34 protein-coding genes and 1 pseudogene (1 of these 35 cut by a window edge) are annotated in these 43,912 nt (G+C 63.1%); 11 read left to right on the top strand and 24 right to left on the bottom strand.

Annotation, left to right across the window (positions count from 1 at the left end):
- From IYY11_RS08645 to IYY11_RS08635, 3 genes are all read right to left on the bottom strand, one after another.
- Window positions 1-1,133: hypothetical protein (locus tag IYY11_RS08645; RefSeq protein ID WP_196403491.1), on the bottom strand; the 1,133-nt coding region annotated here is incomplete at its 3' end.
- A 272-nt stretch (window positions 1,134-1,405) separates the two neighbouring features.
- On the bottom strand, window positions 1,406-3,226 hold the full coding sequence (locus IYY11_RS08640) for an ABC transporter ATP-binding protein/permease (protein WP_196403490.1): 1,821 nt from the start codon (window positions 3,224-3,226) through the stop codon (window positions 1,406-1,408).
- Between the two features lie 185 nt (window positions 3,227-3,411).
- On the bottom strand, window positions 3,412-4,200 hold the full coding sequence (locus IYY11_RS08635) for a response regulator (protein ID WP_196403489.1): 789 nt from the start codon (window positions 4,198-4,200) through the stop codon (window positions 3,412-3,414).
- 237 nt (window positions 4,201-4,437) lie between these two features.
- Here IYY11_RS08635 and IYY11_RS22970 point away from each other — a divergent pair, with 237 nt between their 5' ends.
- The 3 genes from IYY11_RS22970 to IYY11_RS08620 all read left to right on the top strand — a co-directional run bounded on the left by IYY11_RS22970 (window position 4,438) and on the right by IYY11_RS08620 (window position 6,734).
- Window positions 4,438-4,656 (top strand): NepR family anti-sigma factor, encoded by a 219-nt coding sequence (locus IYY11_RS22970; RefSeq protein WP_246719778.1) that lies wholly within the window; start codon window positions 4,438-4,440, stop codon window positions 4,654-4,656.
- Window positions 4,653-5,207 (top strand): sigma-70 family RNA polymerase sigma factor, encoded by a 555-nt coding sequence (locus tag IYY11_RS08625; protein WP_196403487.1) that lies wholly within the window; start codon window positions 4,653-4,655, stop codon window positions 5,205-5,207. Before IYY11_RS22970 ends, IYY11_RS08625 begins: the two co-directional genes overlap by 4 nt.
- A gap of 90 nt (window positions 5,208-5,297) precedes the next feature.
- Entirely contained in the window at window positions 5,298-6,734 is a 1,437-nt protein-coding gene (locus IYY11_RS08620; RefSeq protein ID WP_246719776.1) for an HWE histidine kinase domain-containing protein, read from the top strand.
- Window positions 6,735-6,756: 22 nt separating this feature from the next.
- Here IYY11_RS08620 and IYY11_RS08615 read toward each other — a convergent pair whose 3' ends face one another.
- The 12 genes from IYY11_RS08615 to IYY11_RS08560 all read right to left on the bottom strand — a co-directional run bounded on the left by IYY11_RS08615 (window position 6,757) and on the right by IYY11_RS08560 (window position 19,850).
- Window positions 6,757-8,052, bottom strand: coding sequence for an HlyC/CorC family transporter (locus IYY11_RS08615; RefSeq protein WP_196403485.1), 1,296 nt, complete (start codon window positions 8,050-8,052; stop codon window positions 6,757-6,759).
- A gap of 4 nt (window positions 8,053-8,056) precedes the next feature.
- On the bottom strand, window positions 8,057-9,865 hold the full coding sequence (gene aroB / locus IYY11_RS08610) for a 3-dehydroquinate synthase (protein ID WP_196403484.1): 1,809 nt from the start codon (window positions 9,863-9,865) through the stop codon (window positions 8,057-8,059).
- A gap of 10 nt (window positions 9,866-9,875) precedes the next feature.
- Entirely contained in the window at window positions 9,876-10,622 is a 747-nt protein-coding gene (locus IYY11_RS08605; protein WP_196403483.1) for an NUDIX hydrolase, read from the bottom strand.
- Between the two features lie 100 nt (window positions 10,623-10,722).
- On the bottom strand, window positions 10,723-11,520 hold the full coding sequence (locus IYY11_RS08600; RefSeq protein WP_196403482.1) for a nuclear transport factor 2 family protein: 798 nt from the start codon (window positions 11,518-11,520) through the stop codon (window positions 10,723-10,725).
- Window positions 11,521-11,707: 187 nt separating this feature from the next.
- The gene (gene ilvC / locus IYY11_RS08595; protein WP_196403481.1) at window positions 11,708-12,727 is read right to left on the bottom strand and encodes a ketol-acid reductoisomerase; all 1,020 of its coding nucleotides are present in this window, start codon (window positions 12,725-12,727) and stop codon (window positions 11,708-11,710) included.
- A 117-nt stretch (window positions 12,728-12,844) separates the two neighbouring features.
- Window positions 12,845-13,396 carry an acetolactate synthase small subunit gene (ilvN, locus tag IYY11_RS08590; RefSeq protein ID WP_196403480.1) on the bottom strand — a complete coding sequence of 184 codons (552 nt, stop codon included), beginning with the start codon at window positions 13,394-13,396 and terminating at the stop codon, window positions 12,845-12,847.
- An 81-nt stretch (window positions 13,397-13,477) separates the two neighbouring features.
- Complete coding sequence (locus IYY11_RS08585) at window positions 13,478-15,250, bottom strand: acetolactate synthase 3 large subunit (RefSeq protein ID WP_196403479.1); 1,773 nt, start codon at window positions 15,248-15,250, stop codon at window positions 13,478-13,480.
- Between the two features lie 236 nt (window positions 15,251-15,486).
- Window positions 15,487-16,251 carry an SDR family oxidoreductase gene (locus tag IYY11_RS08580; protein WP_196403478.1) on the bottom strand — a complete coding sequence of 255 codons (765 nt, stop codon included), beginning with the start codon at window positions 16,249-16,251 and terminating at the stop codon, window positions 15,487-15,489.
- An 80-nt stretch (window positions 16,252-16,331) separates the two neighbouring features.
- On the bottom strand, window positions 16,332-16,949 hold the full coding sequence (locus IYY11_RS08575; protein ID WP_196403477.1) for a glutathione S-transferase family protein: 618 nt from the start codon (window positions 16,947-16,949) through the stop codon (window positions 16,332-16,334).
- 62 nt (window positions 16,950-17,011) lie between these two features.
- Window positions 17,012-17,443, bottom strand: a complete 432-nt coding sequence (locus tag IYY11_RS08570; RefSeq protein WP_196403476.1) for a hypothetical protein — start codon at window positions 17,441-17,443, stop codon at window positions 17,012-17,014.
- 453 nt (window positions 17,444-17,896) lie between these two features.
- Complete coding sequence (locus IYY11_RS08565; RefSeq protein ID WP_109024415.1) at window positions 17,897-18,148, bottom strand: DUF2442 domain-containing protein; 252 nt, start codon at window positions 18,146-18,148, stop codon at window positions 17,897-17,899.
- A 28-nt stretch (window positions 18,149-18,176) separates the two neighbouring features.
- Window positions 18,177-19,850: an acyl-CoA dehydrogenase family protein gene (locus IYY11_RS08560; protein WP_196403475.1), complete on the bottom strand. Its 1,674-nt coding sequence runs from the start codon at window positions 19,848-19,850 to the stop codon at window positions 18,177-18,179.
- Between the two features lie 473 nt (window positions 19,851-20,323).
- On the opposite strand from IYY11_RS08560, the gene IYY11_RS08555 reads away from it, so the two are divergent.
- Window positions 20,324-22,531: a hypothetical protein gene (locus IYY11_RS08555; RefSeq protein ID WP_196403474.1), complete on the top strand. Its 2,208-nt coding sequence runs from the start codon at window positions 20,324-20,326 to the stop codon at window positions 22,529-22,531.
- 252 nt (window positions 22,532-22,783) lie between these two features.
- Here the strand turns inward: IYY11_RS08555 and IYY11_RS08550 are convergent, their stop codons facing one another.
- The 4 genes from IYY11_RS08550 to ccrA all read right to left on the bottom strand — a co-directional run bounded on the left by IYY11_RS08550 (window position 22,784) and on the right by ccrA (window position 27,779).
- Window positions 22,784-24,244 (bottom strand): DUF3526 domain-containing protein, encoded by a 1,461-nt coding sequence (locus IYY11_RS08550; RefSeq protein WP_196403473.1) that lies wholly within the window; start codon window positions 24,242-24,244, stop codon window positions 22,784-22,786.
- 8 nt (window positions 24,245-24,252) lie between these two features.
- Window positions 24,253-25,731 carry an ABC transporter permease subunit gene (locus IYY11_RS08545; protein ID WP_196403472.1) on the bottom strand — a complete coding sequence of 493 codons (1,479 nt, stop codon included), beginning with the start codon at window positions 25,729-25,731 and terminating at the stop codon, window positions 24,253-24,255.
- Window positions 25,728-26,444: an ABC transporter ATP-binding protein gene (locus IYY11_RS08540; RefSeq protein WP_196403471.1), complete on the bottom strand. Its 717-nt coding sequence runs from the start codon at window positions 26,442-26,444 to the stop codon at window positions 25,728-25,730. Before IYY11_RS08540 ends, IYY11_RS08545 begins: the two co-directional genes overlap by 4 nt.
- A gap of 108 nt (window positions 26,445-26,552) precedes the next feature.
- Window positions 26,553-27,779, bottom strand: a complete 1,227-nt coding sequence (gene ccrA, locus IYY11_RS08535; RefSeq protein ID WP_246719797.1) for a crotonyl-CoA carboxylase/reductase — start codon at window positions 27,777-27,779, stop codon at window positions 26,553-26,555.
- Between the two features lie 209 nt (window positions 27,780-27,988).
- Between ccrA and IYY11_RS23460 the strand changes: the two genes are divergently transcribed.
- From IYY11_RS23460 to uppP, 7 genes and pseudogenes are all read left to right on the top strand, one after another.
- Window positions 27,989-28,567: an HPF/RaiA family ribosome-associated protein gene (locus tag IYY11_RS23460; protein WP_196403469.1), complete on the top strand. Its 579-nt coding sequence runs from the start codon at window positions 27,989-27,991 to the stop codon at window positions 28,565-28,567.
- A 67-nt stretch (window positions 28,568-28,634) separates the two neighbouring features.
- Window positions 28,635-28,850 (top strand): DUF2945 domain-containing protein, encoded by a 216-nt coding sequence (locus IYY11_RS08525; RefSeq protein ID WP_196403468.1) that lies wholly within the window; start codon window positions 28,635-28,637, stop codon window positions 28,848-28,850.
- 160 nt (window positions 28,851-29,010) lie between these two features.
- Entirely contained in the window at window positions 29,011-30,984 is a 1,974-nt protein-coding gene (locus tag IYY11_RS08520; protein ID WP_196403467.1) for a protein meaA, read from the top strand.
- Between the two features lie 355 nt (window positions 30,985-31,339).
- Window positions 31,340-32,938, top strand: a complete 1,599-nt coding sequence (locus IYY11_RS08515; RefSeq protein WP_196403466.1) for a hypothetical protein — start codon at window positions 31,340-31,342, stop codon at window positions 32,936-32,938.
- Window positions 32,939-33,194: 256 nt separating this feature from the next.
- Window positions 33,195-33,554, top strand: a pseudogene (locus IYY11_RS08510) (cobalamin-dependent protein); the annotation flags it as partial.
- A gap of 410 nt (window positions 33,555-33,964) precedes the next feature.
- Entirely contained in the window at window positions 33,965-35,686 is a 1,722-nt protein-coding gene (locus tag IYY11_RS08505; RefSeq protein ID WP_196403465.1) for an OFA family MFS transporter, read from the top strand.
- 337 nt (window positions 35,687-36,023) lie between these two features.
- Window positions 36,024-36,896, top strand: coding sequence for an undecaprenyl-diphosphatase UppP (gene uppP / locus IYY11_RS08500; protein WP_196403464.1), 873 nt, complete (start codon window positions 36,024-36,026; stop codon window positions 36,894-36,896).
- Window positions 36,897-36,989: 93 nt separating this feature from the next.
- Here the strand turns inward: uppP and IYY11_RS08495 are convergent, their stop codons facing one another.
- From IYY11_RS08495 to IYY11_RS08475, 5 genes are all read right to left on the bottom strand, one after another.
- Complete coding sequence (locus IYY11_RS08495; protein ID WP_281431686.1) at window positions 36,990-38,162, bottom strand: site-specific DNA-methyltransferase; 1,173 nt, start codon at window positions 38,160-38,162, stop codon at window positions 36,990-36,992.
- A 146-nt stretch (window positions 38,163-38,308) separates the two neighbouring features.
- Window positions 38,309-38,920 carry a ribonuclease HII gene (locus IYY11_RS08490; RefSeq protein WP_193392179.1) on the bottom strand — a complete coding sequence of 204 codons (612 nt, stop codon included), beginning with the start codon at window positions 38,918-38,920 and terminating at the stop codon, window positions 38,309-38,311.
- A gap of 187 nt (window positions 38,921-39,107) precedes the next feature.
- Window positions 39,108-40,235: a PA0069 family radical SAM protein gene (locus tag IYY11_RS08485; protein ID WP_196403463.1), complete on the bottom strand. Its 1,128-nt coding sequence runs from the start codon at window positions 40,233-40,235 to the stop codon at window positions 39,108-39,110.
- A gap of 164 nt (window positions 40,236-40,399) precedes the next feature.
- On the bottom strand, window positions 40,400-41,833 hold the full coding sequence (locus tag IYY11_RS08480) for a homospermidine synthase (protein WP_196403462.1): 1,434 nt from the start codon (window positions 41,831-41,833) through the stop codon (window positions 40,400-40,402).
- Between the two features lie 457 nt (window positions 41,834-42,290).
- Window positions 42,291-43,912 carry the final stretch of an acyl-[ACP]--phospholipid O-acyltransferase gene (locus IYY11_RS08475; protein WP_196403461.1) on the bottom strand. The gene runs 1,837 nt beyond the window's last position, so the window shows 1,622 of its 3,459 coding nt (coding positions 1,838-3,459); its start codon lies beyond the right edge, outside the window; its stop codon occupies window positions 42,291-42,293.

The raw sequence follows: 43,912 nt of genomic DNA, 5'->3' as shown, positions 1-43,912 counted from the left end.
AAGCCCTGCGGCGCAAAGGACGGATCCGCCGACTGCGGCGCGTAATAATAGACAGGCTGCTGCTGCGGCTGCGGGCCGGCCTCGAAGGGCAGGAAGCGCTGGGCAAGGCCGCCCACCACATTGCCAACCGTCTGACCGGCGCCGGCGTTGCCGAAGCGTCCGCCGATCCAGTTGCCAACCCGGCCTCCGACCGCGCCGAGCGCATCGCCGATGAAGCCCTGCGGCGCAAAGGACGGATCCGCCGACTGCGGCGCGTAATAATAGACAGGCTGCTGCTGCGGGCCGGCGTCGAACGGCAGGAAGCGCTGGGCGAGACCGCCCACAGTGCCGCCGATCGTCTGACCGAGCCCGGCGTTGCCGAAGCGGCCGCCGATGAAGCCGCCGAGCGGCGCGCCGATGGCGCCGAGCGCGTCGCCGACAAAGCCCTGCGGCGCAAAGGACGGATCCGCCGACTGCGGCGCGTAATAATAGACAGGCTGCTGCTGCGGCTGCGGGCCGGCCTCGAAGGGCAGGAAGCGCTGGGCAAGGCCGCCCACCACATTGCCAACCGTCTGACCGGCGCCGGCGTTGCCGAAGCGTCCGCCGATCCAGTTGCCAACCCGGCCTCCGACCGCGCCGAGCGCATCGCCGATGAAGCCCTGCGGCGCAAAGGACGGATCCGCCGACTGCGGCGCGTAATAATAGACAGGCTGCTGCTGCGGGCCGGCGTCGAACGGCAGGAAGCGCTGGGCGAGACCGCCCACAGTGCCGCCGATCGTCTGACCGAGCCCGGCGTTGCCGAAGCGGCCGCCGATGAAGCCGCCGAGCGGCGCGCCGATGGCGCCGAGCGCGTCGCCGACAAAGCCCTGCGGCGCGAAACCAGGCGCTGCCGTTTGCGGGACATAATAAGTTCCAGCATAGGCCTGCGGGCCGGCGTCGAACGGCAGCAAGCCGCCGAGCACGCCGCCCGCGACGTTGCCGATCTGCCGACCGAGATTCTGGTTGCCGAAGGCGCGGCCAATCGCGCCGCCGCCAAGACCGCCGAGCGCGCTGCCCAGCGCGCCGCCTAAGAAGCCTTGCGGCGCAAACATCTGATCCATGGTCACGCCCATTGGCGCGACCGACGGCGTTGCTCCATTGTAAGCGACTTGCATATCTCAACCTCCCAAAGGGTCAAAGAAATCTGCGCCGCTCAAACGCATTCGCATTTGCTCATCGACGCAGAGCAAACGATAGGTCCTTTGGGAAACCCGATATATGGATCGTTGGGCACAGTTGAGGGTACATGCGCGGCAGACGCCTTGGCGCGCTTATCGATCACATCGAAACATGTGATCGATAGGGAATCGCTCAACATCAAAATATTGGAGCGGGTTTCATCGAAAAAGCCTTTCAACTTTTTCGGAGCTGCCCTAGCGCCAACAAATCAATGCAGCGCGGCGTCGTCGAACAAGTGCCACAGGGATTTTTGCAGCTTACGGCTCGTAATATGCGCGCCGGCGGGGCGACGCTCAAGAACGAGTTTCTTGTCGTGAAAATCTTCCATGCCAACGCGATGGCCGACGCTGATCACCGTCGCGCCGGCGAGATCTTCATTGAACAGGCGCAACATCGACACCTGACTCTCTTCGTCAAGCGCCGACGTCGCTTCATCCATGATGATAATCTGCGGCCTTTGCAGCAAGAGCCGAACAAAAGCCGTTCGCTGCCGCTCGCCGCCGGAAAGCGATTGGTCCCAGCGCTGCTCTTCGTCAAGATGTTTGACGAGATAACCCAGGCCGCATCGCCGCATCGCGCCTCCGATCATATCGTCGGTGATTTCCTTGTCGGAAATTGAATAGAGCATCGCCTGACGAAGCGTGCCCAACGGGATGTACGGCTTCTGCGGCACAAAGGCGATGTGAGCGTCTGTCGGCAAGAGGATGCGCCCCGAACCCCACGGCCACAATCCGGCGAGGGCGCGAATAAGCGTGCTCTTTCCCGTGCCGCTCGGCCCCGCCACGAGCAGCTTTTCGCCAGCGGGAATGACAACGTTCGCGCCAGCAATCACAATTCGACCGTTGCGATGCGCGACCGCGAGATCCTCTATGTGAATCGTGCCGTCGTCGCTAACGCCGAAATCGATAAACTCCTTCTCCTCCATGATGACGCCGATATCGAGACTCTCAAGCTCTTCGACAAGTTCGTCGACCCGGTTGGCTGAGGCCATCCACTCCGCGACGCGCACCGAATTGTCGATGAACCAATTGAAGGCGATCTGCACCGAGATGAAGGCGGCGGTCAGCTGCATGACCATTCCCAGCGTCAGAGCGCCCGAGAGATATTTGGGCGCGACGAGCACGAGCGGAATCAGCGGCACCAGCGCGCCATTGGCGCTCTGCACGGTGGCGATCACCCCGTTGCGATGGATCTGGCGTATCCAGGCGGCGACGACGCGTCGATAGTTCTGCAGAACAGAGCTCAATTCGTCGGCGTCGCCTCGTATGAGCGCAATGCTTTCCGCGTTCTCCTTCAGCCGTGTGAGTTCGGCGAGGAACCGCGCTTCAGCCTCGTTCTTCTGCGCAACGGCCGGAACGAGCGGACGTCCGGCGAAGTAGGCGAGGCCGCCGGCGATCGTCGCATAGATCACCGCGGCGAAGCCGAGATATCCCGGCAACACGAGGCGCGCGCCGAACAGATCAAGCTCCAGGGCGCCGCCAACGTTCCACAGAACTCCGACGAAGGCCAACGCCGTCGCCAGCGCGGTCAAAAAGCCGACGGCGAATTCGACCAGCGGATCGATGGCGAGTTGCACGTCCTTGGCGATTCGGTATTCCGGCGAGGTCTGCTCGGCTGCGGCGATCTCGAGACGGTAGTAGCGCTGGTCCTCGAGCCACCAGCCCGCGAGTCTTTCAGTGAGCCATTCTCGCCAGCGCATCTGCAACGTCATACGCGCGACAAGCGTTCCGCTAATGGCGAGGCCGCTGAATGCGACGAGGGCGGGCAACAGGATCGTCGCCCAACTCAGCGCTTCGACATGCTTGCTTTCGAGCGCGTCGAAAAACGTCCGGTTCCATTCGTTGATGCTGAGCTGCGCCCCAAGCTGCAGCGCGATGCACAGGGCGACCAGCCCCGTCAGAATCCAAGCCCGTCGGCTGGTCTCGCCGGCCCAGAATCCCAGGGCAAGCGCGCAGAATTCCCGCCAACGCGCTCGCGCATGCCGAGTCGCCTCTGCAGCGCCATTTGGCGCTATAACTTGACTATTCACGGTCGAAGCGCCCCCCGCTCGAGCGCCCCGAAATCGATGAAAGGCTCTTCTCGAGCGACTCAGCGGGACCTCGCCCTAATGCGAGGGTTTTATATGGCGCGCGGAAACAGCCAGACTACAGCTTTGAAGCGGCCTTTTCGTGGAATGAAACGCCGCTAAAGGGGATCGCCGCGGCTCGAGACGCGCTATGCCGCGCGGGACGCCTTGCGCTCGAAGAACAGCGCCTGGCTGATCGTCGCCTTGACCGTGTCGACCTTGTAGGGCTTGCTGATGAGAAACGCCGGCTCGGGCCGCTCGCCGGTCAGCAGGCGTTCGGGAAATGCCGTTATGAAAATCACTGGCGCGTCGAAACTTTCGAGCATTTCGTTGACGGCGTTCAGACCGGAGCTGCCGTCGGCAAGTTGAATGTCCGCGAGAATGAGCCCTGGCCGCTTGCGCGCCGCGAGCTCCAGGGCCTCCTGATGGGTGCGGGCGACGCCGATGATGCGATGGCCCAGATCGCGCGCGATGAACTCGATGTCCTGCGCAATGAGCGATTCATCCTCGATGATGAGCACGTCCGTCGCGACGCGTTCGGCGATTTCCCGGCCGGCCTCCGTTACGAGCGCTTCGACCTCTTCTTCGGTCGCGCCCAGGATGGCGGCGGCGTCAGCGACCGAAAACCCTTCGACCGTGCGCAGCAAAAAGGCCTGTCGCGAGCGCGGCGTCAGCAAGCTGATATTCCGCTGTGCTGCGGATATCTCGTCATCGGGCGCTGCTTCGGTGTTCAGCCGGATCGACGACCACGACGTCATGAAGAGGTGGTAAAGACCGACTTTGGGCGACATATTCGATGGAAACGCATCCGGATCCACCACCAGCGCCTCGAGCGTGGCGACAACGTAAGCGTCGCCGCTCTTTTGCGAGCCGCAAAGCGCCCTCGCAAACCGGCGGAGGTAAGGCAGGTGCACCGCAATTTCTCGGGAGAGATTCATAGTTTCATCCTATGCCGCCCAGCGCCCAAGTCAATTCAAGCGCCCGCTGATATGTCACAGTGTTCCTTGCTTGCAATGGCGGAACAATTAGTGTTCTTACGCGTTCCATCAAGGGAGGTCGTCGCTCGGCCGCCCCGGGTAGAGGCGGCCAGTCTCGGGGCGAACTCGGGGTCGAGAATGAGCCAACGCGAAAATCCTCACGACAACGATGGCCCCTCCCGCGACGCGGAACCGAACTTGAACAATAAGACTGGTGGTCGGGAGGAGGCTGATGCTGACGGCTTCCAGGATGCTGACGGGGCACAAGCGGATGGCGTTGCGCTGGACCCGAAGGTTCAAGCTCAGCTCGGGCGGGTATTTCGCGCCTATTGCGACGATCTGATCCACCAACCGATTCCAGACAAATTCACTGTGCTGCTGGCCAAGCTGGAAGCCAAACAGCGCGAAAAGAAATGAGCGACGAGGCTTTCGGAGATCAGATGGTGGCGCAGATGCCCTATCTGCGCGCCTTCGCCATTTCGCTTTGCGGATCGCATAGCCTCGCCGACGACCTGGTCCAGGACACGCTGGTCAAAGCCTGGTCGCACGCCGACTCCTTTCAGAGAAACACCAATCTGCGCGCCTGGCTCGTCACCATTCTGCGCAATACCTATTTTTCGAGCTACCGGAAACGCTCGCGCGAAGTGCAGGACAGCGATAATCTCCTGGCCCAGCAAATCCCCGTGAAAGGCGGACAGGAGTCGGCGCTCACCCTTACGGATGTTCAGGCGGCGCTGGATAAGCTTGCCCCCGAACACAAGGAAATTCTGCTGCTGATCGGGATCACCGAACTCTCCTACGACGAAGCGGCGGAGATCTGCGGCGTGGCCATTGGCACGGTCAAGAGCCGGTTGAATCGTGCGCGCGCGAAACTTGCGGAGCATCTGGGCCTGCTCAACACGAGCGACATCGACACCGATCCCACCGTATCGGACCTCGCCGCGCGCCGACCTTCCCGCGCGGTTTGACAGGCCAAGCCTTCACATGGGATGCGCGACCAAGATTCCGCGCTATCTGACGGTTACGCCCGGCAGGGTCCCGAAAATTTTGGCAGCGTAATGACGGAAGGCCATAACGGTCGATCAGCCCGGCGGTCGCCGCCCGTGTCGGCGACGGCCAAACCATACCCGCGGGCGCCGGGGGTCGCCGCGGCGCGGGCTGCGCTGGCGTTCCTGCTGGCGATGACGTCCGCCGCCCGCGCCGCGGAAGGCGCGGCCAACATGATCGAGGTCTGGCGCCTGATCGTTGGCGCGCTCACGCTCGCGCTGGTGACGACGATCTCCGTGATTTTTTTACTGGTGAGGCAGCGCCGGGAGACGCAAAGGGCGCAACATGAACTCGCCGAATTGAGCCTGGCCGTGGAGGCGCGCGGGACCGCGCATTGGAGCGACACCGGCGTTCCTGAGGTCGATGCGATCGCGCATAGCATTCAGGACATGGACGAGCGCCTGCGCGAAAAGCGCAAGAGGCTGTCCGAGCTAAACGATCTACTGATGAAAAGCTCGACGATCGTCAGTCGCGCCGGGGCGAATCTGCAACTGCGCGCGCTGCTTGACGCCGTGCCGGTCGGAATCATCATCGCCGAAGCCCCGAGCGGACGAATCGTCGAGGGCAATCACGTCATCGAAGCGATCCTGCGTCGCCCTGTTCGCTACTCGGAAAGCACCCAGGCCTATTCCAAATGGAACGCCATTCATCAGGACGGCCACCCGGTCGCGAATGAGGAATACCCGCTCGCGCGCGCCCTTGCTGGGGAGAACCATCCGCAGCTCGAGTGCAAGATCGAGCGCGGCGACGGCGCCTACATCTGGATCAACATCGTCGGCGCGCCGATCCGCGACGACAAGGGGGCGGTTATCGGCGCGATCGTCGCCATTACCGACGTCGACGAGATCAAAAACGCGGAGATGCACAATCAGATGATGAACCGCGAGCTGCATCACCGGGTGAATAATTCGCTCGCGATGATCCAGGGGATCGCCAATATTACCGCGCGCACGGCGCAGGACTTTTCAAGCTTTCAGCAAGGCTTCTCGCACCGCGTCCAGTGTCTGAGCCGCATCTCCACGCTGCTCGTGCAGACCTCTTGGGAACGAACGCCGCTCAGAGACCTGCTCATGATCGCGCTGTCTTGTGGCGGCCACGACTACGCCGAGCGCATCTCACTGTCGGGCGAAGACTTGGAATTGCGCTCCGCGGTCGCCTCCGCCTTGGGTCTGACCATCAACGAACTGCTTGCCAACGCCGAGCAGCACGGAGCGCTCTCCGACGACGACGGTCGGATCGCGATCAGCTGGCGCATCGATCGCGAAGAGGATCGTCCGCGTCTCATCTTGAATTGGACGGAGACGGGGGGCCCGAAGGTCGAACACCCGGAGCAAACCGGAGTCGGGCATTTCCTGATCACCAATGTGCTCGCGCGCCAGATGGGCGGAGACGTCAGGCTCTCGTATCGCGCCGAAGGCCTGCAAGCCGAATTATCCGCTGAAATTTAAAAAGCGATCTCCGCGCGGGTCGTCAAACGGCTTGCTGCGGCGTCACCCGCAAGGCGGTGACGCGATTCCTGATCTTGCGCATCACCTCGAAACGGAAACCGTGATAGGTGAAGACCTGCCCGGCTTCGGGAATCGCGCCCGCCTCGTGGATCACGAGTCCCGCGATCGTTGTCGCTTCCTCATCGGGCAGCTCCCACGCCATGACCCGATTGAGATCGCGCACCGGCACGGCGCCGTCGACCAGCACCGACCCGTCGGGCTGCGGACGCACGCCCTGCACCGCAAGATCATGTTCGTCACGAATGTCGCCGACGATTTCCTCGAGGATATCTTCGAGCGTGACGAGTCCCATCACCTCGCCATATTCATCGACGACCAAAGCGAAATGCGTCTTACGCTTCAGGAAGGCTTCGAGCTGATCCTCGAGCGTCGTCGCCTCAGGCACAAACCACGGGGCGAACATGACCTCGCCGACATCGAGCTTGGAGGCGTCGCCGCCTGCGGCGTTCAGCGCCCGCAGCATGTCCTTCGAATGCAGGACGCCGACGAAATTGTCCGGTCGCTCGCGCCAGAGCGGCATGCGGGTGAAGGGCGACGACAGCACCTCGCGCACGATCTGGTCCGGCGGCAGATCCGCGTCGATCGTGCGCATTTTGGTGCGGTGGATCATCACGTCCGACACATGCAGAACTTGCAAATCGAGGACGCCGCCGAACATGTCGCGCGCGGAGCGCTCGACATTGCCTTCGTCATGCAGAATATCGACGGCGCTCTTCAATTCGTCATAGGGCGAGCGAACCGTTCGTCCTTGGCCGACTTCGACGCCCGCCAACGCGAGCACCATGCGCACGATATATTCGACGCCCGCGAGGAGCGGCCCGACGACTCGCACGAAGGGCGCAATAAACTTCGCGACGCGCAGCGACGTTTCGTCGGGATGGTTGATCGCCAGGGTTTTCGGCAGAACTTCGGCGAAGACAAGCAGCAGCACGGTCATGATGACGGTCGCATATACCGCCCCATTGTCGCCCGCGACGACGACCAGCACGCTCGTGGTGAAAGCGGAGCCGCCGATATTGACCAGGGTGCCGCCAAGCAACAGCGCGGCGATCATGCGGTTGCGCTGGCGCAGCAGCCGATTGACGGCGGCGGCGCGCTTATCGCCCTCCTTTTCCAGCGAATGCATCCGGGCGTGCGACGCGGCGGTGAGCGCCGTCTCCGATCCCGCAAAGACCGCCGACAGGAACACGCAGACGATGACGATGCCAACCGCAGTCCATATGTCGACCTGCGGCGCGCTGGATTCGAGCCCATGCATGGCGCTATGTCCGCTTTAGCTCGTCTTTAAGAAAGCCAAGCACCTCATTGGCGTCGACCGATTTTGCAATGAACGCCTGGCCGATGCCGCGCAAGAGAATGAAGGTCAGCGCGCCGCGCTCGACCTTCTTGTCCTGATACATGGCGTCGAGGATGGCCTGGGCGTCGTGACGCCAATCCGGAATGTCGTGGATCTTCGTCGGCAGACCGACGCCCTTCAGATGGCGTTCGACGCGCTCCGCGGCGGCCGCGGCGCACAGGCCGCGGCGCACGGAGAAGCGCGCGGCGCACGCCATGCCGATTGCAACGCCCTCGCCGTGGACCAGGCGCGCGCTGTTGTAATCGGTCAGGCGCTCGAAGGCGTGGCCGAACGTGTGACCGAGGTTGAGCAACGCGCGTTCGCCCTGCTCCATTTCGTCCCGCGCGACGATCGTCGCCTTGGTCTCGCAGCTCACCGCGACGGCGCAAATCTGTTCCGCCTGACTATGGAACACCGCGTCCGAGTCGGCGTCGAGCCAATCGAAGAACCGGGCGTCGCCGATCAGGCCATATTTGACGACTTCGGCGTAGCCGGCGCGGAACTCGCGCAGCGGCAAGGTCCGCAGCGAGTCGACGTCGGCGAGAACCAGCGCAGGCTGGTGAAAGGCGCCGATCAAATTCTTGCCATGGCGCGAATTGATCCCGGTCTTGCCGCCGACTGAAGAATCGACTTGCGACAGCAACGTCGTCGGAATTTGCACGAAGCGCGAGCCGCGCCGCACGCTCGCCGCGACGAATCCGGCGAGGTCGCCGACGACGCCGCCGCCAAGAGCGACGATCAGATCGCGCCGTTCGATCCTCGCGGCCAGCACATCGTCGCAGACGCGGCCATATACCGAAAGCGATTTGGACGCCTCGCCAGGCGGAACGATGATGGTCGTCGCACGCAGGCCGGCGTCCTTCAGACTCTGCTCAACGGTCGGAAGATGCAGTCGGGCGACATTCTCGTCCGTGATGATGGCGCATGCGGCTCCGGGCGCGATTTCCGCAATATAATCGCCGGCGCGCTGCAACAGCCCGTCGCCGATGACAATGTCGTAGGAGCGTCGGCCCAGCGCGACCCGGACAATTTCCTGGCGGCGGGCGTCGCCTTCCGCGCGCGCGGGATACAAATGCGTCATGGCCTTGGCGAAACCTCTGCTTTGCGCCCGCTCTCGCAAGTCTTCCAACATCGGCAAGCCTGCGGCGAGAACGGCGAGCGTATCATCCACCATCGCATCCTGCGGAACTTCGCGCGACTCGACGCGTAGATCGGCGAGCTCGTACAGGGGGCGCCGCGCCTCCAGTAACTGGCGCAGCGTCTCCTCCGGATCCTCCGTTTGCAGCAGGGGACGATCGTTCTTGCGGCGCACGCGTTTCAGCAAGGTCTTCAGATCGGCGTCGAGCCACACCGATACGCCCCGTTCGTCGATGCGATCGCGCGTGCGCGGGTCGAGAAACGCGCCGCCGCCGGTCGCCAGCACGACCGGGCCGCCGTTCAGCAGGCGCATGATGACGCGCCTCTCGCCGTCGCGAAAATAGCGCTCGCCATATTTGGCGAAAATCTCGGGAATGGACATGCCGGCCGCCGCGGCGACGATCTCGGCGTCCGCGTCGACGAAGGGAAGGCCGAGTCGCACGGCCAGCCTCTGGCCGATGGCGCTCTTGCCGGAGCCCATCATGCCGACCAGCACGATAACCCTGCCATTCAGGGCGGCCCGCACGGCCAAAGCACGCTCATCATTCATCGCTTGCGGAGCTGGTAGGACGACGCCGGAGTGTTGCGGTCGAGTCATTGGCGCAAATCTAACCCGCGCGACGCGGAATTTCATCCGCGCCGGCGAGAGCGCGCGAAAGATACGCGACCATGAAAGCGGGCAGGCGCGGGTCGGAAAGCGCCGTCAAGCTCGAAACCATATGCGCGTCCGCGAGTTCGGGCGCGCTTTCGGTCGCGATAAAGTCCTTCACCCTGGCGAGGAGGGCGTGCGACGGCGCCTCGAAATCCAGTCTCTTGACGCAGGCGACATGCTGTCGATCGAATATCGCCGTCCAGACGGCCGACGCATGCGCCTCCGAAGCGGCGAGGCCCGTCTCTTCTGCGAGTTCGCGCACAAGACTGCCGGCAAGATCGACGCGACCGCCCGAGACGACGTCGGAAGGATCGGGGGTTCCGCAGGGAAAATAGAGCTGGCCCGCAAATGAATGGCTTGGCCCCATTTCGCCGAGAAGATAGGCGCCGTCGCGCGCGCGCGCCGCCGGCATCGAGAAGCAATTGTATACGGCGTCGTCCGGCCAGCCGAATTCTCGCCAGGCAAGAAAGCTTGAGAAAGGCGTCTTGAAGAACGCCATGCGCAAGACGCGCGCGCCATCTTCGCCCGTGGTCCGCTCGACGGGGCAGGCGAGCAGCACCGAGCCGTCATAGAGCGCCGGATTGGCGCGGCGACGCTCCTCCCAATGGCGCTCGATGTCGACGGCGCGCTCCTCAACGAAGCCCCACCGATGGTCGACAAAGCGACACTCGAGCCGATCGAAATCCACAATTTCGAGAGTCACGGGCGGACCGCTCCTTGGCCGCAACGGCGCACGAAGCCGTCAAATCTGGGCTGAGTTCGGCTGGACTGACTAAATCGCATCGCACATGTCACGCGCTTCGTTACGCCTGCATCTGCAAAAGCGCCGTGCTGTCGCGAAATTCGACGATCTCGACGATGCGGCCGTCCTCGAAGCGCACGAAGTCGGCAAGCTGAACTTGGCCGCAACGGCCTGTGCCGCGATGACGCCATTCGACGATCCGACGCGCAGCGGCGGCGCCGCCGTCGACGATCACCTCGGGCATCGCGATTCCGAGTTGCTCGAACTCGACCTCGATGGTGCGCACGATGTTGATCAGCGCGTCTATGCCGCGATGTCGCCCGGCGTGCGAAACCGCCGTGCGGTCGCCAACGAATTCGCACACGACGTCAGGCGAACACAGCTCGCGGAACAAGGCGATGTCGGGGCTGCGGGAGAAACTGCCCATGGCGATCAGCCGGCGCGCCATTTCATCGCGCGACAGTCCCGGGCTGCGGGGATGAAGAATGTCGTCGAGGCTTTGCGGCAAGAAGTCGGCGCCGCGCGCGACGCAACGGTGATCCCGGAACTCGTACATTTCCGAAACGAGTCCGTTCCGCCAACGCAGAAAATGCGCCATATCCATGCTGTGGACGTGGCCGGTGGCGCGGTGACGCCAACTGCTGATCCATCGCACCACGGTATTGTCGCCTTCGACAAGAACCGAGAGGATTTCCGCGTCGAGCGGTTCATAATCGATATCGACGCGGCGCAAATGGGCGCGCAGCGCATCTCGCCCGCGCCATTGTCCCGGAGGAAGCACGCCAAGTCGGGAGCAGCTGTAGTTCAACTCGACGTCTTCGACGAAATGTTCGACCAATGTCGAGACGTCGTACGTCATGCGGCTCCGTACAATCTCATGTACGCGCCGACGCGTTTCGCTCTCGATAACATGACTCGACCGCCCGCCCGGCCCGTGCATTCGTCCCCCGCTATGGCGATGCATTTGTCGATGCGTGATGCGCCGACTGCGCCTCGACGACGCCCCAAACCCGAGTGCGCGCTCGCCTTTTAGGGTTCATTATGCGCTAATTGCGGTCCTTGTCGACCAACTTATTCTTGCCAATCCAGGGCATCATGCCGCGCAAGCGAAGGCCGACCTCTTCGATTGGATGCGCGTTATTTCGCGCGCGCGTGGCCTTAAAGGACGTCTGGCCGACTTTGTTCTCCAGCATCCAATCGCGCGTGAATTTGCCCGATTGTATATCGTCAAGCACACGCTTCATCTCGGCCTTGGTGTCCTTGGTGATGATGCGCGGACCGGTGACGTATTCCCCATATTCGGCCGTGTTCGACACCGAATAGTTCATGTTGGCGATGCCGCCCTCATAGATGAGGTCGACAATCAGCTTCACTTCATGAAGACATTCAAAATACGCCATTTCCGGCGCATAGCCGGCTTCGACCAGCGTCTCGAATCCGGCGCGGATCAATTCCACGAGACCGCCGCAGAGCACGACCTGCTCGCCGAAAAGATCCGTTTCGCATTCTTCGCGAAAGGTCGTCTCGATGATGCCGGCGCGGCCGCCGCCGATCGCCGCCGCATAGGACAGCGCAATCTGCTTGGCGTTGCCGGAAGCGTCCTGATGCACCGCGATCAGGCAGGGCACGCCGCCGCCCTTGAGATATTCGCCGCGCACCGTATGGCCCGGGCCTTTCGGCGCGATCATGGCGACGTCGATATCCTTGCGCGGCTCAATCAGGTTGAAATGGATGTTGAGGCCGTGGGCGAAGAGCAGCAGCGCTCCCGGCTTCAGGTTCGGCGCCATCTCATTGGCGTAGATCTCGCCCTGCAGCTCGTCGGGCGTCAGCATCATGATGACGTCGGCCCATTTGGAGGCCTCCGTGACGGTCATGACCTTCAGGCCAGCGCCCTCCGCCTTGGCGGCCGAGGCGGAGCCGGGGCGCAGCGCGACCGCGACCTCCGCGACGCCGGACTCCTTGAGATTGAGCGCATGCGCGAAGCCCTGGCTGCCGTAGCCGACGATGGCGACCTTCTTGCCTTTGATCAAATTGATGTCGGCGTCCCGATCGTAATAAACGCGCATGTGCTCTGCTTCCTTGATGTGCGTGCGCTCTTGGGGGAACGGCGCGCCCCGCGCCGTCGAATTCGCTGGCGGGCTCCTTCTACGCGGGCCGCCCGGCAAGGTCAAAATTCTCGAGCCTTAGATCGGATCGGGCCCGCGCGAGATGGCGGCGACGCCTGTGCGGGAGACCTCGACGAGCCCGATCGGACGCATCAGGTCGATAAATTCATCAATCTTGTGCGGTTTGCCGGTCAATTCGAAAATGAAGCTTTCAGTGGTCGCATCGACGATGCGGGCGCGAAAGGCTTCGGCGAGCTGTAGCGCGAAGGTGCGGTGGTCGCCACGACCTTTGACTTTGACCATGGCGAGTTCGCGTTCGAGCGAGCGCATCGACATGGTGAGGTCGGTCACCTGATGCACGGGCACGAGTCGCTCGAGCTGATGATGGATCTGGTCGATCGTCTCCGGCGCGCCGGAGGTCAATATGGTGATGCGCGAGAGATGTTCGGCGTGGGCGACTTCGGCGACCGTGAGGCTCTCGATATTGTAGCCGCGGCCGGAAAACAGGCCGACGACGCGCGCTAAGACGCCCGGCTCATTGTCGACGAGCACGGAGAGCGTATGCGACTCGACCTTGGAGTTCGGCGCGGCCGCGGAATAGGGGGATGGCGGAGAAGCAGGAGCGTTCATCTTTTTTCCTGGACGGTCGGCAAATCGGCGGTCGGCGGTCGATAGCAGCGCTGCGACTGCCGGTTGCCGAAACCCGACCGCCTAAACAAGCATCTTGCCTTTTTCGTCGATGACCGCGCCGATCTCTATCCCAGCGTCATCGGAAAGATCGGCGAGCAGCATGTCGTTGTGCGCCTTGCCGGAGGGGATCATCGGGAAGCAATTCTCGACCTTGTCGACGAGGCAGTCGAAGATCACCGGTCCATCATAGTCGATCATCTCCTGGATCGCGGCGTCGAGCGAGGCGGGATCTGAGCAGCGGATGCCCTTGGCGCCGAAGGCTTCAGCGAGCTTGACGAAATCGGGCAGCGCCTCGGAGTAGCTATGGGAATAGCGCCCGCCGTGCAGCAACTCCTGCCACTGGCGCACCATGCCCATATATTCGTTGTTGAGGATGAAGATCTTCACCGGCAGGCGGTACTGGATCGCCGTCGACATTTCCTGAATGCACATCAGAATCGACGCTTCGCCGGCGATGTCGATCACCAGTGAACCGGGGTGCGCGAGCTGCGCGCCGATCGCCGCCGGCAGGCCGTAGCCCATGGTGCCGAGTCCGCCAGAGGTCATCCAGCGGTTCGGCTCTTCGAAATGATAATGCTGGGCGGCCCACATCTGATGCTGCCCAACTTCTGTCGTGACATAGACGTCGCGATCCTTGGTCAGCGCATAGAGCCGCTGCACCGCATGCTGCGGCTTGATCGTGGTTTCTGAATTGCGGAAGGCCAGCGATCTGCGCGCCCGCCACTCGTTGATCTTCGCCCACCAAGGATCGAGCGGCTGCTTGTCGGCGCTCATCGCCTCGGCGCGCCACAGGCGCACCATGGCTTCAAGCACATGGGCGCAATCGCCGACGATGGCGAGATCGACCTTGACGTTCTTGTTGATGGATGAACGATCGATGTCGATGTGGATCTTTTTCGAGCCCGGCGAAAAGGCGTCGAGACGTCCGGTGATGCGGTCGTCGAAGCGCGCGCCCACCGCGATCATCAAATCGCAGTCATGCATGGCGTGATTGGCTTCCCAGGTGCCGTGCATGCCGAGCATGCCAAGCCAGTTTTCGCCCGACCCCGGATAGGCGCCGAGTCCCATCAGCGTCGAGGTGATGGGAAAGCCCGTCAGGCCGACGAGTTCGCGCAACAGCGTCGACGCCGCGGGTCCGGAATTGATGACGCCGCCGCCGGTGTAAAAGATCGGACGCTTCGCCGCCGCCATCATGCGCACGGCCTGCTGCATCGCCTCCATGTCGGCGTCGAGCTTGGGATGATAGGTCTTGTGCGCGGCGCTGCGCGGCGGGGCGTAGACGCCGCGCGCAAACTGCACGTCCTTGGGGATGTCGATGACCACGGGTCCGGGCCGGCCGGACGAGGCCACATAGAAGGCTTCATGCAGCACGCGCGGCAGATCGGCGATGTTCTTGACCAGATAATTGTGCTTCGTGCAGTGGCGGGTGATGCCGACCGTGTCGCATTCCTGAAAGGCGTCGGAGCCGATGAGATGCGTCGGCACCTGCCCGGTGATGCAGACGAGCGGGATCGAATCCATCAGCGCGTCGGTGAGGCCCGTCACCGTATTGGTGGCGCCCGGTCCCGAGGTGACGAGCAACACGCCGACCTTGCCCGAGGAGCGCGCATAGCCCTCCGCGGCATGGGCGGCCCCCTGCTCATGGCGCACGAGAATGTGCTGCACCTTCTCCTGCTGGAAGAGCACGTCGTAGATCGGAAGGACGGCGCCGCCCGGATAGCCGAAAAGAATCTCCACGCCCTGGTCCTTCAGGGCTTCGACCACCATTTCGGCGCCGGACATTTCCTTCGACATCAGCATTTTCCGTCTTGCTTCTCGCGGCGGGCGACTAGGATGTTTTTCGTCTTCGGGCAACAAAAAAGGCCCTCTTGGGGCCTTGGGTCAAGCGCCATTGGCGGAGGCCGGGCCTAGCCCAGCTCCATCCTTGGCGCTTCAAATACGAGAATTGCGCGCATTCCGCGTTCCGCCCTTTGGTTCACAGCCGACGTTACGGGAGGCGCAGCGGAGAATCAAGCGCGGAGAGCAAATCTTCAGCGGGCGATCCAGCCGCCGTCGACGACGAGGAGGTGGCCAAGGATGAAGCGCGACTGCTCGGAGCACAGGAACAGCACGGCCTCCGTCAGCTCCTCGGCCTTGCCCATCCGCCCGATCGGAAACAGCTTCCCGGCCTGCTCAGGGCTGATGTGCTCCTTCTCCATCCATTGGTGGAAGACGTCGCCGGGGGCGTCGATCCCGCAGGCGCAAATGGCGTTGACGCTGATATTGTCCTTGGCGACCTCGAGCGCGACCGTCTTGGTCAAGCCGTCGACGCCGCCCTTGGAGGCGGCGTAGGCGCCTTCCGCGGGATTGCCGGTGAGGCTGCCGGTGATCGACGACTGGTTGACGATGGCGCCGCCGCCGTTTTGGCGCATCTGCCGGATCTCGTGCTTCATGCAAAAGAACACGCCGCGCAGATTGACGTCGATGTGGAAATTGAAGCCCTCCTCCGTCTCCTCGGCGATGGGCTTGAAGCGCACGACGCCGGCGTTGTTCACCGCGCAGTCAAGGCGACCGTACGCCTTGACCGTCTCCGCGACCATGGCTTCGACGTCCCGCTCGATGCGCATGTCGGCGCGCGTGAAGAGCCCCTCGCCGCCTGCCGCGCGGATCATGTCGAGAGTCTCGCGCCCGCCAGCCTCGTCGATGTCGGCGAGCCCGACCCTGGCCCCTTTGCGCGCGAAAGCGAGCGCCGTCACCCGGCCAAGACCTCTCGCCGCGCCGGTGACGAGCGCAACTTTACCCTCAAATCGACCCATAAACCTCTCCCGCGCCTGAGCGGAAGCTTTCACCCGCCGCCGTCGCGGTCAAGCTCGAGAGAGAATGCTGATCGAAGCGGTCACGCCCCTTCCGCCGCCAGGGCGCGCTTTACGCCTTCGTCCGCCGCCATCATGTCGTGGTGTTTCTGAACATTGGGGTATTTCGACAGCCCGTCCTCCAGCAGCGACGCGGCCCAGCGCTCCATCGGAAAAACATAGGCGTCGAGATAGCTGCGCTTGTCGCCGACCAAGAATCGGCGACCCGCAAGATGCGCGTCGACAATATCGAATTTCTTGCGCACGAGCGCCTTCGCGGCTTCGCGCACATTATCGAACTCCTCCTTCTCCCGGGAGCGCGTATAGCGGTCCGGCAAAAACAGCGGGAAAAAGGCCGGGTGGAGATCGCCGGTGATGAAGGAGGACCAGCGGTCGGCCTCGGCTTCGTCGCGCGGCGAACCGTCGGCGCCGATCCCCGCCTGAGGGAAGCGGTCGGCCAGGTACCGCAGCACGGCCGCGGCCTGGGTCAGGACCCAGCCTTCGCCGGTGTCGAGCGCCGGCACGGCGCCTGCGGGATTGATCTTCAAATATTCCTTGTCGCCGAACTCGACCGCCTTGGTCTCGTAGGGTTCGCCAATCCATTCGAGTGCAATGTGCGGGGCAAGCGAGCATGCGCCGGTATGGTAATAGAGCGTGACCATGAGGGCCTCCGGTTGAGAGCGTCGATCTTAGAATAGGGCGGCGGCCCGCGGGAGGGTTGCGTCTATCCCTCGCCGCAATCGAGAATCCAGGTCTTGTCGCAGAAGGCGACATAGAGGCGCTCCTGCCCCAGCGCCGCCCCGAGTTCGCCGGCCAGTTCGTTCAGCATCGCCTCGATCTGCACGTCGGGAAGGCCGCCGAGATAGGCGTGCACCGCTTCGCCGGTGAGGATCGCGACCGGCTCGCGGTCGGAACCGACCGTGCCGTCCTCCCTGGGCCAGGCGTAGGTCACCTCGCCGCGGGTGAACATGCCTGAGAGCGCGGGCTGGCCCGCTTCGACGCGGCGGCGCATCCAGGCGTGCGCGCAGCGCACGGCTTCGGAAACGTCATAGACGCGGCCCTCCGCCTCCCAGCCCTCGCGCAGCCCGACGGTGATGCGGAAATCCCGCCGCGGCCCGCGCGAGCCGTCAACGAGGCGATAGACGCGCTTGCTCATGAGTGGAAGGTAAGGCGCCGGGCGCGCGCGAGGAAGGTCGTGAACCGAGATAACGCGAAGTAGCTACGGGTCTTCGACTGCGCCCCGGGGATGTCGAACACGCGGGTTACCCGTTCGTCGAGGTCGCGCTGGCGATGGCTTGGTTAGCGCTTGCCCGTCCATGTGGACGCGAGCTTTTGCAGCGCCTTGTCTGCTTCCTGCTCAGCCTCGCGCTTGGTCGCGTAGGAATGCGGGGACCGCAGATGAATCTGTGACCCCTCGCAGACAGTCCAACGGAACCGCCCCGCGTAGAGGGGGTCAGGCTCAATTCTGGACGTGAAGAGATCTGTTTCGCGCATGGCCACATTATGCGCGCGCCCGCTGGTTTATTCCAGAGCGCTCACGACTGCGCGACGAAAAGCTTCAATCTTTTGAGACGGCAGCGAATGAGAGCGCGTCGGCGCTCCTTGGGCCCTACTGCGCCGCCACCGGCGTGTGTCGCGTCTCGTCGCCGCGGCCGGCGAGCAGCCCTTCGATGGAGATATCCTCGTCGAGTTCGTCCCAATGCAGCCCTTTGCGGCTGATCTCGTAAGCGAGTCGCTGCGCCCGTGTCGCATGCAGAAGACGCGGGAACCAAACGAGCGGCACGCCGAGCGTGCGTCCATCCGACAGTTCGACCCACATGCTGTCGTCGTCAAAGCGCAGGGACTTAGCCGAAATGCTCATGCCAGGCCCTTTTTCCCGTCCGCCGTCCTTATCCCTCCAGCAGCCGCCGCGCGATCACCTGCGCCTGAATCTCGGCCGCGCCTTCAAAAATGTTGAGGATGCGGGCGTCGCAGAGCACGCGTGAGACCGGATATTCGAGCGCGAAGCCGTTGCCGCCGTGGATCTGCAGGGCATTGTCCGCCGCCGCCCAGGCGACGCGCGCGCCAAGCAGCTTCGCCATCCCCGCCTCGAGATCGCAGCGCTTGCCCTCGTCCTTCTCGCGCGCGGCGAAATAGGTGATCTGGCGGGCGACGTGAATCTCGATCGCCATGGAGACGATCTTGTTGAAGACGCGCGGGAAGGAGAACAGCGGCTTGCCGAACTGAATGCGCTCCCTGGCGTATTTCAGGCCGAGGTCGAGGGCGCATTGGGCGACGCCGAGCGCGCGCGCCGCGGTCTGGATGCGGGCCGACTCGAAGGTCTCCATGAGCTGCTTGAAGCCCTTGCCCTCCTCGCCGCCGAGAAGATTTTCCGCCGGCACTTCGAAATTGTCGAAGCCGATCTCGAACTCCTTCATGCCGCGATAGCCGAGCACTTCGATCTCGCCGCCGGTCATGCCCTTGGCGGGAAACGGATTCTCGTCAGTGCCGCGCGGCTTTTCGGCGAGCAGCATGGAAAGGCCCTTATAGCCCTTCTCATTCGGATTGGTGCGCACGAGCAGCGTCATCAGATCGGCGCGGACCGGATGGGTGATCCAGGTCTTGTTGCCGAAGACCTTGTAGACGCCGCCCTCCAGCGTCGCGCGGGTGCGCAGACCGGCAAGATCGGAGCCGTTGTTGGGCTCGGTGAAGACGGCGGTCGGCAGGATGTCGCCCGCAGCGATCTTGGGGAGATATTTCTTCTTCTGCGCCTCTGTCCCGCCGACGAGGATCAGTTCGGCGGCGATTTCCGAACGCGTGCCGAGCGAGCCGACGCCGATATAGGCGCGCGACAGCTCCTCGGAGACGACGCACATGGCGATCTTGCCCATGCCCGAGCCGCCATATTCTTCGGGAATCGTCAGGCCGAAGACGCCCAGATCGGCGAGGCCGGAGATGACGTCGAGCGGGATGTAGTCATTCTTCGAATGCCAGTCATGCGCATAGGGCGTGACATTGGCGGAAGCGAATTTGCGCATCTCGCTACGGATCGCTTCGAGCGTGTCGTCGAGGCCGGACGCGCCGATGGTTTCCGCCGCCGCATGGTGGTCGATGAGTTCGGCGAGGCGGGCGCGGTTCGCCGGCGTGTTTCCGGTGAGGATCAGCCGGTCGACGCAGGCGGGACGCCGCGCCGCGATCTGCTGGCTTGAAAGCCCGAAATCCGAGAGCCGGACGATCTCGCCCTGGCTCATCGGGATGCCGCCGTATACTTGCGCGAGGAATTCGGCGAAGCCGATCTGGTTTAGGAGTTCCTCGGTCTCGCCATAGGCGCCCTCCGCCGAGAGGCGCTCGGCGTAGTCGACGAGTTCGCGCAGGCCCTGGATATAGGTCGCGAGCCAGGCGAGCCCGTGGGCGGCGTGCTGGTCGGCCTCGATCAGTTCGCTGGAAAGCTTGCCGTCCTTGGTGACGCGGGCGCGCACGCTGGCGAGCGCGTCCTTGTAAAGCGCCTCGACGGCGGCGAGCGCCTCTTTCGCGTCGCTGGTCCAATCGGCGGCTTCAAGTTTCGTCGCGACGGCTGCGGTCATTCTGTACTTTCCGGAAGTCGAGGCGCCTGTAGGCGCTGAGCAAATTTGCGCCCTACATGCCGCCATTTGGCCGGAGACGCAACTGGCCTGCCTGCGCCGCACTAGCGCGGCAAGGCGCGCTGATAGCCGCGCATGGCGAGCGCGGCTAGCAGCAAGGCCGGCAGGGGTAGTGTGGGTGAAAAACGGCTTGGCAGGCGGGATGGCCGCTTCGCGCAAGAGCGGGTGTTTTCGAGCAAACTGTCAAAGGACGAATCGACCGGAATCAGACCTTGTGGGCGCAAGCCTGCAAGCGGAATCCAAGCGCCCCACTGAGGAAGAGAGGCACGTAGGAGATTGTTCCACACTGTTCCACAGGTGCTTGACATTATCCCGCTCCTTAGGTATCGAGATGTTCAGGAACATTCTGGAACAATCACATGACTGAACCTCGTTACACTGCCGCTAAGGTCCGCCCTAAGGAAGGCGCCACGTGGGTGCTGACCTTCCGCCACCCGATGAAGACTGACCAGCGAGGCAAGCCTGGCCGAAAGATGCGCCGAAGCGCCGGCACTACCGATGAGGCACGCGCCGAGGAACTCCGCGAGCAGATCAACACACTGCTGTCCGACGAGAGTTGGTTCTCGGTCCACCGCCAGTCTGCCGCCGCCGAATTGTTCGACGACGTAGTGGTGCGCGCCTTCTACGAAGACCTCACTACGCCCACGACGCGCTCTTTCGATGTACGCAGTCAAAAGATCGGCCTGCCCGGCAAGGAGGACGGATATTTCCGCGTCCTGCTGATCGGCCCCACGGGCGTCGGCAAGACCTCGTTGTTGCGCCAATTCATCGGCTCACACCCAGAGCGCGACCGCTTCCCCTCTACGTCAGCGTCGCGGACTACCATCTCCGACATCGAAGTCATTACCGCGCCGGGCGAATACTATAATTGCGTGGCGACCTTCTTCAATGAATGGACAGTCCAGACCTTGGTCTATGAATGCGTCGCCGATGCCGGCGCTGTCCTCTGGGACGAACAGCCCGATGCCAAGATTGCCGAACGCCTGCTGCAGCACCGCGACATGCGCTTTCGGCTCAGCTACGTCCTCGGGTCCTGGGGTCAGGGTCTGGTAGCGCAGGCCGACGATGAAGACGGCTTCGGTGATGAACCCACCGCTTTCGAAGCCGAAGGCGAAGATGTCCCCGTCGCCGAGGAAATCGCCAGGATGCAGGCGACCCTTCAGGGCTATGTGGCGCGCATCCGCGTGCTTGCGGCCAAGGCCAAGGCTGACCTTGGCGTTGAGATCGAATCCTTGATTAAGGAAGACCGCGATGCGGCCCAGGACCTTTTTGAGGAGTGCCTACAGACGCTGCCCGACTTCGATGAATTGGTCGGCGACATTATGGACGAATTACGCAAGCGATTCGACCGGCTGAACGAGGGTTTGACCCGCCGCCCGGGCGGCTGGCCAGAATCTTGGGTGTTCGCATCTGACGACCGCGACGAGTTCATCCGGACTATCCGTCGCCTGTCGAGCAACTGGGCGCCGTCATTCGGAACGCTCTTAACGCCGCTGGTGGATGGCATCCGCATCCGCGGCCCATTCGCACCCCATTTCGGCAACGGCGAACGCAAGCTTGTCCTCCTTGATGGCGAGGGACTGGGCCATGCAAAGGATTCCGCAACCGGTGTGACTTCTCACATCACCAGCCGCTTCGATCAGGTCGACGTCATCCTCCTCGTTGACACGGCCAAGACGCCCATGCTCGATACTCCAACTTCGGTCATGCGCGCCGTGGCCGCTAGCGGACACCACGACAAGTTGGCGATTGCATTCACGAGCTTCGATCTGCTCAAGCGCCAAGCCAACCTTCCTACTCAGGCCGACCAGCGGGCCCACGTCATGGCCACGGTGAACCAAGCCCTGGCCAGCCTGCGCGAAGTCGTCGGCGTCCCCGTCATTCGGGCCATCAGCCGCGACATCGACGAGCGTTGCTTCATGTTAGGCTATCTCGATCGGGTCATCACTGACAAAAACCCGGCGCCTGCGGCTGAGCTGCTACGCCTGCTCGCCCACTTCGAGAAGGTTGGCTTTGCCAACGCGGCTTCCGTGCAGGTAAGGCCGGTCTACGAGCTAGCTCGCCTGCTGTTTTCGATCCAGGGTGCAGTAGCTGAGTTTCACAGCCGCTGGGACGCAATCCTCAGCCTGGGAGGCGCGCCGAACGTGCGACGCGCCCACTGGGCCGAGGTCAAGGCCCTTAACCGTCGCGTGGCGCTACGTATCGACAATTACGAGTATCGCGACCTAATGCCGGTGGCCGAACTCCTCGGCCGCCTGTCGGAATGGATCACACGCTACCTTGATACGCCGCTGCGGTGGGATGGCAAGCAACCATCAGAGGAGGAGGCCGAGTCCGCCCTGGGCCTCGTCCAGCGAGAGGTCTTCAAACGCCTAGGACCTTTGGCTGAGCAGCGTTTGATCGAGGCCGGATACGGCCGATGGACGCGCGCCTTCCACCTTTCCGGTCGCGGCTCAACCTTCGAACGCGCACGGGGGATCCAATCAGTTTACATCGAAAATGTTCCTGTGCCGGGGCCTGTGCTCGACCATAGATCGACCGACCTGCTGCGGGAGATGCAGAGCCTAGTAGGCGAAGCTATCGAGGCAGCGGGCGGCATGCTGATTGGGGAGGCTCTTGGATGAGCCGACCTGGTTCGCACTAAAGACCAAGTTTCAGTCGCTCACGTGGTCGCGGTATCAGTTACAATCGCCAAGTGGCTGACCCGCATTAACAAGTGGACATTTTCAAGGTCCGCTAAGCTCCCATTTCAGCCATAGCGGTCGAGGAAAACGATTCCCACTTTGGGTCGAACCGAGTCATTCATCATTCACTCGGTGGGCGGCTGATACGGGTCGTAAGCAGAAATTCTAAATGGGACACTGTTTGGCACCTTCTCATCCCGGCGCGGCGCGGCGGTATCCGCGCATGGCGAGCGCCGCGAGCAGCAAGGCGGGCAGCGCAACGCCGATGAGCGGACCGGCAATTCCGGCCGGCGCGGGTCCCATCAACTCTTCGTCCGCCTGGGTGAATTTCGGCATGGCGGCGTAATCCTGCGCGGTCAGCGACGCGCCCGCCTTGGCGCGGGACAGGAAGAATTCGCGCCAGTCGAGGTGAAAAGCGCGGATGCGGTCGAGAAAGGCGCGATAGCGCTTCTCCCCGGCGCCGGCGATGTCGGCCATCGCCTGATAGGTCAGATAGGCGGGCGAGAGATAGCCGAGCCTGTCCGCCATGTCGCGCTGGCGCGCAAGCTGCGCGTCATGTTCGGCGACGATCGCTTCGACGCGCTGAAACGCCGCCTCCTGCGTCGCCAGACGCCGCAGCGTCGCCTCCTGCGCGCCGCCGCCGCCCGCCGGCTTGCCGCCGCCGCCATGTTCGTCGGCGTAGCGCGCGAGCGATGCGTCGCGGGCGCGGTCGGCGTCGATCGAGGCCGCCCGGGCCGCGAGCACCATGTCGATGCGCGACGGCGCGGGATGGGCGAAGGCGGCGATACTGTTGATCGCGGCCGGCAGGATCATGGTGATCGCCAACCAGGCGCCGATCAGCGTCAGCGCGTTGAAGGCGGAGCTCCGGCCGAGCCCGTCGACCGCGGCGGCCAGCGCCGCCCAGAACAGGCCATACAGCAGCACCACGATGAGCAACGCCGCGAAGCCGGGCGAGGCAAGCCGCTCCCAGCCGGCGAAGATCCCGACGCCAGCGGCGACGGCGAGAAGCGTCACGGCGATCGGCGCGGCGACGCGCGCGGCGAGCTTGCCGGCGAGCGCGGCGCTGGGCCGGCGCGCCGAGGCCAGATTCATCGCCAGCGTTCCCTGCTCGCGCTCGCCGGCGAGCAGATTGAAGGCCATCGCCAGAACGACGAGCGGATAGACGAAGACGACGACGAAGGCGAGATCGGTCGCGCCCGACATCAGATTAGCGGGATTGTCGATCTCGTCGGCGAAGAGAAAACCGTCCTTCGAGCCCGTCGTCACCCGGACGGCGGGCGGAAGCAGGTCGCTCTGCCCGGTCGCGACGAGCGCCAAGGGCGCGGGCGCGAGCGCGGCGACCGCCGCGGCGGGGCCTCCGCCCATGAAGGCGGCGTTGCGCGGATCGCGAAACGGCGGCGGCTCCGGCGCGGCCTTTCCCTGCGTCTCGCCCTGCTGCAATTGCGCCAGCGTCTTCTGAAGGTTTGTGAGGCGCTGCGTCTCGTCGGCGCGGGCGCCCGCGATGGCCGCCTGTTGCGCCGCGACGCGCGAAGCGCCCATCGCAAGGGCGAACAGCGCGACGCCCGCCAACGCCAGCAGCGCAAACCAGATCGCGCCGTCACGGCGCATCATGCGCGCCTCGAAACGCACGCCTGCGAAGAAAGCCGATCCCATAGCGTGCCTCACACCGGCCGCAGTCGCCGCGCCGCGAAGAGCGCGAAAGCGCAAGCGAGCGCGAGCCAGGCGAACAGGCCGATCATCGGGAGGGCGCTGTAGCCGAGGGCGAAGACCGCGCCGGGCGCCCGATAGGCGAAGGAGGCGATCTGTCGCCAAAGCTCCGGGCCCGCGACGTAACTATTGTCGTGGGCGAAATGGATGAGGTTGTCGCTGACCTGGTTTTGGATATCGCGCCGATGCGCCTCGGCGGCCGTCGCGAAATCGAACTGGCTGCGGCTGTCGACGCCCGCGAAGGCCATGGAAATCGGCCGCAGCGCCAGCAGCGGGAACAGGAAGCCGGGCGCGGCGCGCAGCGCGTCCTGGCGGTCGAAGGCCGACTGCAGCGCGCCGAAGTGGCGATCGAAGATCGCATAGCCGCTCTCATCGTCCTTGCGGAGCGCAAGCCCGCGGAAGCTGACCGGCAGATCCTCGATGCGCGACACGCCGTATGTCTTGAGCGTCGCGTCGCGGAAAGCGACGAAGGCGGGATGGCTTTCGTCATGGCCGAATGTCTTCGCCTTGTCCTGCGCGACGCCCGCCCGAAATTCCTGCCATGTCGGCGTCGGCGCGAAGGCGCGCGCGGCGTCCGTGGCGAGGCGCGGCGCGAGAAAGGAATTGGCGAGCCAGAAGGCGAGCAGCGTCACGAGCGCCGCGCGGGAGTTTCTCGCCAAAGCCGAAACGCCCAGCGCCAGAAAGGCGAAGCCCGCGAGATAGGCCGCATAGGCTGCGCCAAGCGCGCCGAGCCGAAGGAATTGATCGGCGAGCGACAGGCGTTCTCGATCGACGAAGAAGACGAGGGCGAGCGCCGCGCCGAAAAAGACCGGCGCGAGCAGCGCGAATATGGCGCCGATGAGCGCCATCGCCTTGCCGGCGAGAATGTCGCGCGGCCTGGCGCCGACGCTGAGCAATTGTTTCAGCGTGCCGCTTTCCCGCTCGCCCGAGAAGCTGGCGAAACCCATGAGGATGACAATGAGCGGCGCGATCGTCTGCAGGATGAAGGCGAGCGACAGCGAACCGAGCCGCGCGCCGACGCCCCCGTCGCGCGCCTGTTTGAACTGGGTCTCGTTCTGCTTATGCGCCTCGAGCCATACCGCCGAGCCGACATAGGCGTCGACGCCGGGATCGGCGAGCGCCAGCGGGCTCAACGGCTTGAACGCGTATTGGCCGAAATGCGCGGCGGCGTGCGGATTCTTGGCGCTCTGTCCGACCCAGAGGTCGCGATCGGCTTGCGCCGCCGCGTCGCGCTCGCGCAGGATGCGGGCGTTTTCGACATAGCCGAAGGCGAGCGCGGCGAGCATCAGCGCGACGACGAAGGCGCAGAGCCAGACGAGGCGACGGTCGCGGAACAGCTCCAGCCATTCCTTGGCGGCGACGGCGCGCACGACGCGCCAGCGGCTCTTCTGGGGCGCAGTCGTGGCGAGTGGGGCGAGCGCGAGATCGCTCACGCCGCCGCCCTCGCGAAGAGATCGAGGTAGGCGCGCTCCAGCCCGAGATGATCGACGTCGTCGGCGCCGAAGACCGATGCAAGACGCCCCTGCGCCATGATACCGATCTTCGTGCCGCATTGCTTGGCCAGGAAGAGGTCATGCGTGACCATCAGCACCGCCATGCCGTCCTTGCGCAGCCGCTCGATCAGCGCGGCGAATTCATTGGCCGCGAGCGGATCGAGGCCGGAGGTCGGCTCATCGAGCACGAGCGCCTGCGCGCGCCTTGCGAGCGCGATGGCGACGCCGACCTTCTGGCGCATGCCCTTGGAATAGCCGCGCACGGAACGATCGATGGCGTCGCTCGGCAGGCCGGCGGCGGCGAGCAACGAGAGAAGCGTCTCGCGCGGCGCCTCGGCCCCGGAAATCTCGGTGAAATATTGCAGATTCTCGAGGCCGGTGAGCGCGCCGTAGAGCATCACCTGCTCGGGGATATAGGCGAGAAGCGCACGCGCCGCCGAGGGATCAACCGCCGCGTCGATCCCGCAGACGAGCGCCTGACCTGCGGTCGGCTGGATAAAATTCAAGAAGAGATTGACGGTCGTCGTCTTGCCGGCGCCGTTGGGGCCGAGCAGGCAGAACACCTCGCCCGCCGGCACGGTCAAATTCAAACGATCGAGCGCCGGCGCGTCGGCGCCGTCGTAACGCTTGGTGAGATTACGCGCTTCGAGCATGGCCGCATCCGCCTTACGGCTCAAAGCCGACGCGCGTGGCCCGCGTCGGCTTTGAAGTTCACGCAAGACTGCCTTTTAACACGCGGACGGTCAAGCGAGCGGCGGGCCCTACTTCTGCTTGTAGGCGTCCGTCACATCCTCGACCGTGCGCAAGCCGGGCTTTGGCGACATCACCAGCACCGCCATATTGCCGGGCGCATGTTCGTTCTTCCACATCTTGGTGTGGGCGAGGGGAATCTTCTCCCAGGGGAAGACTTCCGACATGCAGGGGTCGACGCGCCGATCGAGCACGAAGCGATTGGCGGCGGAGGCCTGCTTCAGATGCGCGAAATGCGAACCCTGGATGCGCTTCTGGCGCATCCACACATAGCGGGCGTCGAAGGTGAGGTTGAAGCCGGTGGTGCCGGCGCAGAACACCACCATGCCGCCGCGCTTCACCACAAGGCAGGAGACCGGGAAGGTCTGTTCGCCCGGATGTTCGAAGACGATGTCGACGTCCTTCTTGCCGGTGATGTCCCAGATCGCCTTGCCGAAGGCGCGGGCGTTCTTGGTCCATTCGTTGTACTCGGGCGTGTTGACCTTCGGCAACTGGCCCCAGCACTTGAAATCCTTGCGGTTGATGACGCCCTTGGCGCCAAGCGAAAGCACGTAGTCGCGCTTGCTTTCATCCGAGATGACGCCGATGGCGTTGGCGCCCGAGGCGGCGCAGAGCTGCACGGCGAACACGCCGAGCCCGCCGGAGGCGCCCCACACCAGCACATTGTCGCCGGGCTTCAACTGGTGCGGCGCATGGCCAAAGAGCATGCGATAGGCGGTGGCCAGCGTCAGCGTGTAGCAGGCCGCCTCCTCCCAGGTGAGGTGCTTGGGGCGCTCCATGAGCTGGCGGTCCTGAACCCGGCAGAACTGGGCGAAAGAGCCGTCCGGCGTCTCATAGCCCCAGATGCGCTGCGAGGGCGAGAACATCGGATCGCCGCCGTTGCACTCCTCGTCGTCCCCATCATCCTGGTTGCAGTGGATGATGACCTCGTCGCCGACCTTCCAGCGCTTCACCTTGGAGCCGACCGCCCAGACGATGCCCGAGGCGTCGGAGCCGGCGACATGATAGGGATTTTTGTGAACGTCGAGGGTCGACACCGGCTCGCCGAGCGACGCCCAGACGCCGTTATAATTGACGCCCGCCGCCATCACGAGCACCAGCACGTCGTGGCTGTCGAGCTCCCAGGTCGGCAAGACCTCGAGCTGCATGGCGGTTTCCGGCGGCCCATGCCGCTCCTTACGGATCGCCCAGGCGTACATGTTCTTGGGAACATGCCCGAGCGGCGGAATCTCGCCCATCTCATAGAGGTCTTTCTTCTCGCTCAAGGTTTCGTTCCCTCCGACTTTGAATCTTGCGCCGATCAAGTTCCGGCGGAGCTTATAATAGGGCGACGGCGCGCTTCATAGCGCGAAATTCCTATGGATCGGCAAGTGTTTCTCGATGGCTGCAGGAAGCCTTTCGGCGCCCGCGCATTATTTATCTGCGCCTGGGGGCAGAAAGAGACCCGATGGAAACCGCGCCCGAGATCGATTTCATCGACATGGAGCCGCGCCCCGAGCTGGGCGCGAAGATCGTCGCCAAGCTGGCGCAACTGGAGAAGGTTTATGGGCGCATGACCGCCTGCCGCGTCGTCGCCAAGGGGCCGAGCGGCCATCATCGGACCGGCGGCCAGCATCATTTCACGATCTACATCGCGCTCCCCGACGGTCGCGAAGTGTCGGTGGAGCGCACGCCCGACGCCGACGAGCGCTTCATGAACGCTGATTTCGCCCTCAACGACGCCTTCAGGCGGGCGCGGCGGCAATTGCGCGATCAGTCGCGCCAGATACGCGGCAAGGTCAAGCATCACGAGACGGCGCCGACGGCCGTGGTGAAAAGCGTTTTTCGCGCCGACGGCTTCGGCTTCCTCGAAAGCGAGGATGGACGCGAGATTTATTTTCACCGCAACAGCGTTGCCGAACCCGGCTTTGACGCGCTCGAAATCGGCGAGCGGGTGGAGTTCCTGGAAGGCCAAGGCCGGGAGGGGCCGCAGGCCAGGCGCGTGCAGTCGCTGAACGAAATGGCGCCGCGCCCGACCTCGCAATAGGCGCGGCCCTAGAACCTGAAACTCAGGAAGGCCGGGGAAGCGGGGTTCTCCGGCCGGAGGCAGCGCCATGCCGCATAAGTTCAAGCCCGGCGATCCTGTCAGCTGGAAGACATCCCAGGGCGTGACGACCGGCAAGGTCGTCAAAAAGGTCACGGCGCGGGCGCGCGTAAAAGGCCATGTCGCCGAGGCGAGTACGGACGATCCGCAATATCTGGTCGAAAGCGGCAAGACGGGCGCCCGCGCGATCCACAAGCCAAAAGCGCTGAAGAAAGATGAGCGCTGACTCGACGCGTGCGTCGACTTACTCAAGCCGCCATATCACTCAATGGGTAAGTAAAATATCAGGCGGGCGGCCGCTGGGATTTCGGACGCTTACCGCCCGTTGCGCCCGTCTTCCTCCGGCGCTGGCCGCATGCTAAGCGCAACGGCGGAGGAGAGGCTATATGAACGACATGTCCGCCCCGCGCCGCGACAAGCCCTGGATGTTTCGCACCTACGCCGGTCATTCGACGGCCAGCGAGTCCAATAAGCTCTATCGCTCCAATCTCGCCAAGGGGCAGACCGGTCTCTCCATCGCCTTCGATCTGCCGACGCAGACGGGCTACGACTGCGACCACATTCTCTCGCGCGGCGAGGTCGGCAAGGTCGGCGTGCCGGTCTCGCATCTTGGCGACATGCGCGCGCTCTTCGACGGCATTCCGATCGCCGAGATGAACACGTCGATGACCATCAACGCCACCGCCGTGTGGCTGATGGCGCTCTATATCGCCGCCGCGGAAGAGCAGGGCGCGCCCCGCGCAAAACTGCAGGGCACGACGCAAAACGACATCATCAAGGAATATCTGTCGCGCGGCTCCTATGTGTTTCCGCCGACGCAGTCGCTGCGCCTCACGCAGGACCTCATTCTCTTCACCACGAAGGAATGCCCCAAGTTCAATCCGATGAACGTCTGCTCCTACCATCTGCAGGAAGCGGGCGCGACGCCGTCGCAGGAACTGGCCTATGCGCTCGCGACCGCCGTCGCCATTCTCGACGGCGTGAAAGCCGCGGGAATGCCCGAGGAAGATTTCGCGCAGGTCGTCGGCCGCATCTCCTTCTTCGTCAACGCCGGCATGCGCTTCGTCACTGAACTCTGCAAGATGCGGGCGTTCGCGGAGCTTTGGGAGGAGATCACGCGCGAGCGCTATGGCGTGAAGGACGAGAAGCTTCGCCGCTTCCGCTACGGCGTGCAGGTCAATTCGCTGGGCCTCACCGAGCAGCAGCCGGAAAACAACGTCTATCGCATCTTGATCGAGATGCTCGCCGTCGTTCTCTCCAAGAACGCCCGCGCGCGCGCCGTGCAGCTGCCGGCCTGGAACGAGGCGCTCGGCCTGCCCCGCCCCTTCGACCAGCAATGGTCGCTGCGCATGCAGCAGATCATGGCCTATGAGACCGACCTCTTGGAATATGGCGACATCTTCGACGGCAATCCCGAGATCGCCCGCAAGGTCGCATCGCTCAAAGCTGAGGCGATGGCGGAACTGAAGAAGATCGACGACCTCGGCGGCGCGGCTGCGGCGGTCGAGATCGGCTACATGAAGTCGAAACTGGTTGAAGCCAATACCGCGCGTCTCGAGTCGATCGAAGCCGGCGAGCAGATCGTCGTCGGCGTCAACAAATTCACCGGCGGCGAACCGTCGCCGCTTACTTCGGGCGACGACCAGATCATGGTCGTGCCCGAACATGTCGAAGCCGAGCAGATTGCGCGGCTGAAGGCCTGGCGCGAAAGCCGCGACCAGAAGGCCGCGCAAGCCGCCATCGAAGAACTGGCCCGCGCCGCCAAGGAAGGCCGCAACATGGTCGAGCCGTCCATCGCTGCGGCGAAGGCGGGCGTCACCACCGGCGAATGGGGCAATGTTTTACGCGGGGTGTTCGGGGAGTATCGCGCCCCGACCGGCGTCTCCTCGACGGCCCGACAGGTCGGCGGCGCGCTCGACGCCGTGCGCGGCGAAGTCGAGCGCGTGTCGCAAAAGCTCGGCAAGCGGGCGAAATTTTTGGTCGGCAAGCCCGGCCTCGATGGCCATTCGAATGGCGCCGAGCAGATCGCCGTGCGCGCCCGCGACGCGGGGTTTGACGTGATTTACGCCGGCATTCGCTCGACGCCGGCTGAACTCGTCGAGGCCGCGAAGAAGGAAGGCGCGCATTGCATCGGCCTCTCCATCCTCTCCGGCTCGCATGTGACGCTGGCGCATGAAGTCATCAAGCTGATGAAGCAGGAAGGCGTCGACGCGCCGCTGGTCGTCGGCGGCATTATTCCGCCCGCCGACGAGAAGCTTCTGCGCGACGCCGGCGTTGCGGCGGTCTACACGCCGAAGAACTACGACCTCAACGCCATCATGACCGACCTCGCCCACATCATCGAAAAGGCGGCGGTCTGATCGACTTTCGCGCGCCACGCCGCAGTCGTCATTGCGAGGAGCCAAGCGACGAAGCAGTCCCAGCGGCTGTCCTACAGCTCCGGATTGTCTCCAGACGTTTGCAATTGCAAGTCGAACAGCACTTGGTGTTCATCGTAAGTCAGTCAGCGTAATCGGATTATCTGCCGTTTTCGCCTCACTTGCCGTTTAATGTCCTCAGCGAAGCGATATCAAATGCGCCTCCGATATATAACCTTATTCACGCTTTGGGGGCCGACACCGCAATCCCTTAATCACAGGGCACCTTGTTAAGTCTTCTCAGCCCGTATAATTAATCGATTTTCCAGTTTCACGAGTTAATGAATGAGGACTTACCATGGACATATCTTCTCCTGCAAGCGCAAGAGAAATTGAGCATTTTATTTCGAAATTTGGCAAGAGGTATATAGAAGCTCTCTCGCACGTTAGAACGCTCATCGTAAAGGCCAGAAACGAACATGCAAATCTTGCATGCATTTACAGCATTTACTCTCGAGGGGATAAGAATGGCGGAAACGAAATTAAGCATCCGCGTAAAATTAGATTGAAACATGATAAGTATTGTTTGGACAACAACCTAATTAAGTCAAACGTATATAGTATGCCAGACATCGTAGGCATTACTATTTCTGTTACATATCCATCTGATATAAATACAGTTTGCGCCATGATAGATGCCCTATGTGAGCGCAAAGCTGTATATCCACAAATATACGACAAAAATAGAAACATAGAGCAGAATAATAATAGAACGACCAAAACCATATACGGCGAGGTCGTAGAAGATAATAAAAACAGCTATTTTGCCTGCCATTATCGGCTCCGGATGCGAAATGGCAGCGAGGAGCCAATTGTTGAGGTACAAATAAAAACTATTCTTCATGACGCATGGGAGCTAAAAACGCACGATTTGACGTATAAAAATTCATTTCCAGTTGCAGAATCGGACAAAGAGCACTTTGCTTTGCTTGGTAATGTCCTTTCTCAGCTGGATAGGCAGAGCGAGTGTCTAAGAAATTCAATAAGAAGAAGCAGCGTACTCCGGGATTCAAAGAGATCGTCTGTGCAATCCGAGACAATTATGCTTGCCGCTAGCCATGTCGCTGATAAGTCGCCTCTCCCAGAAGCGAAAGCCTTCGTCGATAAGATGCGTGCCGCAATCCAGCCAAACTACGTCCTATCGATCGGGCTTGGCGAAGTCGCTGAGTTGCGAGAGGAGGCAATATCTTTGTACGATCAGGGAGAGCACGCCTGTAGCAGTCTTTTTTTAAGCGCAGTTGCGGCATTATCTGGAGACAATTCATCCGAATTGGCTGCTCTTGAGCGCATTGACATGTGGTGTAGTGAGAAAGATCATGAAAAGCGAATAGTAGCCCATCAATACGCGCATATCGCTCACTTTTGTTTTGGAGATATAGGCAATGCAATCGATATAGCTGAATCAATATTTGATGAAGTGGAGACTCTCTGCTCGGGAGCTATCGACTCAACTAACAAGCTGGCAGCTCTGCGCAAAAAGAACTCGATTGCAAGTTCTTTATCTTATTATTTTGCGGAATTAATTGGCGCCGATGAAGGAGTAAAACGCCGCTCAATCGAGAGGGCGAAATATTTTAGTAAAATAAGTCTAGAATGTCTCGTTGAGATGCAACTTGTGCCCATTGGGACGTCAAATTGGTCGAGCATCATCGACGCGCCGTTCGTAGCGGAAAACGAGGATCGACTGTTTAATTCGATTGACAATGCAATTTTTGTTGTAATTCAAACAGCAGAAACTGCTTATGAACTTCAAGAAGCGTTAACTATGCTGGACTTAGTCAAGAAAAAGCGGCCTCCATCTCTGGGGCCGCTTCCTGATTTGCTTCATGACTTGCATGAACACTGCGCCAGATTGCGCTTACTCGACTGCGAGATAAGAGAGATCCCTGCCAGATAGCACTCAGTCTTCCACGAAAGGGAATCTGGCGAGAATGGTTTCATTCATCTTGTTCTGCATTGTCGAGTTCCTGTTCGTATCGCTGGCCAATCTTATGCCAAACGAAGGTTAGCGTTTGGTTGACAGGCGAGATGCGATAGCGAATCCACACCGCCCGCGCAAGATTCCCACGCCCGCGCAAAAAATGCAATGGCCCAAAACCTTCCACACCCTTTCGATATGGGTGTCGATTCCTCGCTTGGAAAGAGTGAAGTGAGGCCATTCGAATGGCGCGGAACAAATCGCGGTCCGCGCGCGGGACGCCGGCTTCGACGTGATCTACGCCGGCATCCGCTCGACGCCGGCCGAACTTGTCGAGGCGGCGAAGAAGGAAGGCGCGCATTGCATCGGCCTCTCCATTCTCTCGGGCTCGCATGTGGCGCTCGCCCATGAAGTGATCAAGCTGATGAAGCAGCAAGGCGTCGAGGCGCCGCTCGTCGTCGGCGGCATTATTCCGCCGGCCGACGAAAAGCTCTTGCGCGAAGCGGGCGTCGCGGCGGTTTATACGCCGAAGAACTACGACCTCAACGCCATCATGACCGACCTTGCCCACATCATCGAGAAGGCGGCGGCTTAGGCGCGCATCGCAACCTCTCCGCGTCATGCCCGCGCTTGTCGCGGGCATCCACGCAGCGCCAGTTCAGTCGGCCTGCCGCATAAGTGGCGATGGCCGGGACAAGCCCGGCCATGACGGCGCACCCGACGTTGCGGCTGTTGTAATCTCAGGTGCAGTCACTTGTCCTGCTTCCCCGCCATGCGAGAGGGTGCAACGGAAGGTCCCTCATCCTGAGGAGCGTGCGGAGCGCGCGTCTCTAAGGACGAGGGACCGTTTCCCGAAATCGCGAGCTGTCGGCATCGCAGTCCTCGTCCTTCGAGACGCCGCCTTCGGCGGCTCCTCAGGATGAGGATTGCTTCGGACGGCTTGGGCTTGTGCCGCGCGCCGCGCATGCGCAATAACCGACCTACGAAACCAAGCCCGGAAGTTTGATGACTGCCGACGCCATCGCCCCACCCGATTTCTTCAGCCGGGAGCGCACGGTCGCTGCGCCGACATTCAATCGCTGGCTCGTGCCGCCGGCGGCGCTCGCCATTCACCTGTGCATCGGCATGGCCTATGGGTTTTCCGTCTTCTGGCTGCCGCTGTCGCGGATCATTGGCGGCGCGCAGCCGAAGGAATGCCCTGAGACGCTCGGGTTTTTCGCCACGCTCGTGGCGACCAATTGCGACTGGAAGGTCAGCTGGCTTGGCTGGACGTTCACGCTGTTCTTCGTGTTTCTGGGCTCCTCGGCGGCGGTCTTCGGCCATTGGCTGGAGACGGCCGGACCTCGCAAGGCCGGGCTCGCGGCGGCCTGCTGCTGGTGCGGCGGCCTGCTCATCTCGGCGCTCGGGGTCTATCTCCATCAGATCTGGATGTTGTGGATCGGCTCCGGCGTGATCGGCGGCATTGGTCTCGGGCTTGGATATATCTCGCCGGTCTCGACGCTCATCAAATGGTTCCCGGACCGGCGGGGCCTCGCGACCGGTCTCGCCATCATGGGATTTGGCGGCGGCGCGATGATCGGCGCGCCGCTCGCCGACCGGCTGATGGGCTTCTATGCGACGCCGGCTTCGCCGGGCGTCTGGCAGACGTTCGTCACGCTCGCGGCGATTTATTTCGCCTTCATGGTCGCCGGCGCGCTCAGCTATCGGGTGCCGCCCGAAGGTTGGGCGCCGGAAGGATTCACGCCGCCCACGGCGGCCAAGAACGCCATGGTGACGCATCGTCATGTGCATCTCGACGTCGCATGGAAGACGCCGCAATTCTGGCTGCTCTGGGCCGTGCTCTGTCTCAACGTCTCCGCCGGCATCGGCGTCCTGGGCATGGCCTCGCCGATGCTGCAGGAAGTCTTCGGCGGCAGGCTGATCGGCCTGGACATGGGGTTCGATCAACTCAACGCCGATCAGAAAAAGCAGATCGCGGCGATCGCGGCGGGCTTCACCGGCCTGTTGAGCCTGTGCAACATCGGCGGGCGCATCGGCTGGGCCTCGGCGTCCGATAAGTTCGGCCGCAAGCTCACTTACGCGATCTTTTTCGTCGTCGGCATCGCGCTTTATTCGGCGGAACCCTTCGCGGCGAAGGGCGGCATGGTCGGCCTCTTCGTCCTGCTCTTTGCGGTCATCATCACCATGTATGGCGGCGGCTTTTCGACCATTCCCGCTTATCTCGCCGACATTTTCGGCACGCATCATGTCGGCGCCATCCACGGCCGGCTTCTGACCGCCTGGTCGACGGCGGGCGTGCTCGGACCCGTGCTTGTCAATTACATTCGCGAATATCAGCTGAGCGTCGGCGCGCCGCGCGAAGACGCCTATAATCAGACGATGTATGTGCTCGCGGGCCTGCTGCTCTGCGGTCTCGTCTGCAATCTGCTCGTGCGGCCCTGCGCCGAGAAATATTACATGAGCGACGAAGAGGTCGCGGCGCAAAAGCACATCACGGTCGCCGAGGTCGTCAAGGAAGAAGACGAAACCCACGCCGACTTCGAGGATTTTGTCGAAGAAGGGTTGGACCCCGCCCCGACCGACGCCGATCCGCCGGCCCCCGCGCGCCCGTCGCCCGGCTCAAAGGGCGGATCGCTGCTGCTGGTTTTCGCCTGGGCCGCCGTTGGCGTCCCCCTCGCCTGGGGCGTCTGGACGACACTTCTCAAAACCGCCGCGCTGTTTCACTGATCTTGTGAAGGCGCCGTTCTTCGACGCCACTTCCCTCAGCGTATTCGGCGAACAACAGTCCTAAATGTTGGCGCAAAATACCTGCCCCTTGCGGGGAGGTCGGCGGGCACAGCCCGCCGGGTGGGGCTTGGCGTATCAGATCGAGTGGAATGCCACCCCACCCGCCCCCGCTTCGCGGGGCCACCCTCCCCGTAAAGGGGAGGGATGCGCAAACGCACAGGCGTCGCGCGATTGCCTGCGCCTCGCCTTGATCGCGGCCGGCTTGTTTGCCAGAAGTCGGAGTCGCTTGGCGCCTTCGTGATTCGTCGCGGGGCCGACAAACGAGACGAGGGCCTCTATGGCGACCGCTTGCACGAATGGGCTCGACACCGGTTTTGTCGATCTCGGTTATATGAAAGTCGCCGTTCTTGGCGTGGTGCAGGGCATCACCGAGCTTCTGCCGATCTCCTCCACCGCGCATATGCGCATCGTGCCGGCGCTGCTCGGCTGGAAGGATCCCGGCTCCGCCTTTTCAGCAGCGATGCAGCTCGCGGCGCTCGCCGCCGTCGTCAGCTATTTCTGGAGCGACATTCGCGCGCTCGCCGAGGGCTCCGTACGGGCGCTGGTGCGACGCGATTTCAACGACTGGACCTTTCGCTTCGTGGTCTGGATCGCGCTCGCGACCGTCCCGATCGGCATCGCCGGCCTCGCGCTGTCGCATACGCTCAACACCTGCGGCTCGCCGCTGCGCACCCTGCCGGTGATCGGCATTTCCTGCATCGTGATGGCGGCGCTGCTCGCCATCGCCGAGCTCTATTGCAATCACAAGCGCACGCTCGAACATGTCAGCCTGAAGGACGCGATGATCGTCGGATTCGCGCAGGTCGGCGCGCTCATTCCGGGCGTGTCGCGCTCGGGCTCGACTCTGACGGCGGCGATGTTTCTCGACCTGAAGCGGGAGGAAGCGGCGCGCTTTTCCTTCCTGCTCGGCCTGCCGGCGATCGCCCTCGCGGGCCTCAAGGAGCTGTGGGAGCTACATAAGGCGCAGCTCGATTTCCACGGCTGGGCGGTGCTGACGCTCGGGCTTTTCGTCGCCTCGATCTCCGCCTTTGTCGCGATCTGGGGCTTGCTGCGGATTCTCGAGCGCTTCTCCGCCTGGCCCTTCGTCTTCTACCGCGCCTTCATCGGAATCGTGCTGCTCGTCGGCTTCTACGCGGGCTTTTTGGCGTAAGGCCGTCATTGCGAGCGAAGCGAAGCAATCCAGAGTGGCACCCACGACTCTGGATTGCTTCGTCGCTCCGCTCCTCGCAATGACGGATATTAATTATTCCGCCGCCACTTTGAGCCGCTCGCGCGCCTCGGCCCGCAGATCGTCGATCGGCGTAAGCTGGCCCTTGGCTTCATAGTGCCAGAAGGTCCAGCCGTTGCAGGCCGGCAGGCCCTGCGCCAGCGCCCCGGTCTTGTGGATCGAGCCGACGAATCCGGAGAGCGACAGCGCCCCGTCGGCGCGCACCACTGCACGATGGCGCCGCCTAGCGTCAACGAGCGTCGCGCCCGGCGCGATGAGTCCCGCTTCGACGAGGCTGGCGAAGGCGATGCGCGGCTCCGTGCGCTTCGATGGGGCCGTCGCGAGCGTTTCATGCGGCAAGGGTTCGATCGCTGCGATCCGCGCGCGCGCCGCGGCGCGATAGTCGCCGTCGCGCTCGATGCCGAGCCAGTCGCGCCCGAGGCGCTTGGCGACGGCGCCGGTCGTTCCCGTGCCGAAGAAGGGATCGAGCACCAGATCGCCTGGCTTCGAAGCGGCGAGTATGACGCGCGCGAGCAGCGCTTCCGGCTTTTGCGTCGGATGGGTCTTGCGGCCCGCGTCATCCTTGAGACGCTCGGTCCCGCCGCAGATCGGCAGGAGCCAGTCGGACCGCATCTGGCAATCTTCGTTCGCCGCCTTCAGCGCCTCGTAATTGAAGGTGTAGTTCTTGGCGCTTTGGTCGCGCGCCGCCCAGATCATCGTCTCATGGGCGTTGGTGAAGCGACGGCCGCGAAAGTTCGGCATCGGATTATTTTTCCGCCAGACGATGTCGTTCAGGATCCAGAACCCGAGGTCCTGCATGATCGCGCCGACGCGAAAAATATTGTGGTAGGAGCCGATGACGAAAATCGTCGCCGAGGGCCGCATCACCCGGCGCGCCTGCGCGAGCCAGTCGCGCGTAAAGGCGTCATAGGCGGCGAAACTCGCGAATTTGTCCCAGTCATTATCGACCGCGTCGACGAGACTTTGATCCGGGCGATGCAAAGGATTGGCGAGCTGCAGATTATAGGGCGGATCGGCGAAGACGAGATCGACGCTCTCCTGCGCCAGTCGCTCCATCGATGCGACGCAGTCGCCGCACAGGATTTCATTGCGCGCCGTCGCGCGGAGCGGCCCTTCATTTGTGCGCCCGATACGCGTGACCTGATTTCGGGCTTTGAGGCGAGCCGCCCCGACGCGCGCGCTACGCATGAACTGAACACCATCAACGCAACCAACATGCGAGATAGTGAAGGAGGGAGGTAAAGGGGGCGTTTAGATTGGCAAAACGCCGACGTCTCTTTTTCGAACGGAAGTCTTAAAGAAGTAAAAAGGTTAGCGAATAGTTGACGAAGGCCTCACGCCTCGCGCACGGGCGCGAAGCTGACGCGATGCGCCGGGCTCGCGCCGTGCAGCGCCAGCGCGTCAAGGTGACGCTGCACGGCGTAGCCGACATTGGTCTCAAAACCATAGTGCGGATAATGGACGGCGAGGCGGCGCATCATGGCGTCGCGCGCGACCTTGGCGACGATCGAGGCTGCGGCGATCGAAAGCGCGGTCGCGTCGCCCTTGATGATCAATTGGCAAGGGCAGTTGACCGGCGGCCGGTCGTTGCCGTCGATGAGAAGATAGGCCGGCGTCTGGGAAAGGCCGGCGACGGCCCGCGCCATCGCCGCGAGCGTCGCCTGGCGGATATTGATGCGGTCGATTTCCGCGGGCGCGACGAAGGCGACGCTCACGGCGAGAGCGCTGGCCATGATGCGCTCAAACGCTTCTTCGCGCTGCGCCTGATTCAGCGCCTTCGAATCATCGAGGCCCCGCGGCCGTCGTTCGGGATCGAGAATCACCGCCGCCGCCGCCACCGGACCCGCGAGCGGCCCGCGTCCGACCTCGTCGACGCCGGCGATCGGCCAGACGCCTTTCCGGCGCAGCTGCGCTTCCAGCCGAAAATGAGGCCCCTTCGCCGTCACCAACGCTCCCCCCGGGCTGATCGCTAAGGGCGCCGCGCAACAGTGGCGTCAGCGCAGAACCGCGCAGCGAATAAAGCGCGGTGCGCGGGGGGCTGGCAACCGGAAAGACGGCGTTTGCGGCGGCGTCCAAAGAATTCTCGGCCCGCGCGAGCGCGATAAGCTCGGCGGAGACCAGCCTAGGATGGGCTCAGAAGAGGTTGAGCTGCTGCGGCGCGCGTCGGGGCGGCTCGAACAGATCCGTTCGCAATCTTGTTTTCTGCGCAAAACCGAGCCGAGCGGCCGCAAGCTCGAAACGCCGGCCGATCATCCAGGCGTAGGGCCCATCGCCTTTCATGCGGGTCCCGAAAGACGCATCGTAAAGCTTGCCGTCTCGCGTCGAACGCACCAGCGCGAGGGCGCGGCGGGCCCGGTCAGGAAAATGCGTCGCCAGCCATTCGGTGAAAAGATCGCGCAATTCGTGCGGCAGCCGCAGCATCACATAGCCCGCCTCGCGCGCGCCGGCGGCGTGGGCCCGCGTCAAGATTCGCTCGATCTCGTCGTCATTGATGGCGGGAATGATCGGCGCCGTCATCACCGCCGTCGGCACGCCGGCGGCGCTGAGCTTTTCGATGGTTTCGAGCCGCAACTCGGGTGTCGCGGCGCGCGGCTCCATCAGCCGCGCCAGCTTGCGGTCGAGCGTCGTCACCGAGATCGCGACCTTCGCGAGGCCCTTGGCCGCCATTGGCGCAAGCAGATCAAGGTCGCGCAGGACGAGCGCGGACTTCGTCACGATGCCGACCGGATGATTGGCGCGCGCCAGCACTTCGAGGATCGAACGCATGACGCGATGGCTCTTCTCGGCGGGCTGATAGGGATCGGTGTTGGTGCCGATGGCGATCGTCTTGGGAACGTAGCGCGGCGCCGACAATTCGCGTTCGAGAAGCTGCGCCGCGCCGTCCTTGACGAAGATCTCGGTCTCGAAATCAAGGCCGGGCGAAAAGCCCATATAGGCGTGCGTCGGCCGCGCGAAGCAATAGACGCAGCCATGCTCGCAGCCACGATAGGGGTTGATCGAGCGATCGAAAGAAATGTCCGGCGAATCATTCCTGGTGATGATGGTGCGCGGCTTCTCGACGTGGAAATTGGTCTTGAGCGCCGGCAGACTCTCGAGCGACCCCCAGCCGTCGTCGGCCTCCTCGCGGGTCTCCTTCTCGAACCGGCCGCTGCGCTTCGACAACGCGCCGCGGCCGCGCCGGCGACCGGCCTCGATGAGGGCCGCAGCGTCGATCGGCTGCGGCGCGCCCGTTATCTCTGTCGACGCCTGAGCCGCACCCATGTTCGCAACCTCTGCCCAGCGTCGCCCCGAGCATCGCCGTGGCGACCGCTCAGAACTTGACGCTAATCAGAACATATAGAGAACACGCTATCGGCGCAAGCGGCCTTCCGAACAAAAAAGCGCGCCGACTCTCGACGCCTCCTAATGCTGCGCTTGAGGCGCCTTCACCGCACCAGAATATTCCTGAACTGCCAGGGATCGCTTTCGTCGATATCTTCCGGGAACAGCCCGGGACGTCCCTCGAGCGGCGTCCAATCCGTGTAATAGCCCTTCACCGGGCCGAGATAGGGCAGTTGCACTTCGAGGCAGCGCTTGTAGTCGACCTCGTCGGCTTCGACGATTCCCGCCTGCGGATTCTCCAGCGCCCAGACCATGCCGGCGAGCGCCGCCGAACTCACCTGCAGTCCGGTGGCGTTCTGATAGGGCGCGAGATCGCGGGTCTCCTCGATCGAGAGCTGCGAGCCGTACCAGTAGGCGTTCTTGGCGTGGCCGTAGAGCAGCACCCCGAGTTCGTCGATTCCATCGACGATCTCGTGTTCGTCGAGAATCGTCCAGCTCTCCTGCATCTTGCCGGCGGCGCCGAACATCTCGTGCAAAGACAGCACCGCGTCGTCGGCGGGATGATAGGCGTAGTGACAGGTCGGACGATAGATCGCCTGACCCTTCTCGTCGCGCAGCGTGAGATAATCCGCGATCGAGATCGACTCATTGTGGGTGACGAGGAAGCCATATTGCGGCCCCGGCGTCGGACACCATGAGCGCACGCGCGTATTGGCGCCGGGCGACAGCAGATAGATCGCCGCCCCGCAGCCGGCCGGATGCGTGCGGCCGATGTCGGGCAAGGATTTTTCATGCGTGCCCCAGCCGAGCTCGGCGGGCTGCAGGCCCTCGGAGACGAAGCCCTCGACCGACCAGGTGTTGACGAAGACATTGCGCGGCTTCGGATCGCGCGCGCGCTGGGTGTCGCGTTCGGCGATGTGAACGCCCTTGACCCCGAGCTTTTGCGCGAGCGCGCCCCATTCGGCGCGCGTTTCCGGCTCCTTGTCGAAGGCGCCGGTGTCGCGCGCGATATCGACGAGCGCCTGCTTCACGAACCAGGACACCATGCCGGGATTGGCGCCGACGCAGGAAACCGCCGTCGATCCGCCGGGATTTTTGCGGCGCTCTTCGAGCACCGTCTCGCGCAGGGCGTAATTGGTGCGCGCTTCATTGGACATGCTCTTGTCGAAGTAGAAGCCCGGCCATGGCTCCACCACCGTGTCGACGCACAGCGCGTTCAATTCGCGCGCGAGCTTGATGATCGCGAGCGAAGAAACGTCGACCGAGAGATTGACGACAAATCCCTGGCCCTCACCCTTGGTCAAAAGCGGCGTCAATACTTCGCGGTAGTTCTCCGGCGTCAGCTTGGTTTTGAGAAAAGCTATGCCCCGCTCGTCGAGCAGACGGCGATGCGTATCGACAGGGTCGATGACGGTGACGCGCGATGTGTCGAAATCGAAATGGCGCTCGATCAGCGGCAAAATGCCTCGGCCGATGGAGCCGAAGCCGATCAGCACGATCGGACCGGTGATTTTGCCGTAATTTGGCCAAGTCGACATGAGGCGCAGCTCCCGAGAAAGATATTGCGCCGCGATAAAGCAAGCGCGGACGTATTAATCAAGAGCTTGAGAGATCGGCGGCGGGCGCATGGCGCGGCGCTGGGTGCGCGTTTTTGCATCGCGCTCGGCGACACGCAGGCCAGTTGGGCGTCTTCGACGACATCCGGGCTTGGCTCATCGAGTGATGAAGATGCGCAAGGGCCCCTCGTCCTTCGAGACGCCCTCTTCGAGGGCTCCTCAGGATGAGGGACCTTGGGGTTCTGGCGTCTTGGATGACGCAAACGACATGTTGGTAAGCGGTCCTCATCCTGAGGAGCCGTCCGCAAGTGGGGTTTACCCGACTTGCGAATTTGAATGTCGATCTCGGGCAATCCCGAGATCCAAGGCGGCGTCTCGAAGGACTAGGACCGCGACGCCAAAGGTTTGCGATGCAGCGTTCCCCCGCGCAACCCCTTATTCACGCAGGCGCAGCGGCGTTGCCGTCGATGCGTCCCTGCAGACCGTTGGGCAGGCGCGGATTGGGCAGAATATAGCGCCCGCGCTCGCGCACCATTCTGGTCACCGCCGCGAAATCGAGCTTGCCGGAGCCCAGAAGCGGCACTTGCTCGACGATCGCGACCTCCGCCGGAATCATCAGGTCGGAGGCGCCCTTCGATTTCGCGTAGGCCTGAAAATCGGCGCGCGTCGCGTCCTTGCGCTGCGTGACAAGAATGATCCTCTCGCCCTTGCGCGGATCGACCTCGGTCGCCGCCGCCGACAGCGCGTCGGGCCAAAGTTCCGCCGCCAGCTGTTCGATCGCCGCGAGCGACACCATCTCGCCGCCGACCTTGGCGAAGCGCTTGGCGCGCCCCTTGATCGTCACATAGCCCTGCGCGTCGATGGCGACGATATCGCCCGTATCATGCCAGCCGTTCTCGGTCGGCTGCACCACGCCGGGCTTGTCGATCTTGAGATAGCCCATCATCACATTCGGCCCTCGCACCAAGAGCCTGCCGCCGTCCTCCACGCCGGGAACGGGTTCGAGCCGATGTTCGACGCCCGGCATCAGGCGTCCGACGGAGCCAAATCTGTTGAACATCGGCGTGTTGAGCGCGAGGACCGGCGACGCTTCCGTCACGCCGTAACCTTCAAGGATGCGGACGCCGAACTTCTCCATCCACAAATCGCGTGTCGATTGTTTCACCGGCTCGGCGCCGGCGACGACATAACGTATCGACCGGAAGTCATAAGCGTGCGCCGGTCGCGCGTAACCGGCGAGAAAAGTGTCCGTCCCGAAAAGAATCGTGGCGTTTGAGCCGTAAACCAGCTCCGGCACGATGCGATAGTGCAAGGGCGAGGGATAAAGATAGATCGGAACGCCGGAGATCAGCGGCAGCGTGAAGCCGACCGTCAGACCGAAGGAATGGAACATCGGCAGCACGTTGAAGACCTTGTCCGTGCGGCCGAAGTCGATGCGCGCGGCGGCCTGCGCCGCATTGGCGAGCATGTTTCGATGCGACAAGGCGACGCCCTTCGGCGCGCCTTCCGACCCCGAGGTGAAAAGGATCGCCGCCATCTCCGCGGCCTTGCGCGCCACGACGGGCTTGCGGAAGCGTCGGAGCGCGTCCAGCCTGTCGGCGAAGGAGATGCGCGCGCGCATGTCTTCGAGATAGACGAGCGCAACTTTCTCTTCGAGCGCTGCGACAAGCTTTTCGAGCTTGGCTTTCTCGATGAAGCCGCGCGACGTCAAAATCGTCCTCGCCTGCGCCGCCTCGCAGCCCGCCAGAATATTGGCGGCGCCGGCGGTGAAATTGATCATCGCCGGCGCGCGGCCGGCTGAAACGACCGCGAGGAACGAAACGCCGGCGCCATTGGCGTTCGGCAGCATCAGTCCGATCGCGTCGCCCGGCCTGCCGATCGCGGCGATCTTGCCGGCGAGCGCGCGCGTCCCGATCAGCAGCCTGCGATAGCTGAGTTTGCCGGCGATCGGATCTTCGAGAGCGACGCGCGACAGCCCGTGCGTGCGCGCGGCTTCGACCACGGCTTCGAAAAGCGTGCGATCGGCGTTAGTCGCGCGGAAGACGAGATCCGACATGATCT

It is taken from the genome of Methylocystis sp. H62, from assembly GCF_015709515.1.
GTDB lineage: Bacteria > Pseudomonadota > Alphaproteobacteria > Rhizobiales > Beijerinckiaceae > Methylocystis.
Note: the sequence above shows the minus strand (reverse complement) of the source record. Positions and strands in the feature narration are given on the sequence as shown.

Excerpts from the sequence above, each read along its gene's own strand:
- IYY11_RS08525 (WP_196403468.1), top strand. The coding sequence starts at position 28,635 with ATGCCGCATAAGTTCAAGCCCGGCGATCCTGTCAGCTGGAAGACATCC.
- IYY11_RS08580 (WP_196403478.1), bottom strand. The coding sequence starts at position 16,251 with ATGGGTCGATTTGAGGGTAAAGTTGCGCTCGTCACCGGCGCGGCGAGA.
- IYY11_RS08505 (WP_196403465.1), top strand. The coding sequence starts at position 33,965 with ATGACTGCCGACGCCATCGCCCCACCCGATTTCTTCAGCCGGGAGCGC.
- ccrA (WP_246719797.1), bottom strand. The coding sequence starts at position 27,779 with ATGGGCGAGATTCCGCCGCTCGGGCATGTTCCCAAGAACATGTACGCC.
- IYY11_RS08615 (WP_196403485.1), bottom strand. The coding sequence starts at position 8,052 with ATGCATGGGCTCGAATCCAGCGCGCCGCAGGTCGACATATGGACTGCG.
- IYY11_RS08585 (WP_196403479.1), bottom strand. The coding sequence starts at position 15,250 with ATGTCGAAGGAAATGTCCGGCGCCGAAATGGTGGTCGAAGCCCTGAAG.
- IYY11_RS08485 (WP_196403463.1), bottom strand. The coding sequence starts at position 40,235 with ATGGGTGCGGCTCAGGCGTCGACAGAGATAACGGGCGCGCCGCAGCCG.
- IYY11_RS08480 (WP_196403462.1), bottom strand. The coding sequence starts at position 41,833 with ATGTCGACTTGGCCAAATTACGGCAAAATCACCGGTCCGATCGTGCTG.
- IYY11_RS08540 (WP_196403471.1), bottom strand. The coding sequence starts at position 26,444 with ATGCTCGAAGCGCGTAATCTCACCAAGCGTTACGACGGCGCCGACGCG.
- aroB (WP_196403484.1), bottom strand. The coding sequence starts at position 9,865 with ATGACTCGACCGCAACACTCCGGCGTCGTCCTACCAGCTCCGCAAGCG.
- IYY11_RS08515 (WP_196403466.1), top strand. The coding sequence starts at position 31,340 with ATGGACATATCTTCTCCTGCAAGCGCAAGAGAAATTGAGCATTTTATT.
- IYY11_RS08625 (WP_196403487.1), top strand. The coding sequence starts at position 4,653 with ATGAGCGACGAGGCTTTCGGAGATCAGATGGTGGCGCAGATGCCCTAT.
- IYY11_RS08600 (WP_196403482.1), bottom strand. The coding sequence starts at position 11,520 with ATGACGTACGACGTCTCGACATTGGTCGAACATTTCGTCGAAGACGTC.
- IYY11_RS08550 (WP_196403473.1), bottom strand. The coding sequence starts at position 24,244 with ATGGGATCGGCTTTCTTCGCAGGCGTGCGTTTCGAGGCGCGCATGATG.
- IYY11_RS08620 (WP_246719776.1), top strand. The coding sequence starts at position 5,298 with ATGACGGAAGGCCATAACGGTCGATCAGCCCGGCGGTCGCCGCCCGTG.
- IYY11_RS08520 (WP_196403467.1), top strand. The coding sequence starts at position 29,011 with ATGAACGACATGTCCGCCCCGCGCCGCGACAAGCCCTGGATGTTTCGC.
- IYY11_RS23460 (WP_196403469.1), top strand. The coding sequence starts at position 27,989 with ATGGAAACCGCGCCCGAGATCGATTTCATCGACATGGAGCCGCGCCCC.
- ilvN (WP_196403480.1), bottom strand. The coding sequence starts at position 13,396 with ATGAACGCTCCTGCTTCTCCGCCATCCCCCTATTCCGCGGCCGCGCCG.
- IYY11_RS08575 (WP_196403477.1), bottom strand. The coding sequence starts at position 16,949 with ATGGTCACGCTCTATTACCATACCGGCGCATGCTCGCTTGCCCCGCAC.
- IYY11_RS08495 (WP_281431686.1), bottom strand. The coding sequence starts at position 38,162 with ATGCGTAGCGCGCGCGTCGGGGCGGCTCGCCTCAAAGCCCGAAATCAG.
- ilvC (WP_196403481.1), bottom strand. The coding sequence starts at position 12,727 with ATGCGCGTTTATTACGATCGGGACGCCGACATCAATTTGATCAAAGGC.
- uppP (WP_196403464.1), top strand. The coding sequence starts at position 36,024 with ATGGCGACCGCTTGCACGAATGGGCTCGACACCGGTTTTGTCGATCTC.
- IYY11_RS08570 (WP_196403476.1), bottom strand. The coding sequence starts at position 17,443 with ATGAGCAAGCGCGTCTATCGCCTCGTTGACGGCTCGCGCGGGCCGCGG.
- IYY11_RS08560 (WP_196403475.1), bottom strand. The coding sequence starts at position 19,850 with ATGACCGCAGCCGTCGCGACGAAACTTGAAGCCGCCGATTGGACCAGC.
- IYY11_RS08565 (WP_109024415.1), bottom strand. The coding sequence starts at position 18,148 with ATGAGCATTTCGGCTAAGTCCCTGCGCTTTGACGACGACAGCATGTGG.
- IYY11_RS08635 (WP_196403489.1), bottom strand. The coding sequence starts at position 4,200 with ATGAATCTCTCCCGAGAAATTGCGGTGCACCTGCCTTACCTCCGCCGG.